Annotated in this window: 47 protein-coding genes (1 of these 47 running past the window's edge); 31 read left to right on the top strand and 16 right to left on the bottom strand. The window is 69.1% G+C overall.

The features are described from left to right. Positions 1-185: 185 nt before the first annotated feature. Positions 186-1,892: an AMP-binding protein gene (locus BSP109_RS12775; RefSeq protein ID WP_257944690.1), complete on the top strand. Its 1,707-nt coding sequence runs from the start codon at positions 186-188 to the stop codon at positions 1,890-1,892. 104 nt (positions 1,893-1,996) lie between these two features. On the opposite strand, the gene BSP109_RS12780 is transcribed toward BSP109_RS12775, so the two are convergent. Both BSP109_RS12780 and BSP109_RS12785 read right to left on the bottom strand, forming a co-directional pair. Beyond that, the gene (locus BSP109_RS12780; RefSeq protein WP_087007111.1) at positions 1,997-2,452 is read right to left on the bottom strand and encodes a thioesterase family protein; all 456 of its coding nucleotides are present in this window, start codon (positions 2,450-2,452) and stop codon (positions 1,997-1,999) included. 1 nt (position 2,453) lies between these two features. Continuing rightward, positions 2,454-4,106 (bottom strand): thiamine pyrophosphate-dependent enzyme, encoded by a 1,653-nt coding sequence (locus BSP109_RS12785; RefSeq protein WP_087007113.1) that lies wholly within the window; start codon positions 4,104-4,106, stop codon positions 2,454-2,456. Positions 4,107-4,395: 289 nt separating this feature from the next. Here BSP109_RS12785 and BSP109_RS12790 point away from each other — a divergent pair, with 289 nt between their 5' ends. From BSP109_RS12790 to BSP109_RS12810, 5 genes are all read left to right on the top strand, one after another. Then, positions 4,396-5,115, top strand: a complete 720-nt coding sequence (locus BSP109_RS12790; RefSeq protein WP_374700167.1) for an amino acid ABC transporter ATP-binding protein — start codon at positions 4,396-4,398, stop codon at positions 5,113-5,115. A gap of 83 nt (positions 5,116-5,198) precedes the next feature. Further along, entirely contained in the window at positions 5,199-6,095 is an 897-nt protein-coding gene (locus tag BSP109_RS12795; protein ID WP_101601138.1) for a glutamate ABC transporter substrate-binding protein, read from the top strand. A gap of 103 nt (positions 6,096-6,198) precedes the next feature. Continuing rightward, positions 6,199-6,855 carry an amino acid ABC transporter permease gene (locus BSP109_RS12800; protein WP_087007119.1) on the top strand — a complete coding sequence of 219 codons (657 nt, stop codon included), beginning with the start codon at positions 6,199-6,201 and terminating at the stop codon, positions 6,853-6,855. Beyond that, positions 6,852-7,682: an amino acid ABC transporter permease gene (locus BSP109_RS12805; RefSeq protein ID WP_101601140.1), complete on the top strand. Its 831-nt coding sequence runs from the start codon at positions 6,852-6,854 to the stop codon at positions 7,680-7,682. The genes BSP109_RS12800 and BSP109_RS12805 overlap by 4 nt, the downstream gene beginning before the upstream one ends. A 19-nt stretch (positions 7,683-7,701) precedes the next feature. Continuing rightward, the gene (locus BSP109_RS12810; protein WP_087007123.1) at positions 7,702-8,016 is read left to right on the top strand and encodes a GNAT family N-acetyltransferase; all 315 of its coding nucleotides are present in this window, start codon (positions 7,702-7,704) and stop codon (positions 8,014-8,016) included. Between the two features lie 42 nt (positions 8,017-8,058). Here BSP109_RS12810 and BSP109_RS12815 read toward each other — a convergent pair whose 3' ends face one another. Both BSP109_RS12815 and BSP109_RS12820 read right to left on the bottom strand, forming a co-directional pair. Further along, the gene (locus BSP109_RS12815) at positions 8,059-9,852 is read right to left on the bottom strand and encodes an MOSC domain-containing protein (protein WP_101601141.1); all 1,794 of its coding nucleotides are present in this window, start codon (positions 9,850-9,852) and stop codon (positions 8,059-8,061) included. Positions 9,853-9,904: 52 nt separating this feature from the next. Next, positions 9,905-11,743, bottom strand: a complete 1,839-nt coding sequence (locus tag BSP109_RS12820) for a DEAD/DEAH box helicase (protein WP_101601143.1) — start codon at positions 11,741-11,743, stop codon at positions 9,905-9,907. A 223-nt stretch (positions 11,744-11,966) separates the two neighbouring features. On the opposite strand from BSP109_RS12820, the gene BSP109_RS12825 reads away from it, so the two are divergent. Continuing rightward, positions 11,967-13,349 (top strand): glycine--tRNA ligase, encoded by a 1,383-nt coding sequence (locus BSP109_RS12825; protein WP_087007128.1) that lies wholly within the window; start codon positions 11,967-11,969, stop codon positions 13,347-13,349. Positions 13,350-13,425: 76 nt separating this feature from the next. Here the strand turns inward: BSP109_RS12825 and BSP109_RS12830 are convergent, their stop codons facing one another. Beyond that, positions 13,426-14,961, bottom strand: coding sequence for an L-lactate permease (locus tag BSP109_RS12830; RefSeq protein ID WP_101601145.1), 1,536 nt, complete (start codon positions 14,959-14,961; stop codon positions 13,426-13,428). 100 nt (positions 14,962-15,061) lie between these two features. Here BSP109_RS12830 and dusB point away from each other — a divergent pair, with 100 nt between their 5' ends. From dusB to BSP109_RS12860, 6 genes are all read left to right on the top strand, one after another. Continuing rightward, positions 15,062-16,255 (top strand): tRNA dihydrouridine synthase DusB, encoded by a 1,194-nt coding sequence (gene dusB / locus BSP109_RS12835; RefSeq protein ID WP_101601147.1) that lies wholly within the window; start codon positions 15,062-15,064, stop codon positions 16,253-16,255. Between the two features lie 4 nt (positions 16,256-16,259). Further along, the gene (locus tag BSP109_RS12840; protein ID WP_257944691.1) at positions 16,260-17,546 is read left to right on the top strand and encodes a deoxyguanosinetriphosphate triphosphohydrolase; all 1,287 of its coding nucleotides are present in this window, start codon (positions 16,260-16,262) and stop codon (positions 17,544-17,546) included. Next, positions 17,546-19,630 carry a DNA primase gene (gene dnaG, locus BSP109_RS12845; protein WP_101601150.1) on the top strand — a complete coding sequence of 695 codons (2,085 nt, stop codon included), beginning with the start codon at positions 17,546-17,548 and terminating at the stop codon, positions 19,628-19,630. The genes BSP109_RS12840 and dnaG overlap by 1 nt, the downstream gene beginning before the upstream one ends. A gap of 74 nt (positions 19,631-19,704) precedes the next feature. Beyond that, positions 19,705-20,427: a TetR/AcrR family transcriptional regulator gene (locus tag BSP109_RS17520; protein ID WP_219618549.1), complete on the top strand. Its 723-nt coding sequence runs from the start codon at positions 19,705-19,707 to the stop codon at positions 20,425-20,427. A gap of 38 nt (positions 20,428-20,465) precedes the next feature. After that, positions 20,466-22,070, top strand: a complete 1,605-nt coding sequence (locus BSP109_RS12855) for an MDR family MFS transporter (protein WP_101601152.1) — start codon at positions 20,466-20,468, stop codon at positions 22,068-22,070. Positions 22,071-22,113: 43 nt separating this feature from the next. Next, positions 22,114-23,082, top strand: coding sequence for a D-2-hydroxyacid dehydrogenase (locus BSP109_RS12860; protein ID WP_087007142.1), 969 nt, complete (start codon positions 22,114-22,116; stop codon positions 23,080-23,082). 63 nt (positions 23,083-23,145) lie between these two features. On the opposite strand, the gene glpK is transcribed toward BSP109_RS12860, so the two are convergent. From glpK to BSP109_RS12875, 3 genes are all read right to left on the bottom strand, one after another. Further along, complete coding sequence (gene glpK / locus BSP109_RS12865) at positions 23,146-24,636, bottom strand: glycerol kinase GlpK (RefSeq protein ID WP_101601154.1); 1,491 nt, start codon at positions 24,634-24,636, stop codon at positions 23,146-23,148. Positions 24,637-24,696: 60 nt separating this feature from the next. Then, complete coding sequence (locus tag BSP109_RS12870; protein WP_256970304.1) at positions 24,697-26,139, bottom strand: glyceraldehyde-3-phosphate dehydrogenase; 1,443 nt, start codon at positions 26,137-26,139, stop codon at positions 24,697-24,699. A 140-nt stretch (positions 26,140-26,279) separates the two neighbouring features. After that, positions 26,280-27,365, bottom strand: a complete 1,086-nt coding sequence (locus BSP109_RS12875; protein ID WP_101601155.1) for a YhjD/YihY/BrkB family envelope integrity protein — start codon at positions 27,363-27,365, stop codon at positions 26,280-26,282. An 82-nt stretch (positions 27,366-27,447) separates the two neighbouring features. On the opposite strand from BSP109_RS12875, the gene BSP109_RS12880 reads away from it, so the two are divergent. After that, positions 27,448-28,179, top strand: coding sequence for a DedA family protein (locus BSP109_RS12880; RefSeq protein WP_218777929.1), 732 nt, complete (start codon positions 27,448-27,450; stop codon positions 28,177-28,179). Positions 28,180-28,215: 36 nt separating this feature from the next. On the opposite strand, the gene BSP109_RS12885 is transcribed toward BSP109_RS12880, so the two are convergent. Together BSP109_RS12885 and BSP109_RS12890 are read right to left on the bottom strand one after the other, a co-directional pair. Beyond that, positions 28,216-29,259, bottom strand: a complete 1,044-nt coding sequence (locus BSP109_RS12885) for a glutathione S-transferase family protein (RefSeq protein ID WP_087007153.1) — start codon at positions 29,257-29,259, stop codon at positions 28,216-28,218. 93 nt (positions 29,260-29,352) lie between these two features. Beyond that, positions 29,353-31,164 (bottom strand): AMP-dependent synthetase/ligase, encoded by a 1,812-nt coding sequence (locus tag BSP109_RS12890; RefSeq protein ID WP_308297915.1) that lies wholly within the window; start codon positions 31,162-31,164, stop codon positions 29,353-29,355. A gap of 166 nt (positions 31,165-31,330) precedes the next feature. Between BSP109_RS12890 and leuS the strand changes: the two genes are divergently transcribed. Both leuS and nadE read left to right on the top strand, forming a co-directional pair. Further along, entirely contained in the window at positions 31,331-34,219 is a 2,889-nt protein-coding gene (gene leuS, locus BSP109_RS12895; RefSeq protein WP_087007158.1) for a leucine--tRNA ligase, read from the top strand. Positions 34,220-34,270: 51 nt separating this feature from the next. After that, a complete protein-coding gene (nadE, locus tag BSP109_RS12900; RefSeq protein ID WP_374700168.1) occupies positions 34,271-35,089 on the top strand; it encodes an ammonia-dependent NAD(+) synthetase in 819 nt (272 codons plus the stop codon). Positions 35,090-35,142: 53 nt separating this feature from the next. Here the strand turns inward: nadE and BSP109_RS12905 are convergent, their stop codons facing one another. Next, positions 35,143-35,832, bottom strand: a complete 690-nt coding sequence (locus BSP109_RS12905; protein WP_087007162.1) for a hypothetical protein — start codon at positions 35,830-35,832, stop codon at positions 35,143-35,145. A gap of 92 nt (positions 35,833-35,924) precedes the next feature. Between BSP109_RS12905 and BSP109_RS12910 the strand changes: the two genes are divergently transcribed. From BSP109_RS12910 to holA, 5 genes are all read left to right on the top strand, one after another. Next, on the top strand, positions 35,925-37,235 hold the full coding sequence (locus BSP109_RS12910) for a UDP-glucose/GDP-mannose dehydrogenase family protein (protein ID WP_101601160.1): 1,311 nt from the start codon (positions 35,925-35,927) through the stop codon (positions 37,233-37,235). After that, positions 37,232-38,176 carry a DegV family protein gene (locus BSP109_RS12915; RefSeq protein WP_180959733.1) on the top strand — a complete coding sequence of 315 codons (945 nt, stop codon included), beginning with the start codon at positions 37,232-37,234 and terminating at the stop codon, positions 38,174-38,176. The genes BSP109_RS12910 and BSP109_RS12915 overlap by 4 nt, the downstream gene beginning before the upstream one ends. Positions 38,177-38,307: 131 nt before the next feature. Further along, positions 38,308-39,258, top strand: coding sequence for a helix-hairpin-helix domain-containing protein (locus BSP109_RS12920; RefSeq protein WP_087007168.1), 951 nt, complete (start codon positions 38,308-38,310; stop codon positions 39,256-39,258). After that, on the top strand, positions 39,236-41,617 hold the full coding sequence (locus BSP109_RS12925) for a ComEC/Rec2 family competence protein (protein ID WP_146001161.1): 2,382 nt from the start codon (positions 39,236-39,238) through the stop codon (positions 41,615-41,617). The genes BSP109_RS12920 and BSP109_RS12925 overlap by 23 nt, the downstream gene beginning before the upstream one ends. Positions 41,618-41,626: 9 nt before the next feature. Then, positions 41,627-42,616: a DNA polymerase III subunit delta gene (holA, locus tag BSP109_RS12930; RefSeq protein WP_087007172.1), complete on the top strand. Its 990-nt coding sequence runs from the start codon at positions 41,627-41,629 to the stop codon at positions 42,614-42,616. Between the two features lie 144 nt (positions 42,617-42,760). On the opposite strand, the gene rpsT is transcribed toward holA, so the two are convergent. From rpsT to BSP109_RS12945, 3 genes are all read right to left on the bottom strand, one after another. Continuing rightward, positions 42,761-43,021 carry a 30S ribosomal protein S20 gene (gene rpsT, locus BSP109_RS12935; RefSeq protein ID WP_087007174.1) on the bottom strand — a complete coding sequence of 87 codons (261 nt, stop codon included), beginning with the start codon at positions 43,019-43,021 and terminating at the stop codon, positions 42,761-42,763. A gap of 198 nt (positions 43,022-43,219) precedes the next feature. Continuing rightward, positions 43,220-43,942: a hypothetical protein gene (locus tag BSP109_RS12940; protein WP_101601165.1), complete on the bottom strand. Its 723-nt coding sequence runs from the start codon at positions 43,940-43,942 to the stop codon at positions 43,220-43,222. 9 nt (positions 43,943-43,951) lie between these two features. Beyond that, positions 43,952-44,770 carry an endonuclease/exonuclease/phosphatase family protein gene (locus tag BSP109_RS12945; RefSeq protein WP_101601167.1) on the bottom strand — a complete coding sequence of 273 codons (819 nt, stop codon included), beginning with the start codon at positions 44,768-44,770 and terminating at the stop codon, positions 43,952-43,954. A 131-nt stretch (positions 44,771-44,901) separates the two neighbouring features. On the opposite strand from BSP109_RS12945, the gene lepA reads away from it, so the two are divergent. Continuing rightward, positions 44,902-46,776 carry a translation elongation factor 4 gene (lepA, locus tag BSP109_RS12950; RefSeq protein ID WP_101601169.1) on the top strand — a complete coding sequence of 625 codons (1,875 nt, stop codon included), beginning with the start codon at positions 44,902-44,904 and terminating at the stop codon, positions 46,774-46,776. 2 nt (positions 46,777-46,778) lie between these two features. Next, entirely contained in the window at positions 46,779-48,014 is a 1,236-nt protein-coding gene (gene hemW, locus BSP109_RS12955; protein ID WP_101601171.1) for a radical SAM family heme chaperone HemW, read from the top strand. Here hemW and BSP109_RS12960 read toward each other — a convergent pair. Continuing rightward, entirely contained in the window at positions 48,007-48,519 is a 513-nt protein-coding gene (locus tag BSP109_RS12960) for a DUF4870 domain-containing protein (protein ID WP_180959734.1), read from the bottom strand. The genes hemW and BSP109_RS12960 overlap by 8 nt on opposite strands. 74 nt (positions 48,520-48,593) lie before the next feature. Further along, entirely contained in the window at positions 48,594-49,508 is a 915-nt protein-coding gene (locus tag BSP109_RS12965) for a DUF3097 family protein (RefSeq protein WP_087007184.1), read from the bottom strand. A gap of 188 nt (positions 49,509-49,696) precedes the next feature. Between BSP109_RS12965 and hrcA the strand changes: the two genes are divergently transcribed. The 8 genes from hrcA to zapE all read left to right on the top strand — a co-directional run. Continuing rightward, positions 49,697-50,707: a heat-inducible transcriptional repressor HrcA gene (gene hrcA, locus BSP109_RS12970; protein WP_087007186.1), complete on the top strand. Its 1,011-nt coding sequence runs from the start codon at positions 49,697-49,699 to the stop codon at positions 50,705-50,707. Between the two features lie 55 nt (positions 50,708-50,762). Next, positions 50,763-51,878, top strand: coding sequence for a molecular chaperone DnaJ (gene dnaJ, locus BSP109_RS12975; protein ID WP_087007188.1), 1,116 nt, complete (start codon positions 50,763-50,765; stop codon positions 51,876-51,878). Beyond that, positions 51,875-52,735 (top strand): 16S rRNA (uracil(1498)-N(3))-methyltransferase, encoded by an 861-nt coding sequence (locus tag BSP109_RS12980; RefSeq protein WP_101601175.1) that lies wholly within the window; start codon positions 51,875-51,877, stop codon positions 52,733-52,735. The genes dnaJ and BSP109_RS12980 overlap by 4 nt, the downstream gene beginning before the upstream one ends. Positions 52,736-52,814: 79 nt before the next feature. Then, positions 52,815-53,837, top strand: coding sequence for a PhoH family protein (locus BSP109_RS12985; RefSeq protein WP_179207125.1), 1,023 nt, complete (start codon positions 52,815-52,817; stop codon positions 53,835-53,837). Continuing rightward, positions 53,834-54,316 carry an rRNA maturation RNase YbeY gene (ybeY, locus tag BSP109_RS12990; protein WP_087007192.1) on the top strand — a complete coding sequence of 161 codons (483 nt, stop codon included), beginning with the start codon at positions 53,834-53,836 and terminating at the stop codon, positions 54,314-54,316. The genes BSP109_RS12985 and ybeY overlap by 4 nt, the downstream gene beginning before the upstream one ends. 1 nt (position 54,317) lies before the next feature. After that, a complete protein-coding gene (locus BSP109_RS12995; protein WP_257944692.1) occupies positions 54,318-55,592 on the top strand; it encodes a hemolysin family protein in 1,275 nt (424 codons plus the stop codon). A 2-nt stretch (positions 55,593-55,594) separates the two neighbouring features. Further along, on the top strand, positions 55,595-56,602 hold the full coding sequence (era, locus tag BSP109_RS13000; protein ID WP_087007194.1) for a GTPase Era: 1,008 nt from the start codon (positions 55,595-55,597) through the stop codon (positions 56,600-56,602). Positions 56,603-56,711: 109 nt separating this feature from the next. Continuing rightward, positions 56,712-57,671, top strand: partial view of a cell division protein ZapE gene (gene zapE, locus BSP109_RS13005; protein ID WP_087007422.1) — the 5' portion only. Its footprint extends 63 nt past the window's final position; 960 of the gene's 1,023 nt are visible here — the first part of the coding sequence; the start codon lies at positions 56,712-56,714; its stop codon lies beyond the right edge, outside the window.

Below are 57,671 nucleotides of genomic sequence, written 5' to 3' on the forward strand. Positions count from 1 at the left end.
ATGGGCAGACCGAGGTCGACCCGGTCGGGGTGGTGATGCCGCTGACCGCGTGATTCGTAGCCCGACCCCGCTGCTTAATACCAAGTTAAAGGAACTACCGAAGAACACCACGAAAAGGGACTTGACCGAGAGTAGCGCCTGGATGATCGCCGATGATCCCGTGACGACGTGAGGAGAACGAAGACGTGACCGCACAGCCCACCATCCGCAACCTGTCCTACAGCTCGGGAATCTCAGACGTGCCGCTGCTGGGACTGACGCTCGGCGACAGTCTTGCCGCGGCGACCTCTGTGCACCCCGCCAGAGACGCGCTCGTCGATGTCCCATCGGGTCGCCGATGGACGTATGCGCAGCTCGATGAGGACACGAGGGCGCTGGCGGTCGCGCTGCTGGACAGGGGAGTCCAACCCGGCGACCGCGTGGGGATCTGGGCGCAGAATGTCCCCGAGTGGACGCTCGTGATGTACGCGGTGGCACGGATCGGCGGGATCCTCGTCAACATCAACCCCGCGTACCGCGTGCACGAGCTCGAGTACGTGCTGCAGCAGAACGGCACGAAGGTGCTCATCACGCAGGTGGTGGACGCACACGCGGACTTCCTGGGCATGTCGAACGAGGCGGCGGGGAAGATCGCCGGCGTCGACGTCATCGCGCTCGACACCGTGCCCGGGCCGCTGGGATCCGACGCGGGTGCGCACATCCGCCCCGAGCAGTCGTTCGAACGGATCTGGAACAGCGGCCGGGCCCTGCTGGCCGGCACCGGTGCGCAGTGGGCGACCCGACTGCGCCAGGTCGAGGACGAGGTGTCGGCCGACGACCCGGTCAACCTCCAGTACACCTCCGGCACGACGGGGTTCCCCAAGGGCGTCACCCTCAGCCACCACAACATCCTCAACAACGGGTTCTCGATCGGCGGACTGCTGGGGTACTCGGAGACGGACGTGGTCGTGCTGCCAGTCCCGTTCTTCCATTGCTTCGGCATGGTCATCGGGACGCTCGCGATCGTGTCGCACGGTGCGTGCGCGGTGATCCCCGCCGCCTCGTTCGACCCGTCCGCGACACTGCGCGCAGTGCAGCAGGAGCGTGCCACGTCTCTGTACGGCGTGCCGACGATGTTCATCGCAGAGCTGGCCCTGAAGGACTTCGACGACTACGACCTGAGCTCTCTGCGCACGGGGGTCATGGCGGGCTCGACGTGCCCGGTGGAGGTCATGCGGCAGGTGATCGACCGCATGCACATGTCCGAGGTGGCGATCTGCTACGGGATGACGGAGACCTCGCCGGTCTCCACGATGACCCGCGTCGACGATTCCCTGGAGCGTCGGACGGAGACCGTGGGACGCGTCATGCCGCACGTGGAGGTGAAGGTCGTCGATCCCGTGACCGGCCGCACCGTCCCGCGCGGCGTCAAGGGTGAGATCCTCACCCGCGGGTACTCCGTGATGCTGGGCTACTGGGGTGAGCCGGAGAAGACGGCGGAGGCCATCGACGCCGGGCGCTGGATGCGCACCGGTGACCTCGGGATCATGGACGAGGACGGCTACGTCGACGTCACAGGGCGGATCAAGGACATGGTGATCCGCGGCGGCGAGAACATCTACCCGCGGGAGATCGAGGAGTTCTTCTACCGCCACCCCGGCATCCAGGACATCCAGGTGGTGGGGGTGCCCGACGAGAAGTACGGGGAGGAGCTCATGGCGTGGGTCGTCACTGCGGAGGGCTATGACAGCCTGACCGCGGACGATCTCCGCGAGTTCGCCCAGGGCCACCTCGCGCACTACAAGATCCCGCGCTACGTGGAGGTCCGGGACGGATTCCCCATGACCGTGTCCGGGAAGGTCAGGAAGGTGGAGCTCCGCGAGGAGGCCGCACGGCTGGTGGGCACGGCCTGACTGTCTGCGAGGACACCTGAGGACGACGCACGAATGGGGCGGGACGGCGCATCTGCGCCGTCCCGCCCGTTCTGCTCAACAGGACTGCGTGTCCCACAGGTCCGTCAGTCGCGCGGAGAGGCATCTCCCCGCAGGGACTCCAGCGTGCTGCGCGACAGGTCGTCGAGCGGTGTGGAGCGCCGTGTCGTGTTGTCGGTGAGCACCATGACGGACTCGGCGCGCGCATGCGGCAGCCCCTCACTGGTGAGCAGCTGCTCGATGATGATCGAGCTGGTGCCGACGCGGATGACGCGGGAACCCACTTCGGCCTCGCCGGGCCACAGGAGCTCCTTGAGGTACTCGATGGTGATCTTCGCGATCACGAAGTCCTTCGTCGGATCCGCCGACACCTGCCGCAGCTGATGGATGAGCTCGACGCGACCCGTCTCGAAGAACGTCGAGAAGACCGCGTTGTTGATGTGACCCTGGCGATCGGTGTCCGCGTAGCGGAGCTTGTCATACGAGCGCAGCGGGTACCCGCTCAGCGGCGACGACGCAGCCGTTCCTCCCGTCGTGGTCATCTCAGTACGCCTTCACCCGCTGCTCGACGATGAGGTGGATCAGTGCGAACTTCCCCTCACCGATCGCGGCGAACGCCTGATCGAGCGCTGCGGGGACGTCCGCATCCTGCTCGACCCGCACACCCAGGCCGCCGAACGCCTGCGCCATGAGCGCGAAGTCCGGGTTCACCATCTGCGTGCCGGACACCCGCTCCGGGTACTCTCGCTCCTGGTGCGTGCGGATCGTGCCGTACTCCTGGTTGTCCATGACGACGACCAGCGGGTGTGCCCCGTACTGGGTCGCGGTCGCGAGTTCCTGACCGTTCATCAGGAACTCGCCGTCGCCGGCGATGGTGACGACCTGACGGTCCGGGTAGCGCAGCGACGCGGCGACGCCGGAGGGGACCGAGTAGCCCATGGAGCCGTTGCGCGCCGACAGCATCGAGGCGTAGCCGTTGGTGGGGAAGTAGCGGTGCGCCCAGTTCGTGTGCTCGCCCGCACCGAACGTCACCATCGCATCGTCCTCGAGGCGCTCCACCAGACCGCCCATCAGGGTCGCCATGCGAGCCTGGCCGTCGCCGGGAGTCGACGAGGGCGCGGTGGAGAACTCCACCTGTGCCTGCCGCAGCCTGTTGGTCCACTGCCTCCACGCGTCGCGGACCGGGAGGTCCATGCGGGCGAGGTCGCGGATGAAGGGCTCCGGCTTGGACACGATCTGATGGGTCACGGGGCCGGAGCGGCCGCGCAGGGCAGGATCGATCGTGACGATGAAGTTCTTCTTGTCCCAGTTCTGCCGCACGGTGAAGCCATCCGTGATGACGTCGCCGGGAACGGTGCCGACGAACACGAGCAGATCCGCTTCGCTCATGAGGCTCTGGGTGAAGTCGGGCCGGCCGTATCCCAGTGGTCCCGCATAGGACGGGGACCCGAACGGGACGGTGCCCTGGCAGCGCCATTCGGCCGCAGCGGGCAGGTTGTGGCCCTCGAGCCACCGGGTGAACTCGTCCGCGACGTCGTGCGTCCAGTCGTTGCCGCCGAAGACGAAGAGCGGGCGGTCGGCGCCGTCGAGTGCCGCCTTCAGCGCCTTCCAGTCCGTGACCGTCATGCCGCCGGTGGCGATCGGGATCTCCGGGTGCACCAGGTCCTCGTGCGGCATCGTGATGATGTCCTCCGGGAGTCCGACGACGACGGGCCCCGGGCGGCCGGAACTCGCGGCGAACATCGCCTCCGCGACGATCTCCGATGCGCGCTCCGGGTGGTCGAGCACCATGACGCGCTTGGCGCCGGTGTCGAACCACGCCTTGGGGTCGAACTCCTGGAACGCCTCCTTCTCACGGTGCTCGAACGGGATGAGCCCCACGAACAGCACCATCGGCGTCGAATCCTGCCATGCGGTGTGCAGGCCGACGTGCGCGTTCGCCGCTCCCGGACCGCGGGTGACCATCGCGACACCGGGCGTCGTCGACATCTTGCCGTCCGCCTCCGCCATGTAGGCGGCCCCGCCCTCGTGGCGGCAGACGACGGTCTGGATGCTCGATTCGTGGAGCCCGTCCAGGACATCGAGGTACGACTCACCCGGGACGACGTAGGCCCGTTCGACCCCGTGCTGTTCGAGTGAGCGGACGATCATATGACCGGCCGACGGGGTGCCGAGACGGGCGGAGGGTGACGCCATTGTGAGAGATCCTTCGTGGTCGCGGTGGATTGGCTCCGGATCATTATGCGCGGAAATCCGGTGTTGGGTAGCGAATCTGCCTGACTGGGAGCGGATCGGCACAGGCGTCTCGTGTCATGAGACGTCACGTGGTCCGGTCGGGTCTGTGATCTATGTGACGATCGCATTGCGATTCGTGTGGGATCTGCACGAATCGCAGTGTCTGAGATGACCCTTGGAGGGTCTTGTGCGTAGTCTTGGCGCCATGACCGCGAATGTGAGCCACGACACGGGCGATGCTCTTGTCGAGATGAAGGACGTCGACAAGTTCTACGGGGACTTCCAGGCGCTGAAGAACATCAACCTGCATGTCTCCCGCGGCGAGGTCGTCGTCGTGATCGGTCCGTCCGGATCCGGCAAGTCGACCCTGTGTCGCACGATCAATCGCCTGGAGACCGTCAGCGGGGGTTCCATCACGATCGACGGGCAGCAGCTCCCCGAGGAGGGGGCCGCGCTCGCGCGGCTCCGCTCGGATGTCGGCATGGTCTTCCAGTCCTTCAACCTGTTCGCCCACCTCACGATCCTGGAGAACGTGACGCTCGGGCCGCTCAAGGTCCGGGGTCTCAAGAAGGCGGCGGCGGATGAACTCGCGATGCAGCTCCTGGCACGCGTGGGTGTCGAGCACCAGGCGCAGAAGTTCCCGGCCCAGCTGTCGGGCGGTCAGCAGCAGCGCGTCGCGATCGCCCGTTCGCTCGCGATGAAGCCCAAGCTCATGCTGTTCGACGAGCCCACGTCCGCGCTGGACCCGGAGATGATCAACGAAGTCCTCGACACGATGGTCGAACTGGCCGAAGAGGGCATGACGATGGTCGTCGTCACCCACGAGATGGGCTTCGCCCGGAAGGCTGCCCACCGCGTCGTGTTCATGGCCGAGGGGGAGATCGTCGAAGTCGCCGAGCCGGAGGAGTTCTTCACGAACCCCCAGTCGGTCCGTGCGCAGGACTTCCTCTCGAAGCTCCTCACCCAGTGAACCCGGAGGCGGGCCGCACATCCCGCCGATCGCACCCCGCCCGTCGTCGTCGACGGGTACGAATCCCCACAAGGAGACAGATCATGAAGAAGCTCAGCACGATCATCGCCGGCGCGGCCGTCGGAATGCTCGCACTCAGCGCGTGCGGACAGGAAGGCGCCCCTGAGCCCGCAGCGGGAGGCGGAGGTGGGGGAGAGGCCCCCGAATACGAGGTCGCCGAAGACGTCGATCTGTCCGACAGCCCCACATGGGAGGCCGCGAACTCCGCCGGCACCCTCACCATCGGGGTGAAGAAGGACCAGCCGGGACTCGGCAATCAGGAGCCGGGCTCGGATGTCCCTGAGGGCTTCGACATCGAGATCGCCAAGATCGTGGCCGGGTCGCTGGGCTTCAGCCCCGATCAGATCGAATGGACGGAGACCGTCTCCGCGAACCGCGAGCCGTTCCTCCAGCAGGGGAACGTGGACATGGTCGTCGCGACCTACACGATCAATGACGAGCGGAAGAAGGTCGTCGACTTCGCCGGCCCCTACTACGTCGCCGGCCAGGACCTCCTCGTCGCAGCCGATTCGGACATCGCGAGCCCGGAGGACATCGGCGGCAAGACGGTCTGCTCCGTGGACGGGTCCACCCCCGCGCAGAACATCGAGGAGGAGTACTCGGATGCAGAGCTGGTCACGTACGACGCCTACTCGAAGTGCGTGACCGACCTCCAGTCCGGCTCCGTCGACGCGGTCACGACCGATGACGCGATCCTCCGCGGCTATGCCGCTCAGTACGAGGGCGAGTTCTCCGTCGTGGGTGAGCCCTTCACCGACGAGCCCTACGGCGTCGGCCTGCCCCAGGACGACGACGCGCTCCGCGACGCGGTGAACGACGTGCTCGAGGCGTCGATGGAGGACGGCACGTGGACAGAGGCGTTCGAGTACACCCTGGGTGACTCCTCCGACGTCGAGCAGCCTGAGGTCGATCGGTACTGATACCGGTCGGCTCTGCGCCCTCGCACCGGTTCGCCGGTGAGGCCCGGCGGTCGCACGCAGCGGCCGCCGGGCCGATACGACCACTCGAGAACGTGAGGCTTCCGTGAATCCGCTCATCCAGACGTTCCTCAGCGGGACCTGGGGGACGCTCGCGCTGTTCGGCGTGACACTGGTCGGCTGCCTGATCGGCGGCACGATCCTCGCCGCGATGCGCGTGTCCCCGGTCCCGATCCTGCGCGGTGCCGCCGCCGCGTACGTCGACGTCGTGAGGAACACCCCCCTCACACTGGTGATGTTCTTCTGCGTGTTCGGCCTCCCGTACCTCGACATCCGGTTCGGCAGCACGGCCGGGATGAACTCGTTCGTCCTCGCGTGCATCGCGCTCACGGCGTACACCTCCTGCTTCATCGCGGAGACGCTGCGCTCCGGCATCGCGACGGTTCCCGTGGGCCAGGCGGAGGCCGCCCGCGCGGTGGGCCTGGGATTCGGCCAGGTGCTCAGCTTCGTCGTGCTGCCCCAGGCGTTCCGCACCGTCATCCCGCCTCTGGGCAGCGTGATCATCGCCATGCTGAAGAACACGTCGATCGCATCCGCGTTCAACAACCGTGAGCTCATCTCCGCGATGCGCAACGCGATCGAGGTCCGCGGCGACATCGTCATTCCGCTCCTGCTGGCGACCGCGCTGATCTACCTCGTGCTGGCACTGGGGCTCGGCCGCATCTTCGCCTACCTCGAGAAGAAGCTGGTGATCCTCCGATGAGCGCACCGACCCAGGTCCTGTTCGACGAGCCGGGCCCGCGCGCCCGCCGGCTCAACGTCATCCTGTCCGTCGCGTCCGTGATCCTGCTGCTCGGGCTCATCGCGTTCGTCGTCTGGAAGTTCTCCGACGCCGGCCAGCTCGCCTCCGCGAAGTGGGAGCCGTTCACCTACGCGGTGATCCAGCAGACGCTGCTCACGGGGATGTGGGCCACGATCAAGGTCGCGATCGTGGCGACGATCCTCGCGCTCATCGTCGGGGTGGTCTTCGCGCTGCTGCGTCTCGCGCCGGCGCGAGCCGTGTCTTTGCCTGCGACCCTGGTGCTCGAGGTGTTCCGCGGAGTGCCGGTCCTGCTCCTGATCTTCGCGATGTTCCTGGTCTTCGGCAATCAGATCGGCTCGTTCTGGTCCGTCGTGATCGGACTCATGCTGTACAACGGCATGGTGATCGCGGAGATCATCCGCGCGGGCATCCTCGCGGTGCCGCGGGGGCAGAGCGAGGCCGCGATGTCGATCGGCCTGAAGGGCTCGCAGACGATGCGGCTCATCCTCATGCCCCAGGCGGTCCGCGCGATGATGCCCACGCTCATCGCCCAGGTGGTCGTGCTGCTGAAGGATTCGGCGCTGGGCTTCATCGTCACCTATCAGGACCTGCTGTACCAGGTGAACGCGATCGGACGCACCTACAACAACCTGCTTCCCACATTCATCGTGGGAGCCGTGCTCTTCATCATCATCAACATGGTGGTGGCTGCGATCGCGCGATACCTTGAGAAGAGGATGTCGCAGAAGACCGCCGCGACCACAGGCCCCGCCAAGGGTGCCGACTGACGCAGGAGTGGAGGTTCAGATGGCCGAACCCACGAAGGTGGCGACGCCGTACACAGTGACGGAGGAGAAAGGACGCAGCCGCATCGTCATCCACGATGTGCATGAGGAGGTCCCCGTGCTCGTCGGGTTCCTCGAGTACCGGATGGACGGCGACGTGCGGACGATCCTCCACACGATCATCGACGAGGCGTATTCGCGGCAGGGCTGGGCACGCACGCTCGTGACGGAATCGCTCGAGCGATTCTCCCAGGACGACGCGAAGATCCGGTCGATGTGCAGCTACGTGGACCGGTACATGGAGCGGTTCCCGCAGTACCGGTCGCTGCTGGCCTGAGCCGTCCTGGCCTGTCCCGGTCGGTCGGTCGGTCGGCGGGGATCAGCCCTCGTCGAGGACCCTGAGCGTGCCCACGGGAACGGTCGAGCAGCTGAGGACCCGACCCGGTCCTGCGTCTGCGGTCGTGTCGAGCACCCGGATCGTGTGCTCGGGAACATCGACGGAGATCGCGCACGTGCCGCACGCCCCGGACCTGCACGTGAAGGGGATCCGCGCCCCGTCCGCCTCGAGTGCGTCGAGCAGCGTCCCGTCCTCCGGCCCCCACGGCAGGCGCGTGCCGTCCGGTCGGCTGATGACCGCCGGTTCGTAGCCTGCGAGCCGGTCGGCGAGGTCGTCCACGGGTGAGGTGAACGCCTCGCGGTGGATGCGCTCGGAGGGAACGCCCGCGGCTTCGCACGCCGCAGTGGCCGCCGCGACGAACTCCGCTCCTCCGCAGACCACCGCCGCCGAGGCCCCGGTCACCGCTGCGACGAGGTCCGCCCGGGTCGGTCTGCCCCTGACCGCGGTGTCCCACAGCGTGAGGGTGCGGCCCGGCGCCTCTGCGAATCCCTCGAGCGCGGCGAGGGTGGGGCGTGCCCCCGTATCGACCCCGCGGTCGATGTGGAGGAGACGGACGGGGAGAGCGTCCGGCACTCCCGGCAGCAGTGACAGAGCACTGGTGAGGCCGATCCCAGCGGTGACGAGAGCGACACCGGAGGCAGGCACCTCACCCGTGGGCGCCTCGGCGGTGGTTGCGAGGACGCGATCCGCGGTCAGCGCCCCGAAGGGACCGGACACGGTGAGGCGGTCACCGGGCCGCAGCCGCGTCAGCGCGGTGGAGACGGGCCCCCGCACGCCGATGATGAGGGAGAACTCCGCAGCGTCTACCAGTGCAGCGGTGTAGGTGCGCCAGGTGTGCCGCCCCTCGACGGGCAGATGGACGCGGACGTGGCGGCCCGCCTCCCAGTGGGCGGGGAACCAGCGATAGGGGTCGCGCAGGCGCAGCGTGTGCCGGCCGTCCTCGAGCAGCGCGGAGTCGGTGACGATCATCGAGCGGGGCCCGGTGCCGGCGGGCAGGGGGCGGTCAGTGGTCGCGGATTCCACCGTGATCGCGTCGTGCGGCCGCACAGCACCGCCGGAGAGCACGGTGCCGTAGACACCACAGTGGATGTGGCCGAATTCGGTCGCGAGCATGCGCGGAACGCTCATGTCGCTGACGGCAGTGGTGGGACCGACTGTGGTGGCCGTGCACCGTTCGATCGTGGAGCGGATGAGCACGCGCGCGTCGCCGATCCGGACGACCGAGCCGACGAGATCGAACTCTGCGAACGGCTCGAGCCCGTCGACCAGCAGATTGCCGCGGAACCGCAGGGGGTCGATCCTGCGCCCCGTCTGGGTCTCGAGCGCGCGCACCGTCGCCAGGGAGATGATGCTCACGTGCCCGTGCTCGCTGTCGAACATGCCCTGCGGCGCCGCCGGTGCATAGGCGGTGACGACGTCGACGGCTCCGGGATCGGACTGCAGGTGTCCGGCGATGGCGCCCGCGGCTCTGGAGCGCGAGGCGGGATCGGCCGGCTCGATGACGATCGGGGCCCCGCCTGCCGGGGGAGTGAGTGCCACGTGCCCGTCATCGAAGGAGCGGACCGACCATCCTGCGAGGTCGGCCCGCTTCTTGAGGGCGAAGAAGTGCGACCAGCGGTTCCAGGCTCCGGGAACCGTGTCCGCGGTACCGTCCGAGACCGCGAGCACGCGGTCGCCGGGGACGCCTGCCCCCGGCTCCAGGACGGCCTGCGCCACGTCTTCGGCCGGGAACCCCTTGACGGGGAACCGGTGGAGTGACACCACGTGCGGGTGCATGGACGCCCTCCTCCGTGCTGCGTGGGCCGGTCTTCGCCAGCCGGTCCTCGCGTCAGTCGTTGCGGCGGAAGCTCTTCTTCGCGTCCGCGCGGCTCACGTCACGGCCACCCGGGCGACCGGGCCTGCGGCCGTCACGGTCACCACGGTACCCGCCGCTGTCGTTCGAGCGCTTGTTGTACGGACGCCCCGGGCGTCCCTTGTCCGGGCGGATGTCGATGGGACGGCCCTGGATCTTGGTGCGCGACAGGCGGTTGAGCGTGCCGTCGGGCAGGTTCTCCGGCAGATCGACCAGCGAGTGGGTCGTGCGGATGTCGATCGCGCCGATCTGTGCGGAGGTCAGGCCGCCCTCGTTCGCGATCGCGCCGACGATGCCGCCGGGCTGCACGCGGTCGTTGCGTCCCACGGCGATCCGGTAGGTGCGCATCCCCGCCTTCTGGCCATGGCGCTCGTTCCGGCTGTTCGCGGCGCGGGCCTTGGGCTCGGGCAGCGGCTGAGCCTTGAGCGATTCCCCGTCCAGCACGAGGACCGCGAGGGCCGCAGCGACCTCTTCGGCGGTGACGTCGTGCGTCTGGATGTAGTCCTCGATGACGGGACGGATGTCCGTGAGGTCCGAGCCGGTCCGCGTCTCCGTGATCCGGCCGGCGAAGCGGGCGATGCGGCTGTTGGTCAGCTGCTCCACCGTCGGCAGCTCGAGCTTCTCGACCGGCTGGCGGGTGGCCTTCTCGATCTGGCGCAGCAGGTGGGTCTCTCGCGGTGTGACGAAGAGGATCGCCTCACCGGAGCGTCCGGCACGGCCGGTGCGGCCGATGCGGTGCACGTAGGACTCGGTGTCGTGGGGGATGTCGTAGTTCACGACGAGCCCGATGCGCTCGACGTCGAGGCCGCGCGCCGCGACGTCGGTGGCGACGAGGATGTCGATCGCGCCGCCGCGCAGCTGCTCGACGGTGCGTTCGCGCGTCTGCTGCGGGACGTCGCCGTTGATGGCGGACGCGGTGAACCCGCGTGCACGCAGCTTGTCTGCGAGCTCCTCCGTCGCCTGCTTCGTGCGGACGAACATGATGATCGCGTCGTACTCCTCGATCTCGAGCACCCGCGTGAGGGCATCGAGCTTGTGGGAGTGCATGACCGTGAGGTAGCGCTGGCGAATGTTCGGGCCGGTCGTCGTCTTCGACTCGACGCGGACCTCGACGGGGCTGTCGAGGTACTTCTTCGTGATCCGGTGGATGGACCCGGGCATCGTCGCGGAGAAGAGTGCGACCTGGCGCTGCGAGCCGGCGGTCGCGGCGAAGATCTCCTCGATGTCCTCCTGGAAGCCCATCTTGAGCATCTCGTCCGCCTCGTCCAGGACGAGGTGGCGGAGGGAGCCCAGCTTGAGCGAGCCCTTCTTGAGGTGATCGATCACACGGCCGGGCGTGCCGACGACGACCTGCGCGCCGCGGCGGAGGCCGGCGAGCTGCGGGCCGTATGCCTGGCCGCCGTAGATCGGGAGGACGGAGAAGTCCGCGAGATGTGTGGCGTATGACGTGAAGGCCTCGGCCACCTGGATCGCGAGCTCACGCGTGGGAGTCAGCACCAGTGCGTGGGGGCCGTCGGTGGCCCGACCGAGCTCCGCCATGGCGGAGAGAGTGGGGAGGGCGAAGGCAGCGGTCTTGCCGGTTCCCGTCTGGGCGAGGCCGATGACGTCGCGGCCCTCGAGCAGGGCCGGGATCGTCCGGGCCTGGATGGGGGACGGGGTCTCATAGCCCAGGTCGGTGACGGCGGCCGCGACCGCCGGGTGGAGAGCCATCGATGCGAAGCCGGTGGGGGCCTCGGCGTCGGTCGTCTTCGGGGACTCGTCCGGGGACTGGACCGCCGGGGTTTCGGCGTCGATGGTCTGGGGTGCTTCTGGCATGGTTGAGCTCATTCCTAAGACGTAGCGCGCGCACGACCGCAGAGGTCTTGGATGGCGGATGCGCGGGGTTCGGCCGAAGGTGCTCGTCTCATGCACGGAGGCCGCGTCAGAATTCTACACGGGGTCCGGTGCGCGAGACGCACGCAGAGGGCACAATCGGTAGGGTTGTGTCCGATCGAACAGCAGCCAGCCGTTCTTGCCGACCCCCAAGAGGAGCACTTCAGTGGCATCGACCCTAGATTCCGTCATCACCCTGGCCAAGCGGCGCGGATTCGTCTTCCAGGCGGGTGAGATCTACGGAGGGTCTCGCTCCGCGTGGGACTACGGTCCGCTGGGCGTGGAGCTCAAGGAGAACATCAAGGCCCTCTGGTGGCAGAACTTCGTCCGCGGGCGCGAGGACATGGTGGGACTCGATTCCTCCATCATCCTGCCGCGCCGGGTCTGGGAGGCCTCCGGTCACGTCGAGACGTTCGTCGACCCGCTCGTCGAATCCCTCCACACGAACAAGCGCTACCGGTCCGACCATCTCATCGAGGCCTACGTCGCGAAGCACGGCCGCGAGCCGGAGAACGGACTCGCGGACATCCGCGACCCGGAGACGGGGCAGGAAGGCAAGTGGACCGAGCCGCAGCAGTTCTCCGGTCTCGTGAAGACCTACCTGGGTGCCGTCGACAACGAGGAGGGCCTGCACTACCTCCGTCCGGAGACGGCTCAGGGCATCTTCGTGAACTTCAACAACGTGGTGACCGCAGCGCGGAAGAAGCCGCCGTTCGGCATCGGCCAGATCGGCAAGGCGTTCCGCAACGAGATCACCCCGGGCAACTTCATCTTCCGCACCCGTGAGTTCGAGCAGATGGAGATCGAGTTCTTCGTCCACCCGGACGACGCGAAGCGGTTCTACGACGAGTGGGTCGAGGCCTGCTGGGACTGGTTCATCGACCTGGGCATCGACCCGGACAACCTGCGTCGCTTCGACGTGCCGGACGGCGAGCGCGCGCACTACTCCGACGCCACGATCGACATCGAGTACAAGTTCGGGTTCCAGGGCTCCGACTGGGGCGAGCTCATGGGCATCGCGAACCGGACCGACTACGATCTGGGCCGCCACACGGACGAGTCCGCGACGAAGCTGCAGTACTTCGACCAGGCGAGCGGCGATCGCTACACGCCGTACGTCATCGAGCCGAGCTTCGGCCTGACCCGCGCGATGATGGCCTTCCTCGTCGACGCGTACACCGAGGACGAGGCGCCCAACACCAAGGGCGGCACGGACACCCGCGTGTTCCTCAAGCTCGACCCGCGGCTCGCCCCGGTCAAGGCCGCGGTGCTGCCGCTGTCGCGCAACGAGAAGCTGAGCCCCAGGGCCCGGGAGCTGGCCGCGACGCTGCGCAGGAACTGGAACGTCGACTTCGACGACGCCGGCGCGATCGGCCGTCGCTACCGTCGCCAGGACGAGGTCGGCACGCCGTTCTGCATCACGTTCGACTTCGACTCGCTCGACGACGACGCGGTGACCATCCGCAAGCGCGACGACATGTCGCAGGAGCGCGTGGCGATCGCAGACGTGCCGGCCTACATCGCGGCGGGACTGGTCGGCGGGAACTGAGCTGATTCGCCCCGTCTGAACGAGCAGCGACCCCGTGCACGCATCGTGCACGGGGTCGTTCTGCGTCCGGCTGGAATCAGACCGTGAGGGTCAGAGCGATCGCGACAGCGGCGGCGCTGATCGCGGACAGGACGACTGTCCAGAGGAGGACGGAGCGCTCGAGCGACTCGCGCGTCAGCAAGGCGTCCGCCGGGACGCCGGCCGGGATCGATTCGGAGGCGGCGGTATCGTCTGGGTCACCGCTCTCGTCAGGGTCACCGCTGCTCGCGGAGGCATCAGCCGCCTCGGGGGCGGTGGCCGTTCTCGGCAGTGCTGAGAACGCCATGGTGACGGCGAGCGCCGCACGTGCCGGGGAGGCTCCGTTGGCGAGTCCCGATGAGGCCATACCCGCGGCGACCACCTCGAGGACCGGCGTGTCCGTGATGGACGCGATGGAGCCGAACGTGGTCGCGAACATCGACAGGGAGCCGGTGATGGAGCCCGCGAGGATCGAGCCCACCATGCCCAGCGCGGGGACGGTCCACACGCCGAAGGCGGACAGCGCCTCGCCGATGCGCGTGCTCATCTCGAACACGGACAGCGACCACCCCATCACCATGAACGATGCGGTCGCCACGCCGACCGGGACCCACGCGCGCACACCCTCGCGCAGCGTCGCCCCGGTGCCGGGCCCGCGGCTGAGCAGGCGCACGACCGCGGCGAGGCAGCCGGCGGCCAGCCAGACCGGAGGGGAGGTGAGCAGCGTCGTGATCGGGTGCGGCCAGAGCGCGGCGAGCGCGCTGCAGACCAGGAGTCCGACGGTGAGCACCCCGTAGGGGACCAGTGCGAGTGCGAGCTCCCGGTCGAATGTCGCACGTGCTCCGCCTACCCGGAAGACGAGCAGGAGGACGGCGACGACGAGCAGCGTGGCGAGGACGCCCGCCAGGGGAGTGCCGATGAGCGTGTTGAAGCCCCAGAGCCCGACGCTCAGCACGACGCCTGCGATGACGCTGTAGAGGAGGCCCGCCAGCCTGTCGCGCACGGCGAAGGTGAGCACGGCTGCGACGACGCACACCGGGAGGACGTTGAACTGGGCCGTCGCGATGCCGAGCTCCGTGAGCGGGATGCCCAGGAGGCCGGACGCGACCTTCGCGCCCGGTGCCAGTCCGCCCCATGGTGCCGCGACCATGCCCAGCAGGCCGAGCACGCTCGCCTTCCGGATCCCGAAGCCCAGGTGCACGAGGATCGGGATGCCGACGGTGATGCCGATGCCGAATCCGGTCACCGATTCGGCGAAGGGGACGATGCCGAACACGATGAGGACGGCACCGGCTGTCGGCCCGGGGGACGCCGCCAGCACCCAGTCGCTGATCCGGGTCATCGCGCCGAGTGCTCCCAGGAGGCGCGCGAGCACGACCCCCGTGAGGAGGATGAGCGTCACCTCGACGACGACGGGGAGGAAGTCGAGCCCCTCGACGGTGAGTGTCCCGGCATCGACCGGGAAGACGGTGAGCCCCAGGACCACGGCGAGCCCGAGGCCGACGAGGGAGGAGGTGACGGCGCCGCGCCCCAGCGCCAGGAGGGCGATGACGGCGAGCAGCGGCACGGCGGACAGGAGGACGGGCGCGATCACGCCTCAACTCTGTCACCGGCACGGATGTTTGTCAGCCGCGCGCACCGTCCATGAGATGGGCGGCGTGCGAACGGTTTGACCGATCAGAGACAATGGTGCGGTGACTGCCGTGACCGAACCCCGAACCGATGCCTCCACCCGACCCGCACTGCGGATCGGTGACATCGAGCTGACCTCACCGGTCGTGCTCGCACCGATGGCGGGCATCACCAATACCGCCTTCCGACGTCTCTGCCGCGAGTACGGCGGCGGCCTCTACGTGACGGAGATGGTGACGACCCGCGCCCTCGTCGAACGCAACGAGAAGACGATGCGGATCATCCACCACGAGCCGTTCGAGACGCCGCGGTCCGTGCAGCTCTACGGCGTCGACCCGGTGACGACGGGGCAGGCCGTGCGGATGCTGGTCGAGGAGGATCGCGCCGATCACATCGACCTGAACTTCGGCTGCCCCGCGCCGAAGGTCACCCGGAAGGGCGGCGGGTCGGCATTGCCGTGGAAGTCGGACCTGTTCTCCTCGATCGTCCACACGGCGGTCCGCGAAGCGTCTCGCGGAGGCGTCCCGCTGACGATCAAGATGCGCAAGGGCATCGACGACGACCACCTCACCTACCTCGATGCGGCGCGCACGGCCGTCGACGCGGGCGTCTCCGCGATCACCCTCCACGGCCGGACCTGTGCGCAGCTGTATTCCGGCACGGCGGACTGGGACTCGATCGCCACGCTCAAGGACGAGGTCTCACGGCTCGCGGGGGATGCGATCCCCGTGCTCGGCAACGGCGACATCTTCGCCGCGGAGGACGCGCTTTCGATGATGGAGCAGACCGGCTGCGACGGCGTCGTGGTGGGACGCGGCTGCCAGGGGCGGCCCTGGCTCTTCGGCGACCTGGAGAACGCGCTGGCGGGCAACCCCCTGCGCAACCAGCCGGACCTGGGCGGGGTCGCCGACGCCGTGCGCAGGCACGGTGAGTACATGGTCGACCACTACGAGGACGAGTTCATGGGCGTCCGCGACCTCCGGAAGCACATGGCCTGGTACTTCAAGGGCTACCCGGTGGGCGGAGACCTGCGCAGCCGACTCGCCAAGGTGTCGTCGCTCGACGAGCTCGATGCACTGCTGGGCGAGCTGGACCAGACGCAGCCCTACCCCGGCGCGGCCGCCGAGGGCTCGCGCGGCCGCACGACCCGTGCGAAGCGCCCGCACCTGCCGGAGGGATGGCTCGAGTCCCGGCACATGGACGACTCCTGGTACGCGGACCTGGCCGAAGCCGAGCTCGACATCTCAGGAGGATGACGTGGTGACCGGATACCTCTCGACGCCCGTCTTCGACTACGGCGCGAGCGACCGCGAGCGTTGGGTCGATGAGCCTCCCAAGAATCCCCGGCGCACGGAGTTCCAGCGGGACCGTGCCCGCGTGCTCCATTCGTCGGGACTCAGGCGGCTGGGGGCGAAGACGCAGGTGGTGTCCCCGGGCAGCGACGACTTCGTCCGCACGCGGCTGACCCACTCCCTCGAGGTGGCGCAGGTGGGCCGCGAACTGGCCCGCTATCTGGGCTGCGATCCGGAGATCGTCGACACCGCGTGCCTCAGCCACGACCTCGGCCACCCTCCCTTCGGCCACAACGGGGAGACGGTGCTCGACGCGCTCGCGACGGACATCGGCGGCTTCGAGGGCAACGCGCAGACGCTGCGCGTGCTCACGCGCCTGGAGCCCAAGGTGGTCGCGGACGACGGCGGTCCGGCCGGGCTCAACCTGACCCGCGCGACCCTCGACGCGTGCACGAAGTATCCCTGGCCGCGCACGGACGCACCCGCCGGACGGGAAGGCGCACGCGTGCGGAAGTTCGGCGTCTACTCAGACGACCGCACGGTCTTCGACTTCTACCGCGACGGCCGTCCGAACGCGCAGCAGTGCCTCGAGGCCCAGATCATGGACCTCGCCGACGACATCTCCTACTCCGTCCACGACGTCGAGGACGCGATCGTCGCCGGCCACCTCCGTCTCGAGGAGTTCACCGGCGACGACGCGATGACGAAGCTCATCGACATCACCAGCGCCTGGTACCTGCCGGATGCCCGTGACGAGGACATCGTCAGAGCGTTCGACCGCCTGCGCGCGGCCGCGTACTGGCCCCGGGACGAGTACACCGGGAGCCGCCGCGATCAGGCGTCGCTGAAGCACATGACCAGTCAGCTCATCGGCCGCTTCGCCGCTGCGGCGGAAGCCGCGACCCGCGAGGAGTTCGGATGGGGCCCGCTGGGGCGGTACGCGGCGAGCCTCGTCGTCCCCGACGCATCCGTGCAGGAGATCGCAGTCCTGAAGGGGCTCGCGACGGTCACGGTCATGGTCGCCGAGGACCGTCTGCGGCTCCAGGAGATCCAGGCCGACGTGCTCCGCACGGTCGCAGAGTACTTCGGGGAACACCCGGAGGCCATGGACCCCCTCTACACGGCGGACCACCGCGATGCGGACACGGACGCGCAGCGCCTGCGCGCCGTCGTCGATCAGCTGGCATCGCTGACCGACCACTCGGCGTGGACGCACTTCCACCGGCTGCGGGCCGGCAGGGCGGATCTGCTCTGATGGCCGGACTCATCAAGCGGGAGGACATCGACGAGGTCCGATCGCGCACCCGGCTGGACGATGTCGTGGGCGAGTTCGTGTCGCTGCGCACCGCCGGGGTGGGCTCGCTCAAGGGGCTCTGCCCGTTCCATGACGAGCGCACTCCGTCGTTCCACGTCCGGCCGCAGGTCGGCATGTACCACTGCTTCGGCTGCGGTGAGTCCGGAGACGTCTTCACCTTCCTCCAGAAGCTCGATGGAGTGACCTTCGCGGAGGCGGTGGAACGACAGGCCGAGCGCGTCGGCGTGCAGCTGCGGTACGAGGAGGGCGAGGGCCCGCCCCGCGAAGAGGTCGGGCGTCGCCAGCGGCTCATCGAGATGCACCAGGTCGCAGAGGAGTACTTCCGCCGCCAGCTGGGGGAGTCGGAGGCCCAGACCGCTCGCGAGTACCTCTCCGCGCGCGGCTTCGACGCGGAGGCACTCGACCAGTTCGGCGTCGGCTACGCACCGCGCGGCTGGGACAACCTCCTGCGATTCGTGCGCGGACGGGGCTTCACGACGGAGGAGATCACCGCCTCCGGCCTCGTGTCCGAAGGGCGCCGCGGGATCTACGACCGCTTCCGCGGACGGATCATGTGGCCCATCCGGGACGTCACCGGACGGACGATCGGGTTCGGCGCCCGCAAGCTCTACGAGGACGATCAGGGCCCCAAGTACCTGAACACCCCGGAGACCCCGCTCTACAAGAAGGCGCAGGTCCTCTACGGACTCGACCTCGCGAAGCGGGAGATCGCGCGGACGAAGAGGGTCGTGGTCGTCGAGGGGTACACCGACGTGATGGCGGCGCACCTGGCCGGTGTCGGACAGGCGGTCGCGACGTGCGGCACGGCCTTCGGCGAGGAGCATGCGAAGGTCGTCAGTCGGCTGCTGGGCGATGAGGCCTCCGGAACAGGCGAGGTCGTCTTCACGTTCGACGGCGACGAGGCCGGACAGCGTGCTGCGCTCAAGGCCTTCGAGCTGGAGCAGCGGTTCGTCGCACAGACGTTCGTCGCGGTCGAGGCCGGTGGCCGGGACCCGTCCGATCTGCGGGCGGAGGAGGGCGATGCCGCCGTCCGCGACCTCGTCGACGGCCGCCGGCCGCTCTTCGAGTTCGCGATCACGCAGGCGATCTCCCGCTTCGATCTGTCGACGGTCGAGGGCCGTGTCGGGGCGATGCGCGCGGCTGCGCCCGTCGTCGCCTCCATCCGCGACGCTGCGATGCGGCCCGGCTACGAACGACTCGTGGCGGGCCGACTGGGCGTCGGGATGGATGAGGTCGCCGAGGCTGTCCGCCGTGCGAAGCCCGCGTCCGCCGGCCGGGGCCGCGCAGGTGAGCGGCGCTCGGGCTCTCAGGCATCGGGTCGGAGTCCACAGCAGCCCGGCAGGGCGCCCCAGCCATCCGGCGGCCGGCAGTCGAGTGCTCAGCAGGCCGGTGCTGCACATCCCGGCCGGGGCGGTTGGCAGAGCCCTGCTCCGCTCCCGGCGGCGGACGGCGCGCAGTCGGCCAGTCCCTATGAGCCGCGCACCGCGGGACGGATCGAGGAGTACGCAGAGCAGCTGGGCGGCACGGCGACGACGGTCCCGGACTTCGATCCGGTGGCGGTGCGGATCGAGCGGGGCGCGCTGCAGGTTGCTCTGCAGCAGCCGCAGTTCGTGAACGCGACGCTCTTCGACGGACTCAACGGCGAGGTGTTCACCCACCCCGATCTGCGGACCGTCCACGCCTACATGCAGCAGTCGGGCGGAATCCGCGCGGGCCTGACGGATCCGGCGGGATGGCCGGAGCGGGTGATGGAGACCGCAGCGGGGCGAGGAGACGACCGGGTGCGCTCGCTGGTGGGCGCACTGGCGGTGGAGCCGCTGCCCGCCGAGGACGCCGCCGGCGTGGAGCGCTATTCGCGCGGCATCATCGCACGCCTCTTCGATTCCGACATGGCCCGCATCGCCTCCGAGCTGCACTCGCGCCTGCAGCGGACCGACCCCACGGACCTCGAAACGAGTTCCGCACTGCTCAACCAGCTGCAGATCCTCGAGCAGCAGAGGGCCCGCATCCGACAGCTGATGTGAGTGTGACGCATATCCTGCACAGACTGCACGTTTGCACTTGATGCAAGGATGCATTCAGTGCACAATCGTTCTCTGTGAGTACAACGAACTGCGATTCCGGAGACGGCGAGTCCCTGCGTGACCGCAAGGCCCGCCTGACGCGTGAATCGATCCATCGCGCCGCCGTGCGCCTGTCCTACGAGCGCGGGCTCGACGCCGCGACCGTCGCCCAGATCGCGGACGAAGCGGGGATCTCCCAGCGGACGTTCTTCAACTACTTCGCGAGCAAGGAGGATGCGATCATCGGGACTGCGACGAGCGGCCCCGATGAGCGGCTGGTCCATGACGCGCTCGCGTCGGCGGACTTCTCCTCCGGCGTCCTCGCGACGACGGCCGACGTGGTGCGCGACATCCTCTCCCGCTCCCTGGGCGATGAGGAGACCGAGCAGATACGCAGGGCCCTCTTCATGCGTGAGCCCGCACTGGTGCAGCGCAATGCGGATGCGGGCGGCGCACTCGCCACGATGCTCATCGATGCGCTCACGCCCAGGCTCGCCGACGAGGTCGCGACGCTCGCTCTGCCGGATGGCACGACCACCCGGGACGCCGTGCGGATGATCGTCCTCATCGCCCTCGCTCCGCTGCGTCACTCCTTCGTGCGCCCCAAGCCCCCGCCCGGCGAATCCGCCGACGAGGCCTCTGCTGACGAGGCCGCCGCTGACGAGGCCGCCGCCGAATCCACCCCGACGAACCTGCATGAGCGGTTCGACACCTCACTCGCCCTGTTCCGCACAGTCCTGGAAGGCATAAGAATTTGAGACGCGCCCCCGCACTCGACGGCTCGCAGGAGTCCGCCATGGGATCACGATCAGACGCACCCGCACCCGCACCGGCAGACGGCCAGGCGGCCAGTGCCCCTGCAACCGGGCAGATCGTCGTCCTGTTCGTCGGCCTCATGCTCGCGATGTTCATGTTCTCTCTCAACCAGACCGTGCTGGCGACCGCCCTGCCCACCATCGTGGGCGAGCTGAATGGCGTCGACCGGATGCTGTGGATCCAGACCGGCTTCATGCTGGCGTCGACGATCCTCATGCCCGCATACGGCCGCCTGGGTGACCAGTTCGGACGCAAGTCCTTCTTCATCGCCGCCATCTCGATCTTCATCGGCGGTTCCTTCATCGGCTTCCTCGCGCCCACGATGGACTGGCTCATCGCGGGCCGGATCGTGCAGGGCGTGGGCGGCGGCGGAATGATGATCCTGTCGCAGGCGATCATCGCGAGCGTCGTGCCCGCCCGCCAGCGCGGCAAGTACATGGGCATCATGGGATCCGTGTTCGCGGTCTCGTCCGTCGCCGGACCGCTGATCGGCGGATGGCTCACCGAGGGTCCCGGATGGCGCTGGGCCTTCCTGCTGTCGCTGCCCCTGGGCGTGCTCGCGATCATCTCGACTGCTGTCTTCTTCCGCGAGGATTCGAGCACGCGCACGGGTGAGCGCTCCGTGGACGTGATCGGACTCGCGCTCATCGCCGTGTTCACCAGTTCCGTCGTCCTCGTCTCCGCGTGGGGCGGCACGCAGTTCGCCTGGGCGTCCCCGGAGGTCATCGGCCTCATCGCTGCGGGTGTGCTCGCAGCCGTGGCGTTCGTCTTCGTCGAGCTGCGCGTGAGTGCGCCGATCATCCCGATGTGGCTCTTCAAGGACCGCAACTTCACTCTCGCCTCGCTCGCCGGCATCAGCATGTCGGTCGGCATGTTCGGAGTCATCTCCTACATGCCCACCTATCTGCAGATGACCCACGAGCTGACTCCCGCCAATGCGGGGCTCTCGATGATCCCGCTCATGGCCACGATGCTCGTCGTCGGCACGAGCGTGGGCTTCCTCATCGCACGGACCGGTCGTTACAAGGCATACCCGATCGCGGGTCTGTTCACGGCGACCGTGGGCATGATCCTGCTGGCGACGCTGCAGCCCGATACTCCTGTCTGGGCGCTCATGCTCTTCCTCGCGGTGTTCGGGACAGGTCTGGGCCTGGCGCTCCAGCAGCTGGTCCTCATCGTGCAGAACTCCTTCCCCGTCCGCATGGTCGGCACCGCGACCGCGTCGAACAACTACTTCCGGCAGGTGGGCGGCACACTCGGCATGTCGCTCGTCGGGACCCTCTTCACCTCGCGGCTCATGACGAACCTGGAGTCGGGCCTCAGCGCGGTCCCCGGCGGTGCGGGGGACATCGGCTCGGCGAACAGCCTCACCCCGGACCTCGTGGCGCATCTGCCGGGCCCGATGTACGACCTCGTCGTCAACGCGTACAACGACGCGCTCGTCCCGCTGTTCCTGTGGTTGGCGCCGCTCACCCTGATCGGCGGCGTCATCGCATGCTTCATCGAGCCGAAGCCCCTCGCGACGACGAACGAGCCGGTGGACACGACGAGCCTCGAGGAGAACGGCGAGCCCGCCGGACGGTGAGGGAGGCCCAGCCGCGGCCGAGCACGGGTGAGAGGATGGGGATATGACGATCCTCACCATCCTCACCAGCCCTGACAAGCCTCGGCCCGCGGTCTTCGACCGGCTGGGCGACGACGCCGAGGTCCGCTGGGTGGAAGCGGACACGCTCGCGGCCGCTCTGCCGGGCTCGGACGCACTCCTCATGTGGGACTTCTTCTCGACGGCGCTCGAGGACGCGTTCCCCACCGCCGACCGCCTGTCGTGGGTCCACGCGGCGAGTGCCGGGGTCGACTCGCTGCGCTTCCGCCGTCTGGTCGACTCCGATGTCACGGTCACGAATGCGCACGGCGTCTTCGACCAGGCGATCGCGGAGTACGTCCTGGGCGTCGTGCTCATGTTCGCGAAGAGGTCGGTGGAGAGCCTCGAGCTCCAGCGGGACCACGTGTGGCATCGCCGTGAGACGGAGACGGTTGCGGGCACCCGCGCGCTCGTCGTGGGGACCGGCGGCATCGGCAGGCGGACGGCGCGGCTGCTGCGCGCGTTCGGCGTGGACGTCGTAGGAGCCGCGACTCATGCACGCGCAGGGGACGCCGACTTCTCGCGCATCATCGATTCCGCCCATCTGGGCGAGCACCTGTCGAGCGTCGACTGGCTCATCAACGCAGCACCGCTCACCGATGCGACCCGCGGGATGTTCGACGCCTCCGTCTTCGCACAGCTGCCCTCCACCGCACGCTTCGTGAGCATCGGACGCGGCGCGTCGACGAAGACCGACGACCTGCTCGCCGCTCTCAGCGATGGCACGATCGCCGGAGCGGGCCTCGACGTCGTCGACCCGGAGCCGCTCCCGCCCGGTCACCCGCTGTGGGATGCCCCGAACACACTCATCACGGCGCATCTCTCCGGTGACACGGAGGGGTGGACGGACCGACTCGCGCAGCAGTTCCTCACCCACTGGGACCGCTGGGTGGCGGGGGAGCCGTTCCCGCAGACGGTGGACCTCCGTGCCGGCTACGTGCCCAGCGAGACCTGAGGACGTCCGATCGGGGGCCTGCGCTTCGCTCTCGCGGCGCAGGCCTGCGCCGGGGTCGGTGGACTACACCCAGCCCAGCGATCGTTCGACCGCGGCCTCCCAGCGGCCTCGGCGATGTGTGCGGTCCGGTTCGGGCATCGACGGCGTCCAGCGTCCGGTCTCCTCCCAGAGCGATTCCACGTCCTCGGTGCCGGAGTAGATGCCGCGACCGATCCCCGCGGCGAATGCCGCACCGATCGCAGTCGACTCGATCCCGCCGCGCACCACTGTGCATGCGGAGATGTCCGCCTGGAACTGCAGGAGGGCGCCGTTGACGGCCATCCCGCCGTCGGCACGGATCTCATCGATGGCGAAGCCGGAGTCGCGGCGCAGGGTCTCGATGACCTCGCTCGTCTGGAACACGGTCGATTCGAGCGCTGCACGGCTGATGTGCGCCTTCGTCGAGTACCGCGTGAGACCGACGATCGTGCCGCGGGCGTCGGAACGCCAGCGGGGGGCGTAGAGACCGGAGAACGCGGGCACGAAGTAGACGTCACCGGAGTCCTCCACGGAGTCCGCGAGCGCCTCGACCTCCGCGGAGTCGCGGATGATCCCGAGGTTGTCGCGCAGCCACTGGACGAGGGAGCCGGCGACGGCGATCGATCCCTCCAGCGCGTACTGCGCGGGGAATCCCTCCTGCTGGAACGCCACGGTGGAGATGAGGCCGCCGCTGGCGCGCTCGATCGTCGTGCCGGTGTTGGTGAGCAGGAAGCAGCCGGTCCCGTACGTGTTCTTCGTGGCGCCGGGAGTGAAGGCGCACTGCCCGAACGCGGCTGACTGCTGATCGCCCAGGACTCCCGTGATGGGGACGCCTCCCAGGAGGTGGCGGGAGGCGACCGTGCCGAAGTCGCCGATCGACGGACGGATCTCCGGCAGCAGGTCCCGCGGCACACCGGTGAGGTCGAGCATCTCCTGCGACCAGTCGAGCGTGGCGAGGTCCATGAGCATCGTGCGCGACGCATTCGTCACGTCGGTCACGTGGAGCCCTCCGTCGACGCCCCCGGTGAGGTTCCAGATGAGCCACGAATCGATCGTGCCGAACAGCAGGCGTCCTTCATCGGCCGCTCGGCGGATCTCCTCATCGGACTCCAGCAGCCACAGCAGCTTCACCGCGGAGAAGTAGGTGGCCGGAGGCAGACCGGTGATCTCCGTGATCCGGTCCTCGGCACGGTCTGCGAGGCGGGCGACGAGCTCTTCGCCGCGGGTGTCCTGCCACACGATCGCGGGCGCCAGCGGACGTCCGGTCGCAGGATCCCAGACGACAGTGGTCTCGCGCTGATCGGTGATGCCGATGCAGTCGATGTCCGACGCGGTGAGCTGCGTGGTGCCGAGCACCTGTCCGATCATCTCGCGGGTGACCCGCCAGATCTCCAGAGCGTCGTGCTCGACCCAGCCGGGGCGGGGGAACGACTGGTCGAATTCGCGCGCCGCAGACGCGACCGTGCGGCCGCCCTCATCGAGGACGGCCGCACGGGTGGAGGTCGTGCCCTCATCGATCGCGAGGATGTGACCCATGGTGCTGACCCTTCAGTCGCTCAGTCGCTCAGTCGCTCAGTCGTTCAGCTGCTCAGTCGCTCACGCGGACACGGCGGGCAGCGACGGCTGGTCGAGTCCCGCCATCTGTGCGACGCACCGGATGACCTGGCAGGAGTAGCCGAACTCGTTGTCGTACCAGACGTAGACGACGGCGCGCTTCCCATCGACGATCGTGGCGAGGCCGTCGACGATGCCGGCGCGCTTGGATCCGACGAAGTCAGTGGAGACCACTTCGGGGGAGTGAATGTAGTCGACCTGGTTGCGCAGGGAGGAGTGCAGCGACGTCTCCCGCAGGAACGCGTTGAGCTCGTCCACCGTCGTCTCGCGCTCGAGGTTGAGGTTGAGCACCGCCATCGACACGTTCGGGGTGGGCACGCGGATCGCGTTGCCGGACAGCTTGCCCGCGAACTCCGGCAGCGCCTTCGACACGGCCTTCGCCGCACCGGTCTCCGTCAGCACCATGTTGAGCCCCGCAGCGCGGCCGCGGCGGGAGCCCTTGTGGTAGTTGTCGATGAGGTTCTGGTCGTTCGTGAACGAATGGACCGTCTCGACGTGGCCGTTCTCCACGCCGAACTGGTCACCGATCACCTTGAGGACCGGAGTGATCGCGTTGGTCGTGCAGGAGGCCGCGGACACCACGGTGTCCTCCGGCAGGATGGCGTCGGAATTCACTCCGTAGACGATGTTCTTCACGGAGCCCTTGCCGGGTGCGGTGAGGATGACCTTCGACGCGCCGGGGCAGGCCAGGTGCTTGCTCAGGCCCTCCTCATCGCGCCAGATGCCCGTGTTGTCCACGATGATCGCATCGTCGATGCCGTGGGCGGTGTAGTCCACCTGCGACGGGTCGTTCGAGTAGATGATCTTGATGAGCGTCCCGTTCGCCAGGATCGTCTCATTCTCCTCGTCGACGACGATGTTGCCGTCGAACGTTCCGTGGACCGAATCGCGGCGCAGCAGCGAGGCGCGCTTGACGATGTCGCCCTCGCCGCCCCGCCGCACCACGATCGCACGGAGGCGCAGGCCGGTGCCCCCGGCGCGGTCGATGAGGATGCGGGCCAGGAGTCGGCCGATGCGTCCGAAGCCGTAGAGGACCACGTCGCGGGGGGAGTCGGCGTCGCCTGCGGACTGTCCGAGCGCCGGCGCCAGCTGTTCGGCCAGCAGGGCGGCGAGGTCGCCGCCGGTGCTGCGCTGAGCCGTTGCGAGTCGTCCGAGGTCGATCGTGCTGGGACCCAGCTCCATCTCGCTCAGCTGCTGGGCGATCGCGAGGGTCTCTGCGAGGTCGAGCTCCACGCCGTCGAAGTGGCGCGCGTAGCGATGGGCCTTGATGATCCCGGTGACGGACTTGTTGAGGAGACTGCGTCCGTACACCGTGAGCAGCACGTCGTTCTCACGGTACAGGCGCCCGACGAGGGGGGTCAGCCCCTCCGCGGCGCTCTGCTTGGCGGCCCACTGCTGGGCGGCGGCCTGGATCTGGTCGGTCAAGAGACGAAACCTTTCACTCCACGGTGGTGTCCGGGTCATTGTACGCAGGTGCGCTCGAACCGTTCGCACGCGGCACCTCACGGTGTTCCAGCAGTGTTCCCCTGGTGTTCAACGGCGACCGTGTTCAGCCACGACCGTGTTCAACGACGGCCGGACGCCGAATCCGTCCGAGACTGATAGCGGTTGAAGCCGATGAGGGTGAGACCGATGAGTGCGGACGCCGTGATGAGGGCTCCGATCGTCTCCGTGGGGCGGTCCTCGGCGGGCCCGATGCGGGGATCGTCTGCGGGCGCAGGGGCGGTCGCGACGGTGTGGAACATCGAGTCGTCACCGGCGGTGCCCATCCACGCGGCGACCATGAGGATGATCCGCGCGACGATGTTGAGCGAGAGCATGATAGCGATGACCGGCCCGAACAGCGCTGCGGACGGCGATCCGGAGAACATGTCGATGAGGATCGTGGCGAACTGGACGATGATGGCCAGCACGATGGCGCCGACGAGGGATCCCTTCCGCTTGGTCCCGACCGGGATCGGCGCGGAGGGCAGCAGCGTGAACACGAGGAACAGCAGCAGCCAGAACGTCGCGGCCATCACGACGATCGGCACCAGCTGGAATACCGGATCCATCCAGCCCGGAAGCTCGAGCCAGGCCACGATGACGCTGCGCAGGCTCGTCGAGACGATGGAGAGGCTGACCGCCAGCCCCGCTCCCACGAGGATCACGAGCAGGGTGATGGTGTTGTTGACGACGCGCGGGACGAACCCGTCCTCGTCCTTCTGGACACCGTCGTCCGACAGCTGCGACCGCACCGCGTCCTTGAGGTTCCCGATGAACCCCTGAGCGGTGTAGAGCGCGGAGATGATCGCCACGATGCCGACTCCGCGCCAGCCGCTGAGGAACTGCTGGAGCATGTCGACCACTGCGGCGCTGCCGCCCATCGCAGAGATCTGCTCGGTCGCAGCCGTCATGAGGTCCGGTCTGACGATCTCCAGGAAGAACCCCAGCGCGGAGAACGCGAACATGAGGATCGGGACGAGTGCGAGCACGAGGAAGTACGTGATCGCCGCGGCGAACTGGTTGCCCAGCCTCTGCCCGTACCTCGTGAGCGTGTCGCGCAGGTGGGCGACGGCGGGTCGCCGCATCAGCTGCTGGGCGGTTCCGCGGCCTGCCGCTCGCTTCGACGTGGTGAGGATGCGGTCGGCTGCGTTCGGGTTTGCAGTCATGTGCTTCATACTACGTGCGTGTCTGCCTCACGTGCAGGAACACCTGAGGGGACATGCAGGTCCGGGCCGTATGCTTGGGTCCATGCCCGTGTCTCTCGTCGCTCCGACCCGCATCCCAGCGCTCTCCATGGAGGCAGCAGCCCAGTCGCCGTCGCTGACTGATCGCTTCACGGAATGGGTCGTGACCGTCATGGAAGTCGTGGGCGCGCCGGGGGTGGGACTCCTCGTCGCCCTCGAGAACCTCTTCCCGCCCATTCCCAGTGAACTGATCCTGCCGCTGGCGGGGTTCACCGCGAGCCTGGGGGAGATGAGCCTCGTCTCCGCGATCGCCTGGGCGACCATCGGCTCGGTGGTCGGCGCACTCGCGCTCTACTGGGTGGGCCGGGCATTCGGCCACCAGCGGATCTCCCGCTGGGCGGCGAAGCTCCCGCTCGTCGATCCGGACGATGTCGACCGGACCGTGACCTGGTTCGTCCGCCACGGCGGCAAAGCCGTGTTCTTCGGTCGGATGATCCCGATCTTCCGGTCCCTCATATCGATCCCTGCCGGCATCGAGCGCATGAGCCAGAGCTGGTTCCTGCTGCTGACCATGGCCGGGTCCCTCATCTGGAACACCGTGTTCGTGGTGCTGGGATTCTGGGTCGGCGAGAACTACGCCGTGATCGAGGAGTACGCCGGCTGGTTCCAGCGCATCGTCATCGTCGTGGTCGTCGCGGCAGTCACGTGGTGGATCGTCCGGCGGGTGCGCCGGAACCGGGCCCGCAGGCCCGGTCAGCCCGGTCAGGATTCCGGCCCCGCGGCCTCGGACGCCTGAGCGAGCCGGTCCTCGGTCACATCACCCGAGCCTCGGTCACTTCACCCAGGCGTCCGCGCTGTGCGCGTGGGGAACGACTTCGTCAGCGCGCGGCGGACCGGGGGGAGTGCCCTCGCCGAAGGGGGCGTCCTCGGCCAGTGACTCCCGACCGTGGTCCTCCAGCCAGCCGGACAGATCGGGCCCGACGGGGACGACCCCGGTGGGGTTGATGTCCTCGTGGACGATGAAGTAGTGCTCCTTGATCTGCTGGAAGTCGATCGTGTCGCCGAATCCGGGGGTCTGGAACAGATCGCGGGCGTAGCCCCAGAGCGCGGGGAAGTCCGTGAGTCGCTGACGGTTGCACTTGAAGTGCGAGTAGTAGACGGCGTCGAACCGGGCGAGTGTCGTGAACAGCCGCACGTCCGCCTCCGTGATCCGATCGCCCATGAGGAAGCGGCGGGTCGTCAGCCGCTCCTCGATCGTGTCGAGTGCGGTGAAGAGGCGGTCGAACGCCTTCTCATACGCATCCTGCCCGCCTGCGAATCCGCAGCGGTACACGCCGTTGTTGATCTCCGTGTAGATCAGGCGCATGACCGGATCCATCTCCTCGCGCAGCGACTCCGGGTACAGGTCCGGAGCCCCGTCGCGGTGGAAGCGCGTCCACTGCGAGGAGAAGTCGAGGGTGATCTGCGGGAAGTCGTTCGTGACGACGGCGCCGGTGGGGATGTCGACCACCGCGGGCACCGTGATGCCGCGCGGATAGTCGGGGAAGCGCGCGAAGAACGCCTGCTGGAGCCGCTCGATCCCCAGCACGGGGTCGACCCCGCCGGGGTCCAGATCGAACGTCCAGGAGCGCGCGTCGTGCGTGGGACCCGGCATGCCGAGTGAGATCGCGTCCTCGAGCCCCAGCAGGCGGCGGACGATCATCGTGCGGTTCGCCCAGGGACAGGCGCGTGCCGCGACGAGCCGGTAGCGACCCGTTTCGACGGGCCAATCGGCCTGCGGATCATCGAGGATGCGGTCCTCGATGTACTGGGTGTCCCGGTTGAACTCAGCGCCCTGCTTCACATAGTTGCCGCGTGTCGAATGGTCGTCAGTCATGATGCGCTCCTGCTCCTGGCCCGGCTCGTGCTTCTGGCCCTGTGTCGGATCGTCGACGGGATCGGGCCCCGGCGGGTGCCGGGGCCCGATGCGTCAGACGCCGTAGATGTCGTCCAGCACCTCGGAGAAGTCCTTGAGGACGATGTGCCGCTTCACCGACTGCTTCGCGGAGAGGTAGCCGTTCTCCTCGCTCAGCGTCGCCGGGACGATCCTGAACTCGCGGATCGACTCCGCGCGGGACACCTTCTGGTTGACGCGGTCCACGGCCTTCGACACGGCCTCGTGGACCGTGGGGTGGATCGCTGCGTCCTCGAGGCTGAGGTCGGCACGGATCCCCTTGTTCGACAGCCAGCCCGGGAGCATCTCCTCATCGAGGAAGATCAGCGCGGCGATGAAGTTCCGGTTGTCGCCCACGACCATCGGCTGCCCGATGATGGGGTGGCGACGCAGGTCGTCCTCGATCGGTGCGGGTGCCACGTTCTTGCCCGACGAGGTGACGATGAGCTCCTTCTTCCGGCCGGTGATGCGGAGGAAGCCGTCTGCATCGATCTCACCGATGTCGCCCGTGCGCAGCCACTCGTCGTAGAAGGAGTCCGCGGTGGCCTCGGCGTTCTTCCAGTAGCCCTGGAAGACGCTCACGCCCTTCGCGAGCACCTCGCCGTCCGGTGCGATCGCGACGGCGCAGCCCGGCAGCGGCTTCCCGACAGTGCCCATGCGGGCATCGCTCGGGATGTTCACCGTGATGGGCGCGGTGGTCTCCGTGAGTCCGTACCCCTCGATGATGTTGACGCCGATGCCGCGGTAGAAGTGGCCCAGGTGCTCTCCCAGGGGACCTCCGCCGGAGACCGCATACTCGAGCTGACCGCCCATGACCGTGCGCAGCTTGCCGTAGACCAGCTTGTCGAACAGTGCGTGCTGGACCTTGAGGCTCAGCGACGGACCGCCCTCGTCCAGCGCGCGGGAGTACGCGACCGCTGCCTTCTGCGCCGCGTTGAAGATCTTCCCCTTGCCGTCCGCCTCCGCCTTCGCGCGTGCGGAGTTGAACACCTTCTCGAACACGCGGGGCACGCCGAGGATGTAGGTGGGGCGCACCTCGGAGAGCGTGTCCGTGAGGCGACCCAGATCGGAGGTGTGGGCGAGCACGCTGCCGACGTTGATGGCGAGCATCTGGACGAAGCGCGCGAACACGTGCGCGAGCGGCAGGAACAGGAGGCAGACGGAGCCGGGCGAGAAGACGGCGGGCACGTGCTGCTGGGCGGCTGCGACCGTCTGCACGAAGTTCCCGTGCGTGAGCACGCAGCCCTTCGAGCGACCGGTCGTGCCGGAGGTGTAGATGAGGGTCGCCGTCGTGTCGGGCGTGACGGCCGACCGACGGGATTCGAGCTCGTCATCGGTGACGGCCGCGCCGAGCGTGCGGAGCTCGTCGAGGCCGTCCTCCCCGAACACCCAGACGGGCACCGTGCCGGCCGTGATCCCCGCGTCCTGGGCGCCGGCGCGTGCGCGATCCGCGTGCTCGCGCGTGTGGACGAGGCCGAACCGCACACCGGCATCCTCGATCATCCAGCCGAGCTGATCGCGTGAGGAGGAGTCGTAGAAGGGGACCGTCACGCCGCCGGCGAACCAGATGGCGTAGTCGCAGACCGTCCACTCGTACGAGGTCGCACCGAACAGTGCGACGCCGCCCTCCGGCTCCAGGCCGGCCGCGATGAGGCCCTTCGCGACGGAGGCGACGTCCTCGACGAACTGAGCACCGCTCACGTCCTCCCACTCGCCCGGCGATGTCTCGCGCAGCATCAGCGGAGCGGCTGGATCGGCCTGAACGCGGTCGAGGAGGACATCGGTGATCGAATCGCCGAGCCGGAAGTCGATCCCGTCGCCCGGCGTCTCGGTCTGCGGCATTGTCATCGAGCCCATGGTGGTACCTCTCTGCAGCGGTGCGGAACCCTCATCGTACTGGGACGTAACCTCCGTCACGAAACTCGAGCGGTCTGCAGTCGTGCCCGACTCCGCGCGGCCCGACAGGTCTAGGATGGGATGGTCCCTACGCCTGCCTCCGGAAGGATCCCCGCTGATGACCGCTTCATCCGATCAGACGAGCCCCGTCGACCATCGGTACGACGCCGCTCTTGCGGATCGGATCGAGGGGAAGTGGCAGCGCCGCTGGGCGGAGGAGAAGACCTTCTCCGCTCCCAATCCGGTGGGAGACCTCGCGGTGGGCGCGGGCCCGGACGCGGCAGCGCGTGCCGATCGGAGCGAGCGGGACCACGTCTACCTGATGGACATGTTCCCCTACCCGTCCGGCAGGGGACTGCACGTCGGCCACCCCCTGGGGTACCTCGCCACCGACGTCTACGCCCGGTACCACCGCATGCGCGGCCACAACGTGATGCACGCGCTCGGCTACGACTCCTTCGGCCTGCCCGCAGAGCAGTTCGCCGTCCAGACGGGCCAGCACCCGCGGGTGACGACGGAAGAGAACATCGCGAACATGCGGCGGCAGCTGTCCCGGCTGGGTCTGGGGCACGACGCCGATCGCACGTTCTCGACCACGGATCCCGACTTCGTGCGCTGGACGCAGTGGATCTTCCTGCAGATCTTCAACAGCTGGTACGACCCGGAGGCCGCCGACGGGGCGGGCGCCGCGCGTCCGATCGAGACACTCATCAGCCAGTTCGAGGACGGCCGTGCGACGGGCCGTGACCGCGGATGGTCGGATCTCACCGCCGCAGAGCGCGAAGACGTCCTCCAGGAGCACCGCCTGGCCTACATCTCCGATTCGCCGGTGAACTGGTGCCCGGGACTGGGCACCGTCCTCGCGAACGAGGAGGTCACCCCGGAGGGCCGCTCCGAACGGGGGAACTTCCCCGTGTTCACCCGGCGCCTGCGCCAGTGGAACATGCGCATCACGGCGTACGCGGATCGTCTGGCGGACGATCTGGACCTCGTCGAGTGGCCGGACGCGGTCAAGCAGATGCAGCGCAACTGGATCGGCAGGTCCACCGGAGCGCTGCTGCGGTACCCGGCAGACTCCGTGGAGATCGAGGTCTACACGACGCGGGCCGACACCCTGTTCGGGACGACCTACCTGGTCCTGTCGCCGGAGCACCCCCTGGTCGACGTGCTGACGCTCGACGCGTGGGACGCGTCAGTCCCGGAGTCCTGGCGCGGCGGTGCCGCGACCCCGCGCGAGGCCGTCGCCGCCTACCGTCGCGCGGCCGCCGCGAAGACCCCGGTCGAGCGGCAGGAGGACCGGACGAAGACCGGCGTCTTCACCGGCACCTACGTCGAGAACCCGGCGACCGGCGCGAGCCTGCCGGTGTTCGTCGCCGACTACGTGCTCATGAACTACGGCACGGGCGCTGTCATGGGCGTGCCCGGTGAGGACGCGCGGGACTGGGACTTCGCGAAGGCGTTCGGGCTGCCCTACATCCGCACGGTCCAGCCGCCCGCCGACCACGACGAGGACACCGTGTTCACGGGCGACGGCGCGAAGATCAACTCCGCGAACGACGAGATCGACCTCAACGGCACGACCATCGAGGAGGCGAAGGCGAGCACGCTCGCGTGGCTCGAGGGCAAGGGGCTCGCCGAGGCGTCGACCCAGTACCGCCTGCGCGACTGGCTGTTCTCCCGCCAGCGCTACTGGGGAGAGCCCTTCCCGATCGTCTACGACGAGGACGGCTCGCCGCACGCGATCCCCGACGAGCTGCTCCCGGTCGACCTGCCCGAGGTGCCGGACTTCTCGCCGCGCACGTTCGCCGCCGACGACGTGGACAGCGATCCGGAGGCTCCGCTGAGCCGGAACCGCGAGTGGGTCGAGGTGACCCTGGACCTGGGCGACGGTCCGCGCACCTACCGTCGCGACACGAACACCATGCCGAATTGGGCGGGCTCCTCCTGGTACCAGTTCCGCTACGCCGACCCGCACAACGCCGAGGCGTTCGCGGCGCCTGAGAACGAGACGTACTGGCTGGGGCCGAACAGCGCGAAGCCGGCCGGCGGTGCAGACCTCTACGTGGGCGGCGTCGAGCATGCCGTGCTCCACCTCCTGTACTCGCGGTTCTGGCACAAGGTGCTCTTCGACCTGGGTCACTCCACGTCGTTCGAGCCGTTCCACCGCCTCATCAACCAGGGGTACATCCAGGCCTACGCCTTCACCGACGCACGCGGCGTGTACGTCCCTGCGGACGAGGTCGAGGAGCGGGTCGGCGACGACGGCACCTCCACCTGGTGGTTCGCCGGGGAGCAGGTCAGCCGCGAGTACGGCAAGATGGGCAAGTCGCTCAAGAACGTCGTGACTCCCGATGAGATGTACGAGCAGTACGGTGCGGACACGTTCCGCGTCTACGAGATGTCGATGGGACCGCTCGAGGTGTCGCGTGCCTGGGAGACCCGTGCGGTCGTGGGCGCCCACCGCTTCCTCCAGCGCGTCTGGCGGCTCGTGATCGATGAGGAGTCCGGCGCCCTGCGCGTCACCGACGAGCCGGCGGATGCGGAGACCCTGCGGGTCCTGCACCAGACGATCGCCGGGGTGCGGGACGACCTGGAGAACTTCCGCAACAACACGGCGGTGTCGAAGCTCATCGTGCTCACGAACCACCTCACCAAGTCGGCATCCGCCCCGCGTGAGGCGGTGGAGCCGCTGACCCTCATGCTCGCCCCGCTCGCCCCGCACATCGCGGAGGAGATCTGGGAGCAGCTCGGCCACGAGGAGACCCTCACGTACGAGGACTTCCCTGTGGCGGATGAGGCACACCTCGTGGCGGACACCGTCACAGCGGTCGTGCAGGTGAAGGGCAAGGTCCGCGCACGGCTCGAGGTCGCCCCGGACATCTCCGCGGACGACCTGGAGCGCCTGGCGCTCGAGTCGCCCGGTGCTGTGCGGGCACTCGACGGGGCCGGTGTGCGGAAGGTGATCGTCAAGGCGCCCAAGCTCGTCAACATCGTGCCGGACGCCTGACACCCGACACCTGAGCGGGCCGCTGCGGGGCCGGGCTATGCTGGTCGTATGATCACCCCGACACCCGCAGCGATCCGCTCCGCACTGGGCGTGCGCCCCTCCATCGATCCGCATGCGGAGGTCGAGCGGCGGATCAGCTTCCTCGTCGAGTACGCGCGCCGGACCGGATCCCGGGGATTCGTCGTCGGGATCTCCGGCGGCCAGGATTCCAGCCTCGCCGGTCGACTCTGCCAGCTGGCGGCCGAAGACCTGCGGCAGCAGGGGATGCGGGCACGCTTCTGTGCGCTGCGCCTGCCGTACGGATCACAGCAGGACGCCGCCGACGCGTCGCTCGCACTCGATTTCATCCGGCCGGACGAGATCGTCGACTTCGACGTGCAGCCCGCGACCGACGCCCTGGTCAGGACTCATGACGAGGCCACCGGGCGTCCTCTTGCGGACTTCCACCGCGGCAACGTGAAGGCACGGATGCGCATGATCGCGCAGTACGCGGTCGCGGGCGCGCGAGGGTCCCTGGTGGCGGGCACCGACCACGCGGCCGAGGCGCTGACCGGGTTCTTCACGAAGTTCGGCGACGGTGCCGCGGACCTCGTCCCCCTCGCCGGGCTGACGAAGCGGCAGGGGGCCGCGATGCTGCGTGCTCTCGGCAGCCCCGACCGCCTGTGGGAGAAGGTGCCCACGGCTGATCTGCTCGATGAGTCGCCGGGGGAGACCGACGAGAGCTCACTGGGTGTGAGCTACGCGGAGATCGATGATTTCCTGGAGGGCCGTGACGTGCCCGCGACCGTCACGCGGACTCTCACAGAGAAGTTCTCCGTGTCCGAGCACAAGCGCCGCACCCCTCCGGGACCCGACGACGACTGGTGGTGAGCGACGACCGGTGGTGGACCTCGGGAGCGGTCAGTCGTCGGTGATGATCCGGGTCAGTCCTCGAGGAGGCTGCTCACGAGGACGACGCGGGAGAACTCCGACCGCGCCGTGAGGAATGCGTCCGCGTGCTCCTCCCCGGAGCGCTTGGCATCGGCGAAGGACTGCCAGCCGCCCTCACGGGTGTCGCCCGGGACCAGCACGCGCTGACCGTCGAACTGAGCGGTCTCCGTGCGGATCCACTGATCGAGCGCACGAGCTGCGCGATAGAGGGACATGAAGGCGCGATGGACCTGGGGCTCGTCGAACCGCGTGTGCGAGTTATCCGCGAGGAACGCGGTCAGGGGCGCCGTGAGCTCCTCCGGGAAGTCGGTGACCTCCGCCTCGATCCGGAGTCTGCGGACGATCCCGTCGTCCTCCGGGAACGTCGCCTCGATGTCCGCGGCGATCTTCGCGTCCGCCCGTGCGAGCTCCTCCTGCGGTGTCTGGCTCAGCTCGACCGGGATGTAGTCGTCGTGAGCGCTCGCGGCCTCGGACACGAGCGCGTCGATGCGATCCTGGAGATGCGTCCACGTGCGCGACCACCCGATGACAGCCCCGAGCACGAGCAGCACGGCGAGCAGGAGCAGCACCCACGCGATCCCGTGGAGCGGCGGGATGAGTGCGCAGACGAGCAGGATCGCCCCCGCGGCGGCCACGACGACGGCGGACGGGGTGTTGACGAGGAAGTCACCGATACGCTTCACTCCCTCAGAGTACCTGCGCGGCCGGTGTCGCCTAAGCTGATGCGCGTACCGCGCGTCGCCTGTACGCGAGCACGACGATGAGAAGGAGCGCCATGACGACTGTGTCCGTGGTGGGTGTGGGATACCTCGGAGCCGTGCACGCGGCATCCATGGCGTCGATCGGTCACACGGTGATCGGTGTGGACGTCGATGAGCGGAAGCTCGCGGAGCTGTCGGCGGCGCGCGCGCCGTTCTTCGAGCCCGGACTGCCGGAGCTGCTGGAGCAGACCCAGGACGGCGACCGGCTGTCGTTCACCTCGGACCCGTCCGCAGTCGCGCCGGCCACGGTCCACTTCGTCTGCGTGGGGACACCGCAGCGTGCGGACGGCCTGCACGCGGACCTCACGTACGTGCACGCGGCGGTCGATTCGATCCTCCCGCACATCGGCCCGGGCCATCTGGTCGTCGGCAAGTCGACGGTGCCCGTCGGCACCGCGGCGGAGCTCGCGGGGAAGGTGCGCGCGACCGGCGCGGAACTCGCGTGGAACCCTGAGTTCCTCCGCGAGGGCAAGGCGGTGCAGGACACGCTGCGTCCCGACCGACTGGTGTACGGAGTGCCGGACGGCGAGCCCGGCGAGCGCGCGACGCAGCAGCTCGACGAGGTGTATGCGACGGTCCTTGACCGCGGCACACCCCGCATCGTCGCCGACTACCCGACAGCAGAGCTCGTCAAGACCGCGGCGAATTCGTTCCTGGCGACGAAGATCTCGTTCATCAACGCGATGGCGGAGCTGTGCGAATCCGCCGGAGGCGACGTCACCGTGCTGGCGGACGCGATCGGCATCGACGACCGGATCGGCCGCAAGTTCCTCAACGCGGGTCTGGGCTTCGGCGGCGGCTGCCTGCCGAAGGACATCCGCGCCTTCATCGCCCGGGCCGACGATCTGGGCGCAGGGGAGGCCGTGAGCTTCCTCAAGGAGATCGATGCGATCAACCTCCGTCGTCGTGAGCGGATGGTCGAGCTGGCGCTCGGCGTCTGCGACGGTGACATCGAGGGCGTCCGCATCACGGTGCTCGGTGCCGCTTTCAAACCCGACAGCGACGACACGCGCGATTCCCCCGCACTGGCCGTCGCCGCGGCGCTGCACGCACAGGGTGCGATCGTCACGGTCACGGATCCGCAGGGGCTTGAGAACGCGCGTCGCCGCGAGCCGGAGCTCACCTACGAGGAGGACCTCACCACCGCGCTCACCGGAGCGGACCTCGTCCTCCTGCTCACCGAGTGGTCGCAGTACCGGGAACTCGACCCCGTCGCCCTGAAGGAGCTCGTGGCGCAGCCGCGTCTGCTCGACGGCCGCAACGTGCTCGATCCCGCCGCATGGCGCGGCGCAGGCTGGACGTACCGCGCACTCGGCCGACCATGAGCGCGGCGGGCGCAGCACCGCACGGACGGCGCCGGCGTCCCGGCGAGGATGACGGCGCGTCGGGAATCGGCCTGATCGTCGATTCGACGGTGCTGCTCACCCCCGACGAGCGCGCGCGCATCTCACACGTGCTCGAGGGGAGGTTCGCGGTCGTGCCGCTGTCCGTGATCGTCGACGACGTCGAGCACGTGGATGGGGAGCTCGCAGCGTCCGCACTCTGCGAGGCGATGGTGGGCGGTGCCCGCGTCAGCACCTCGATGCCGACGGTCCACGCGTTCATGGAAGCGTTCCACCGCCTGCGTGAGCTGGGGTCCGACCACATCATCGTGCTCACCCTGTCGGCGGCGCTGTCGGGCACCCACGGATCCGCGGAGGCGGCCGGAGCGCAGCTCGACGTGCCCGTCACCGTGATCGACACCCGCACGACGTCCGCCGCGGCCGGGGGCGCCGCCCTCGTCATCGTCGACGGCGTCTCCGAGGGCCGGGGCCCGGCCGCGCTGCGCTCCGCGGCGGAGGACTACCTCCGTGACGAGACCTTCGTGGTGTTCTGCCCCGCGACGCTGGAGCATCTGGAGCGCGGCGGTCGGATCGGTCGTGCCGCGTCCCTGCTGGGTCGTGCACTCTCGATCGTCCCCGTGCTCGGCCTGCGCGACGGGCTGGTCGACGCCACCGCGCGGGTGCGGACCGTGCGCAAGGCACACGCACGCATGATCACAGACGCGCTGGCCGCCGCCCGTGCGATGGGGTCCGCCGACGTGACGGTCCTCGTCTCGGAGGGATCGCTGGACGACGCGGACGACGCTGCGCGGGAGGTGCACGCCCGGATGGAGGAGGCCGCGCGTGCAGAGGGCTGGGGAATCAGCGCGGACGTGCTGTCGCCGGTGCTCACCGCGCACGTGGGGCCCGGCGCAGTGGGGATCGTCGTCCGAGGTCGCAGCTGATCCACTGGCGGTCACAGGACACTGACGGCGAGGCGCAACCACGCGTCACACGTGCCGGGGATGTGCGGACCGTCGTCCACCGGTGAGGGAGTGGACTTCCGGGGCACGGTCACGGAGGCGATCGTGGGCGCATGAGCCCATCACCCGCAGAGAGGTTCTCGTCGCTGCTGGCCCGCAGCGGCGAACGGGGCTGGTCACCCGCGGACGACCTCGGCGAGGGCGTGGCTGACCCCGATGACGACTTCGATGGCGATCTCGGTGACGACTGTGAGGAGGACGAACCGGCTGTGACGGGCACCCGCCCGTGGCTGTCGAAGACGGTTCTGCTCTGCCTACTGGGAGCTGTGCTCACGGGCGTCCTGGTGCTCGTCCTGGCTCCGTCGCTGCTGCGAGGTGCCGATCCTCTTGCCTCTGAGGAGTCCGCTGGCTCGTGGGAAGCCGCCCAGGCCGATGCCTCGGAGGCCGATGCGTCGGAGGCAGACGCGTCGGGCGGAGCTCAGACGACCGGGGACGGGACCGCGGCGGCCGCAGGGAGCGGTGCTGAGAGCGATGGCGCGGGTGAGGCCGCATCTGCCGGGCCGATCGTCGTCCACGTCGTCGGTGCGGTGGCCGCTCCCGGTGTCGTCGAGCTGCCACCCGGCGCACGGGTGTCGGACGCCCTCGACGCCGCCGGCGGCGCGTCGGAGCACGCCGATGTGGACGTGCTGAACCTCGCACGCGTGCTCGTCGACGGTGAGCAGATCCGCGTCCCCCGACCGGGGGAGGAGATCGCCCCGGGCGATGCGGGAGGCGCGGACCCCGGCGGTGCCGGGTCCGGGACGGATGCTGCCGGTGCAGGATCGGGCGGTGCTGGGCCTGGTGGAGCTGGGCCTGGTGGTGCAGGCGGGGTCCTGGTCGACCTCAACAGCGCTGACCTCGCGGCACTCGAGACGCTGCCGGGGGTCGGTCCGGTGACAGCGCAGTCGATCCTCGACCACAGGGACGCGATCGGTCGCTTCACCACGGTCGACGAACTGCTCGACGTCAGCGGGATCGGCGACGCCACCCTCAGCAGGATCCGTGACAGCGTCACGGTCGGATGAGGAGCGCTCGACGGCACCGTCCGGACCAGCACGCATGACGACGGCACTGCGCACGTGGGGTTCGTGGTGCGGCAGGATCGTCTTCGAGAGGATCGGGACGGCGCGCGCCATCGCGGCCGCGGCGGGCGCATGGGCGGCGATCGCCGCGGCCGGGCTCCCCATCGTGATCGCGGGCCTGTGCTGCGCTCTGCTGGGCGCTGTGCTCGTGCTCGTGCACCGCCCGGCCACCGCCCGGCGCTCCTCACACAGGCGGCGTGCGTCGCGGATGATCGGACCAGTCGTCGGCGGGCTCCTCGCAGCGCTGGGGCTGTCCGTGCTCGTCGCGGGTGCGCACGCGCTCATGCTCGAGGACGCTCCACGTCCGGAGGCCGCGCTCGTCACCGTCGTGACGGACCCGCAGGAGACCCAGTCGGGTCGCTTCCGCAGCGTGGCGACCGGGGAGACGGGCAGGGTGACGGTCGTCTCCGAGCAGCCGCCCCCACCGGCGGGGTCCGTTCTCCGCGTGGAGCTGGACTGGTGGGACGACGACTTGGCGGGGCTCGTGAGTGCCGAGGTGCGCGAGGACCCCGGTGCCCGGTGGCGGATCCGCGCCGATCTGCGCGCGGGACTCGCCGAGGTCTCCGGAGTCGGCACGCATGCGGGCGGTGATCTGCTGCCAGGCCTCGTGGTGGGCGACGTCGCGCACATCCACCCAGCGCTCGCAGAAGCGATGCGCACGGTGTCGTTGACCCACCTCACGGCGGTGTCCGGGTCGAACATCCTCATCGTCGCGGGTGTCGTGGTGGCGCTGTGTGCTCGCCTGCGCACTCCCTGGTGGGTCCGCATCCTGCCGGCGGCGGCCGTGACGGCGGGGTACGTGTTCATCGTCGGGCCGGAGCCCAGCGTCATGCGCGCGACCGCGATGGCCTCTCTCGTGGCGGTGGGCATCCTGCGGCCCGCAGGGACACCCACGCTCGCGGTGCTCGCCACTGCGGTGACCGTGCTGCTCATTGGGCGCCCGCATCTGGCGACGGAGATCGGGTTCGGGCTGTCCGTGTGCGCGACAGCGGCTCTCGTCGTCCTGTCGCCGCCGCTCACCCGTGCGCTCACCGACCGCGGGATGCCGCGCCCGGTCGCGGTCGCGCTGGCGGTGCCCGTGGCGGCACAGGCCGGGTGCACGCCGCTGCTCGTCGTCCTCGACCCGACCGTCAGCCCCTGGGCGGTGCTCGCGAACGTCGCAGCCGCGCCGGCGGTCGCACCGGCGACCGTGCTGGGGCTCGCAGGACTCGGGCTCGAAGGCATCGCAGCGGCACTCCCCGACGCGCTCGGCATGCCGCCCCACCTGCTCGCGCGCACGGCTGGAGCGCTCGGTGCGGCGGCGGCGTGGTGGATCACCGTCATCGCCCATGGGTGCGCGTCGCTTCCCGGTGCAGCGCTCGGCTGGCCGACGGGCCCCGGGGGAGTCGTCGTGGCCGCGGGGATGGTCGCGGGTCTTGCGTGCGCACTCCTGGGGCGCCGCCGCGCACGGACCGCGGGCGCACTCGTGGCGGTGTCCTGTCTCCTCGCCGGACTTGCGGTACCGGTCGTGACCGCGACGGGCCGGGGTGCCTGGTCGATCGTCGTGTGCGACGTCGGGCAGGGGAGTGCCGCACTCATCCGGAGCCGGGACGCCCCGCGCGACCATGCCCTGCTCGTGGACACCGGAGACGACCCCGCGCTGCTCGCCGCCTGCATGGAGGGTGCAGGCATCACTCGCCTCACGATCGCCCTGTCGCACTTCGACGCCGATCACGTCGCGGCGCTGCCTGCCGCCGTGGAGGCGGTGGACGAAGCCGTCGTCGTCCATCCGCGCGCACTGGCGGATTCTCCGGAGGCAGCACGCACGCGCGCTGTCGCCACAGTCGCCGCGCCGGCGGCAGCGGGAGAAGAGCTGCCGGCGGCGCTCCTTCCGGCGGGCATCACGGCTCGCGTCCTCTGGCCTCCCGCCGACGAGTCAGCGATCAGTGACGGCAACGCGGCCTCGCTCGTGCTGCTCGTGGAGGTGGACGGACTCAGCATCCTCCTCCCCGGTGACGTGGGGGAGAAGCAGCAGCTGCGCATGGTGCAGGAGCTGACGGCGCACGCTCCCGTCGACGTGCTCGTCGCCCCGCACCACGGCAGCGCTGACACGTCACCCGCATTCTTCCGCGCCTCAGCAGCCCGCGTGGGGGTGGTGTCCGTCGGCGCGGGGAACACCTACGGCCATCCCGCACGCAAGGCGCTCGAGGCGTTCGGCCCGGCGCCGGTGCTGCGCACCGACCTGTGCGGGAGCATCGCGCTGACGGCGGAGCTCACCCTGGTGGGCGGTGCGAGGGACTGCGGTGTCCCCGCCGGACGATAGTCTGGATCCGTGGCAGCGAAGAAGACGACAGTGGCGTGGCACCGAGCGGTTCCGGCCCCCCTGGTGCTCCTGTCCGGCGGCGAGGACGTGCTCCTCCGCAATGCCAGGAGCAGGATCGTGCAGGCGGTGAAGAGGAAGCACACGGACGTCGATCCGGTGCACCTCGACGCCTCGTCCTATGAGGCCGGCTCCCTGTCCGCCGCTGCGGCCCCGTCGCTCTTCTCCGCTCACGGGCTCATCGTCGTGAGCGACCTCGCGACGATGAACGACGACTTCCTCAAGGACGCCCTCGCCTACGTCGAGGATCCGAATCCCGACATGGTCGTGGTGCTCGAGCACAAGGGCGGACAGCGCGGTGCGCGGCTGCTGAAGGCCCTCACGGCGGCGGGTGCACCCGCAGTCGACGTCGGAGTGCTCAAGAGCGAGGCGGATCGTGCGAAGTACGCACAGGACGCGTTCTCCCGGGCCAAGCGCACCCTCACTCAGGACGGCCTCGCGGCACTGATGAACGCGCTGGGCGCGAACCTGTCCGAGCTCGACGCCGGTGTGCGTCAGCTGCTGACGGACACGGAGGGCGCGGTGGACGCCGATGTCGTCGACGCGTACTACGGCGGCAGGATCGAGGCGACGGGCTTCAAGGTCGCAGACGCGGCCTGCACCGGCCGGACCGGGGAGGCGCTCTCGCTGCTGCGCCACGCACTGGCGACGGGAGCGGATCCCGTCCCGATCGTCGCCGCCGTCGCACTCAAGCTGAGGAACCTGGCGAAGGTGGAGGGGCTGTCGGGATCACCGGCGTCGCTCGCGGCGGAGCTGGGGATGGCGCCGTGGCAGGTGGACCGCGCCAGGAGGGAATCGCGCGCGTGGAATCCGGTGGCACTGGGGCGGGCGATCCTCGCCGCAGCAGACGCCGACGCGGCGGTGAAGGGCGGCGGGCGCGATCCGGTGTACGCGGTGGAGTACCTCGTCGCCTACGTGTGCCAACAGTCCCGGGCGCGGTGATCGCCGCCCAGCGCGCGGCACCGAACGTGCAGTCGACACAGCACCCGCAGTCGACACAGCACGTGCACTCGACACAGCACAAGGGCCGCCTTCCCGGAGGAGGACGGCCCTTGCCCGCGTCGAACGCGCTTCAGTCGATCATGCTCAGAGAGCGTTGACCTTCTTCGCGAGATTCGACTTGCGGTTGGCTGCATTGTTCTTGTGCAGAACACCCTTCGACACAGCCTTGTCCAGCTTGCGCGAGGCATTCTGGAGAGCGGTCTGTGCAGAGGCGGTGTCACCGGCGGCGATCTGCTCGCGCACGGCGCGGATTGCGGTCTTCACTTCGCTGCGGACTTCGCGGTTGCGGAGTCGCGCCTTCTCGTTCGTGAGGTTCCGCTTGATCTGCGACTTGATGTTTGCCAACGTCAACACTCTTTCGTGTCAGTGATCATGGTCGTGAGGGCTCTCATCCGATCTGTGCCGGTCCGGCGGGGAAACACCGGCCGACGATCTTCAGAGGTGACGTCCGCCCGACCTTCGGGTGAGACACACCCAGACGGACGTACAGCAGATGATCGTACAGGATGAGCCGCGATTCGAGCGAACCGCAGCCGGTCGAGATCAGTCCGTGCGGACGGAGTCGACGACGGCGGAGAATCGATCCATCGGCATGACGGCGCCCTCGCGGCGGACGGCGGACGGCTCGATCCGGATGATCCGGTCCAGGCGCACCTCGGAGGGCCTCTTCTGCGAGTCCCACTCACCCGTGCCGATATTGATGTACGGCGTGCCGTGCTCATCGGTGCGGGTGTCGCCCACTCCGCCGGGGACGTTGTCCTTGCTCGTCAGCATGAGCCCCAGGAGCCACGCGCCGTCGCGGCCGATGAGGAGGATCGGGCGGTCCTTGCCCTGTGAGTGGTCCTCTTCGTAGGGGACCCAGCCCCACACGACCTCGCCGGGATCGGGGCTGCCGTCCAGGTCCGGTGAGTAGACCGGCTTGATCCGACCGCGGAAGTCCCCCGGGTAGCCCCCGGCCGGTCGCTTCGGGAAGCGCTGAGCGGGCTTGGGACGAGCGGCGCGACGCGAGCGGGCGTGCTCCGCGCGCTGATCGGCTCCGGTCCGACCTCCGCGGGCACCCCCTCCAGCGCGGGCCCGTGGGTCGTCGTGCGGGTTTCCTCCGCGCCGGCTGGAGCGGGTGGGTTCTGAGGAGGACGTGTCGCCGTTCCGAAGCAGCGAGTCGACGGCACGCAGGACGGACGTGTCCTTCCCCGACCTGCGCATGTAGCCGATTCCCTGCCGAACGCCGACGCGCACGGCGCGCTGGGCGAGGCTCTTCCAGTTCATGCCGTCAGCCTACTCGTCGGTATCCCATCGCAGGAGCGCCTGGACCGGGAAGTGGTCACTGGGGAACCTCCCGTCGCGCGCGAACGTGTTGGTCCCCGCCGCGGTCGCAGCGAGACCGCCGGAATGGAGGAGCCAGTCGATCCGTCGCCCGCCCCGCCGGACGCCCCGATAGAAGTGGAAGGTGTCGACGTCCGCATCGAGCACCGCAGCCTCGGGCGCGCTCAGTGCGGCGTCCGCGAGAGTTCCGTCCGCCGTGAGCATGCGGTGCAGGTCGTGGTCCTGGTCTGCGTTGAAGTCGCCGGTGACGACGACCTCCCGGTGCTGCGCGAGGGCCTCGCGCGCTCCGTCGAGCAGCATGCGCGCGGCGTGGGGGCGCGCGCGATCCGACCGATGGTCGACGTGGACGTTGAGGAGCCGGAAGCGGCGTCCTCCCACCCTGTCGCGGAAGTCGACGCGGGTGATGGTGCGCGGATGGGACGACCCCCACGACCGCGACCCCGGGACATCGGGGGTCTGCGAGATCCAGCTGACGTCGACCGACTCAGCGTCCAGGCGCCGGGTGTCGAAGATGACCGCGGTGAACTCCCCGTCGTTCCCGCCGGCGCGCCCCTCGCCCACCCACGCGTAGTGAGAGGGCAGGCGTCCCACGAGTCCCTCGAGCTGATCCAGGACGCCCTCCTGCGTGCCGATCACGTGCGGAGTCTCGGCAGAGAGGAGATCGGCCCACAGCGGGAGGCGCTCGGTCCAGGGGTGCCCATCACGGGCCGGGTATCGGAGGTTCGCCGTCATGACGGACAGGAGTCGACCGCTCGGGCGCAGGAGGCTCATGCGTGCAGGGTAGCCGGAGTCGCGCGCCGCGCGCGTGCAAGCGCACCACCGCTGGTCGCGGCGGTTCGCGGGGGGTCGACGATCGTGGGAGAATGAGGCTTTGATTCGAATGAGAGGACGTCGGAAGACACATGGCACCTCAGGTGAGCGATGAGTCGCGGAAGCGGATCGATGTCGCGGCGACCCCGCCGGAACTGCTCCGGAACTTCTGCATCATCGCCCACATCGACCACGGGAAGTCCACACTGGCGGACAGGATGCTCCAGATCACCGGAGCCGTGCAGCCCCGCAACATGAGGGCGCAGTATCTGGACCGCATGGACATCGAGCGCGAGCGCGGCATCACGATCAAGTCGCAGGCCGTCCGGATGCCGTGGGAGGTGGACGGCACGCCGTACGCCCTCAACATGATCGACACCCCAGGCCACGTCGACTTCACGTACGAGGTCTCACGATCGCTCGCCGCATGCGAAGGCGCACTGCTGCTGGTGGACGCGGCGCAGGGCATCGAGGCGCAGACGCTCGCGAACCTCTACCTCGCCATGGAGAACGACCTCACGATCATCCCGATCCTCAACAAGATCGACCTGCCCTCCGCGCAGCCGGAGAAGTACGCACTGGAGATCGCGAACCTCATCGGCGTCGACCCGGACGACGTCCTCCGGGTGTCCGGCAAGACCGGAGAAGGCGTGGAGGACGTGCTCGACCGCATCGTCGAGCAGATCGACGCGCCCGTCGGCGACGCGGACGCGCCCTCACGCGCGATGATCTTCGATTCCGTCTACGACACCTATCGCGGCGTCGTCACGTACGTGCGCGTCGTCGACGGTCAGTTCTCTCCCCGGGAGAAGGTCGAGATGATGTCGACGGGCACCGCGTACGAACTCCAGGAGATCGGCGTCTCCTCCCCGGAGCCCGTCCCCTCGAAGGGATTGGGCGTCGGTGAGGTCGGGTACCTCATCACCGGCGTCAAGGACGTGCGCCAGTCGAAGGTCGGAGACACGGTCACGAACTCCCGCAGGCCCGCGGAGCAGTCCGTGCCCGGCTACGCGGACCCCATGCCGATGGTGTTCTCCGGCCTGTTCCCGATCGACGGCTCGGACTATCCGGTCCTGCGCGACGCGCTCGACAAGCTCAAGCTCAACGATGCATCCCTCGCGTACGAGCCGGAGACGTCGACGGCGCTGGGCTTCGGCTTCCGCTGCGGGTTCCTGGGCCTCCTGCACCTCGAGATCATCCGTGAGCGGCTCGAGCGCGAGTTCGACCTCTCGCTCATCTCCACCGCACCCTCCGTCGTGTATCGGGTCGTCATGGAGGACGGCGCGGAGCACACCGTGACGAACCCGTCCGAATACCCGGAGGGCAAGATCAAGGAGGTCCACGAGCCGATGGTGCGCGGGACGATCCTCACGCCCAGCGACTATGTGGGTGCAGTCATGGAGCTGTGCCAGGGCAAGCGCGGCCAGATGCTCGGGATGGACTACCTGTCCGAGGATCGTGTGGAGCTGCGCTACCGACTGCCGCTGGCGGAGATCGTCTTCGACTTCTTCGACGCGCTCAAGTCGCGGACGAAGGGGTATGCCTCGCTCGACTACCAGGACGACGGCGAGGCGTCGTCGGATCTGGTCAAGGTCGACATCCTGCTGCACGGCGATCACGTCGATGCGTTCTCCGCCATCGTGCACAAGGACAAGGCCTACTCGTACGGGGTGTCGATGGCGGGCAAGCTCCGCGGCCTCATCCCGCGCCAGCAGTTCGAAGTGCCCATCCAGGCCGCCATCGGCTCGCGCATCATCGCGCGCGAGACCATCCGCGCCATCCGCAAGGACGTGCTCTCGAAGTGCTACGGCGGCGACATCAGCCGCAAGCGCAAGCTGCTGGAGAAGCAGAAGGAGGGCAAGAAGCGCATGAAGATGGTGGGCAGCGTCGAAGTCCCGCAGGAAGCCTTCATCGCCGCGCTGTCGTCCGACGACTCCGCGCCGGACAAGAAGTCGGACAAGAAGTAGGAGTGCCTGCTCAGCCCGAAGGGGATGTCCCGCCGCTGGACGGCGGGCTGCCGGACGCCGCGCGCGCACGAGCGGGCCGCGACACCTTCAGCGCCTACGTCCACGTCCCGTACTGCCGGGTGCGGTGCGGGTACTGCGACTTCAACACCTACACGGCGGATGAGCTGGGACCGGGTGCCAATCGCGCGGACTACCGCGATCAGCTCTCCCGTGAGATCGCACTCTCCCGTGACGTGGTCGCAGACACGCCGCTCACGGGCCGCTCCTTCGACACGGTCTTCTTCGGCGGCGGCACCCCGACACTCCTGCCGGCGCAGACTCTTGCGGGCGTGCTCGACGACCTCCGTGCGGGGTTCGGGCTCGCCGCAGGCGCTGAGGTGACGACAGAGGCGAACCCGGACAGCGTGGACGCCGCATACCTGCAGACCCTCGCCGATGCGGGCTTCACCCGCGTGTCGTTCGGCATGCAGTCAGCGGTTCCCCACGTGCTGCGTACCCTGGACCGCACGCACGATCCAGCGCGCATCGGCGAGGTGGTCCGGGCGGCGCGGGCCGCCGGGCTGGATGTGAGCCTCGACCTCATCTACGGCACTCCGGGGGAGTCCCCGGCCGACTGGCGCACCAGCCTCGAAGCGGTGCTCGAGCATCAGCCCGATCATGTGTCCGCGTACTCGCTCATCGTCGAACCGGGAACGCGCATGGGCATGCAGGTCCGCCGCGGTGAGCTGCCGATGCCCGACGAGGACGACCTCGCGGAGAAGTATGAGCTCGCGGACGAGCTGCTCGCCGAAGCCGGGCTCCGCTGGTACGAGGTGAGCAACTTCTCGACCGGGGACCGCACGCGGTGCGAGCACAACCTCGCCTACTGGCGGAACGCCGACTGGTGGGGCTACGGTCCCGGCGCCCATTCGCACGTGGGCGGAGTGCGCTGGTGGAATGCGAAGCACCCCCGGGCGTGGGCGGATCGCCTGGGCCGGGGCGACTCGCCCGCAGTGGGGCGAGAAGTGCTCGACGATGACACCCGTGCACTCGAGGATCTGATGCTCGCCGCACGCATCGACGGGGAGTTCCCCCTCGACCGCCTGGCGACGTCAGCCCGCCCGCACATCAGCCGGTTGCTCGCGGACGGGCTGCTCGCGCCGCAGACCCTGGCGCAGAAGAGGATCCACCTCACCCTGCGGGGACGGCTGCTCGCGGACGGGATCGTGCGGATCCTGTCCGATCACCTCCTCACCTGATGATGTCGATGACGAAGGGGATCCGGTACATCTGGCCGTTGTAGGCCTTGACGGCGGCGATGATCTGGAACACCCAGCCGGTGATGACGACGAGCGGCAGCAGGATGAAGCCGATGAGCACGAACATCAGCAGTCCGGAGACGAACCCGGCGATCAGCAGCATGATCTGCAGATTCAGCGACTGCCGCGTGTGCTCGCGGACGAACGGCGAGTCGTCCTTCTTGATGAGGAAGATGATGAGCGGGACGATCGCACTGACCAGCAGCGCACCCAGGTGCGACAGCAGCGCGAGCGTCTTGTCGTCCTGCGACGCCCTCCAGTAGCCCGCGGAGCCGTCTCCGTAGGCGGCGGCCGGGTGGGGCCCGCGCAGGGGCGGAGCGCCGGGTGCGCCGTACGCACCGGGTCCCGGGTGTGCGCCGTAGCCGGCAGGACCGAAGCCGTCCGCCCCCGGCTGCGGGCCGTACGCGCTCTGGTCGTCGTGAGGGGATCCGTACGGGGTGCTCATGGGAGCTCCTTCGTGTGGTGAGGTGGATGCTGCCCGGTGTGTGACCGCACGCACCATCCTCTCATCCGCGCGGATCAGTGGCGGTTGACGGTGACGAAGTCGATGAGCTCCTCGACGCGGCCGGACAGCGCCGGCTCGACATCGGCGATCGTGGTGACGGACCGCAGGATCCGCACCCAGGCACGGGCGACGTCGCGGTGATCCGCGTGGTCCCAGCCGATCCGGCGCAGCACGCCCGTCTTCCAGTCCTCGCCTCGGGGGACCTGCGGCCACCCTGCGATGCCGACGACGGAGGGCCTGACCGCCTGCCAGACGTCCACGAAGGGGTGACCGATGACGCGCACGTTGCCCGCCCAGGCGGGGTCCCGCATGACCCTGTCCGCCAGGCGCATCTCCTTGGTGCCCCGGATCATGTGATCGGCGAGGACGCCCACCCGGTGGTCGGCGTCGGGGCCGAACTCCGCGATCTGCTCCGGCAGGTCGTCGAGGCCCCCCAGCGGTTCGACGACGACGCCCTCGATCCGCAGGTCCTCGCCCCAGATGCGCTCGACGAGCTCCGCGTCGTGCTTCCCCTCGACCCAGATCCGCGAACCGCGCGCCACACGGGCGCGGGCTCCGGCCACCGCACGAGACCCGCTCGCGGTCCGTCCCGCCGTGGGTCCGCCGCGCGAGCCGGAGCCGGCGCCGCCGGCACCGCTTCCCGCGCGGGTCTGCTGCGGACGCGGCTCAGGACGGACGATCGAGCATGCCCTGCCCTCGACGAGGTAGCCGGGGCCCAGTGGGAAGGACGCGCGCCTGCCGCGCCGGTCCTCGAGCACCATCGCGATGCCGCCCGGCGCCTTCTCGACGCGGACGACGGCTCCGACGTAGCCGGTCTCCACGACCTCGACGACGAGGCCCGGATCGGCGGGGATCTGGGGAAGTGACGGGCGTCGATGCGTCCGGCCTCCGGACAGCACATCGGGCCCGTAGCGATCATGGAAGGGCATCGGATCAGGCTAGCCAGACGTCGCGGCGGCGGACCGGAGGCGCGCCGGAGCCCGACCGCACGACGTTCCTCACAGGCCTCCCGGTGGAGGACGCGAGCCTCAGCGAGTAGCATTGGCACTCGTACATCTCGAGTGCCAGAGGCGCACGCCCGGAGTCACGCCTGACCCACCGGGGGGAAGGAGGAGCAGTGAACGACGACCGTCGAGCGCGGGTCCTCCGTGCGATCGTCGAGGACTACGTGTCGACCAACGAGCCCGTGGGCTCGAAGGCTCTCGTCGACCGCCACCGGCTGGGCGTCTCATCGGCGACCATCCGCAACGACATGGCGGCGCTGGAGCAGGACGGGCTCATCGCACAGCCGCACACGTCCGCCGGTCGGATCCCCACTGACAAGGGCTACCGGGCGTTCGTCGACCGGATCGACGAGATCAAGCCGCTGTCCGCCGCAGAGAAGCGTGCCGTGGCGCGCGTCCTCGAGCACCCCGTGGATGTCGACGACATCCTCGATCGGACTGTGAGACTCCTCTCACAGCTCACCCACCAGGTCGCCCTGGTGCAGTACCCGCGACTCTCACGGGCCAGCGTCCGCCACATCGAGTTGGTCGACATCGGCCCGTCCCGCCTCCTGGTGGTGCTCATCACCGATGCGGGGCAGGTCGAGCAGCGCCTCGTCGACACCGGCGCTCCGGTGACGGAGGAGGAGGTGGCGCTCCTCAGGTCGCTCTTCCTCTCGGCCCTCTCCGGTGTGCCCGTGGGCGACGTCCCGCGGTACGCGGCGACGATCGATGCCCGCCCCGAGCTGCGAGGCCCGGCGGCCGCCGTCGGATCGGTGCTCGCGGATCTCTCCCGCAGCTTCCGCACGGAGAGGCTCGTCATGGCGGGCACTGCGAACCTGGCCCGCGCCGGTCGCGACCTGGGCGAGCACATGGGACCGCTGCTGGAGGCGTTCGAGGAGCAGGTGGTGCTGCTGCGACTCCTGTCCGCCATGGCCGCGGACGGCCCCGACGTCGCCGTGAGCATCGGCACGGAGAACCCCCTCGACTCCTTCGCCTCGACATCCGTCGTCGCGACCAACTACGTTGCGGAGGGTGTCGAAGCGCGCATGGCGATCGTCGGGCCCACCCGCATGGACTACCCCACGACGATGGCAGCGCTGCGCGCAGTCGCGAAGTACATCTCGACGATCCTGAGCGACTGACCCACCACGACACAATCGACCGCGCCCCTGCGGCGCACTAGGAGAACCGACACCGGTGAGCGATCACTACGAAACCCTGGGCGTGTCTCGCGACGCGAGCGCAGCGGACATCAAGAAGGCCTATCGGAAACTGGCCCGCGAACTCCACCCGGACGTGAATCCGGGCCGCGAGGACGAGTTCAAAGCGGTCTCGCTCGCCTATGACGTGCTCTCCGACGACTCCAAGCGGAGGAACTACGACCTGGGCGGCGGTGACAACGGCCAGGCCGGTGCCGGTGCCGGGTTCGGCGGATTCTCCGACCTGTTCGAGACGTTCTTCGGCGGCGGCGCGGGCGGCGGCCGTCCTCAGCCGGCCTCGCGCACCCGTCGCGGCAAGGACGCGCTCGTGGCCCTGCGCGTCGACCTGCGGACGGCCGCGTTCGGCGGCACCGCGGACGTCGAGGTCGTCTCGGCCGACGTCTGCGGCACGTGCGACGGCAAGGGCACCCGCGAGGGCACCGACGTGCGCACCTGCACCCTGTGCGACGGCCACGGCTCCGTCCAGCAGATGACGCGCACGCTGCTCGGCCAGATGGTGACGAACCAGACCTGTCCCCAGTGCGGCGGATACGGCACCGTCATCGAGGACCCCTGCCAGAGCTGCCACGGCGACGGTCGCGTCAGGGCGGAGGAGACGATCACGGTCAAGGTCCCGGCAGGCGTGCGCGACGGCAACCGCATCCAGCTGTCCGGCCGCGGAGAGGTGGGCCCCGGAGGCGGTCCGCGCGGCGACCTGTACCTCGAGGTGATCGTCGAGGAGCACCCCGTGTTCACGCGGGACGGCTCGGACCTGCGCTGCACGCTCACGATCCCGATGACGGCGGCCGCTCTGGGCGCCACGATCCCGCTCGAGACCTTCGACGGCGAGCAGGGCGTGGACGTGCGCGCCGGTGCGCAGACGGGCGACACGATCCGTCTCAAGGGGCTCGGTGCGCAGCAGCTGCGCCGTGACGGCCGCGGAGACATCTTCGTGACGCTCGCGGTGGAGACGCCCACAGCGCTCACGGCGGAGCAGCGGGAGCTGCTGGAGAAGCTCGCGGAGGCCCGCGACGAGACCGCGCCCACCGGCAGCGCCGGAGAGACGCGCCACGGACCGTTCTCGCGGCTGCGGGAACGCCTGGCCGGTCGATGACCCACTCGGTCTTCCTCGATCGGGACCTGCCCGAGGCGCACGCCGGGGCCGAGGTCCCGGTCGCCTCCGCCGTCGCGCACCACATCCGGGTGTCCCGGATCGCGGCGGACGAGGAGTTCGACCTCGTCGACGGCGAGGGCCGCAGACTGCGCGTCGTGCTCGTAGCGCAGGCGGAGTCGGACACCGCGCCGGACGCAGCCCATGAGGCGGCCCGATCCGGACGGGGGAGGCGCAGGTCCCGCACGGAGGCGGCCGGACCGCTGGCAGTGCAGGTCATCGCCGTGACCCATGAGTCGATCGGCTCCCCGGAGCTCGTCCTCATCCAGGCACTGGCGAAGGGCGACCGCGACGAGCAGGCGATCGAGTCCGCGACGGAGATCGGAGTGGACCGCGTCGTGCCGTGGGCGGCGGCCCGGTCGATCGCGGACTGGCCCTCCCGCAAGGAGCAGAAGCAGACCGCCCGGTGGCAGGCCCTGCTGGACTCCGCGACCCAGCAGTCGCGACGGGCCCAGGCTCCCTGCCTCGAGCCGCTGGTGCGCGGGCGGAAGGTGCTCGCGACCCTCCGCGACGACGACCTCGTGCTCGTGCTGCACGAGGACGCGACCGAGCACCTCGCCGACGTGCTCGACGGGCTCCGCACCGAGTCTGCGGACGAGGGCTTCGGCCGCCTCGTGCTGGTGGTCGGGCCCGAAGGGGGCATCTCGCCGGAGGAGCTCACGGCCTTCCGCGATGCGGGCGCCCGACCCGTCCTCCTGGGCCCGACCGTGCTGCGCGCATCCTCCGCCGGTCCCGCCGGGCTGGCGCTGGCCCAGGTCGCGCTGGGCCGCTGGCGATCGAGCACGTCCCCGCGTCGGTAGAATCGGGACGGGTACCGCGCTCCGCGGTGCCGCGCGATCGGAAGGACACCCCCTGGAACCCACGCCACAGCAGACGACCGTGCGCCTCGCACTGCCCGAGGACCTCGACCTCGTCGCGTTCTTCGGCCCCGCAGAGGCGAACCTCGAGGCGCTCGAACGGCTGGCGCCCGGAGTCGACGTGCACGTGCGCGACCGGGACATGACGCTGCGAGGCGACGAGGACTCCGTCTCCGCACTCGTGCGCACGATCGGTGAGCTCAAGCGGCTGCTGGCGGCCGGGGCGCTCATCGACCCGGACACCGTCGCCCGCGTCGGCGCGTTCGACCCGGATGAGGAGTCCGCCGCGGACGTGCTCGGCGCGAGCATCCTGTCGACGCGGGGGAAGACGGTGCGGCCGAAGACGTTCGGTCAGCACGAGTACGTCCGGGCGATCCGCAACCACACGATCACGTTCGGGCTGGGCCCCGCGGGCACGGGCAAGACCTACCTCGCGATGGCGATGGCGGTGAACGCGCTGCAGCGCCGCGAGGTCTCCCGCATCATCCTGACCCGGCCGGCGGTCGAGGCGGGGGAGCGGCTGGGATTCCTGCCCGGTGGCCTCAACGAGAAGATCGACCCCTACGTGCGACCGCTCTACGATGCGCTGCACGACATGCTGGATCCCGACCGCATTCCGCGCCTCATGGAGTCCGGGATGATCGAGGTGGCTCCGCTGGCCTACATGCGCGGCCGAACGCTCAACGACGCCTTCGTGATCCTGGATGAGGCGCAGAACTCCACCGCAGAGCAGATGAAGATGTTCCTCACCCGTCTGGGCTTCGGCTCACGGATGGTCGTCACCGGGGACACGAGCCAGGTGGACCTGCCGACGGGGACCACCAGTGGACTCCGCGTGGTCCGCGGCATCCTCGACGGCGTGGACGACATCGCATTCGAGACGCTCACGAGCAAGGACGTCGTCCGCCATTCACTCGTGTCCGCGATCGTGGACGCGTATGACCTGTGGTCGGCATCGGAGCAGTCGACGGAGCCTGCCCGCCACCGGCACGGGCGATCGGATCGGAAGGGCGGGCACCGCCCCGCAGGAGGACAGACCCCATGAGCATCGAGATCGTCGACGAATCCGGTGCGGGCATCGACCTCGACGCCGTCACGTCGCTCGCGACCCACGTGTACGAGCAGATGCGGATCCACGCGGAGGCGGACGTCTATGTCCGCTTCGTAGAGACCGGCCCGATGGAGGAGCTGCACCTCGAGTGGATGGACCTCGCGGGTCCCACGGACGTCATGTCGTTCCCCATGGACGAGCTGCGGCCGGGCGACGACGCGGAACCGGGCGTGCTGGGCGACATCGTGGTGTGCTCCGAGGTCGCGGCGCAGCAGGCCCGTGCGGCGGGGCACAGCACGATGGACGAGGTCCTGCTCCTCGTCACCCACGGCCTGCTCCACCTCATGGGCTACGACCACGGGGACGACGCGTCGAAGGCTGAGATGTTCGGCCTGCAGCGCCGCCTCCTGCTGACGTACTTCGCCGCACGCGAACCGGGCCGCACCCGGATCCCAGAGCCCACGGAGGACTGACGTGGCCATCACCGGCTTCTTCGCCGCGGCACTCGCATGCCTCGCGATCGCCGCCGTCTTCGTCTCGGCGGAATCAGCCTTCGCGACCGTCTCCCGGTCCGAGGTCGCGGACGCCGTGGAGGACGGGCGCCGCGGTGCGCGGAAGGTCCTGAAGGTCTTCGGCGACCCGCTCGTCCACACGTATGTGCTGACCTTCACCCGCCAGCTGGCGGAGGCCTCGGCGACCGTCTTCATCGCCTTCGCCTACCTGCAGGTGTTCGACGTGGGCTGGGAGGCCGTCGTCTGCACGGTCATCACGGCCTCGGTCGCGGTGTTCGTCGTCGCGGGGGTCTCCCCACGCACCGTGGCCCGCCACTACCCGCTGCAGACCTCCCTGCTGCTGGGCGGACTGGTCTCCGGACTCCGCGCGGCGCTGGGCCCCGTCGCACTGGTCCTGGTGTGGCTCGGCAACATGCTCACGCCGACCAGGGTGAGCGGAGCCGGGGCGCCCCTGTCGGAGTCCCAGCTGCTCGACTACGTCGATCGCGCGCAGGCCTCGGACGTCATCGAGGACGACGAGCGCGACATGATCGCGAACGTCATCTCGCTGGGGGACACCCGCGTCTGGAAGATCATGGTCCCGCGGACAGACCTCGTGACGGTGCGGGCGGGCACGCTGCTCGACGATGCGATGGTGCTCTTCCTCCGGTCCGGCTTCTCCCGCGTGCCCGTCACCGGTGAGGACATCGACGACGTGCGCGGATTCCTCTACCTCAAGGACATCGCCCGGCAGCTGCACATGCGTCCCGAGCTCAGCCGCGAGGCCATCGACGGGTTCGCCCGCGACGCGCGGTTCGTACCGGACACGAAGCTGGTCGACGATCTGCTCCACGAGATGCAGGCGCGCAACACCCACGTCGCCGTCGTGGTCGACGAGTACGGCGGGACCGCCGGCATCGTCACGATCGAGGACATCGTGGAGGAGATCGTCGGTGAGATCGACGACGAATACGATGTGAGCGACGATGCGATGATCGACGAGGACGGGGCGGCGGTCGTGAGCGCGCGACTGGACATCGACGACCTGGCCGACCTCTTCGACGTCCGCATCGAGGACGAGGACGTCTCCAGCGTCGGCGGACTGCTGCAGAAGCTCGTCGGCAGCGTGCCGATCGCGGGTTCGCAGGCGCAGATCGCAGGACTGAGGCTCGAGGCGCTCCCGGGCGAGGGCAGACGACACAGGATCACCCGCGTGCACGTGTGCCGGGTCGAGACGACGAACACGCAGGAGGACTGATCATGGACCAGGACACAGCAGGCGACGGCCCCGACGCAGCGCTGGAGGACAGGATCGCCGCGGCGCTGGGGGACAGCGGCTTCCGCACCGATGTGCCCGAGGGCTACCGGGCGGGGTTCGCGTGCCTCGTCGGACGCCCCAACACCGGCAAGTCGACTCTGACGAACGCCCTCGTGGGCGAGAAGATCGCGATCACCTCCGCGAAGCCGCAGACCACCCGCCACACGGTCCGGGGGATCGTCCACCGCGAGGACCACCAGCTGATCCTCGTCGACACGCCGGGCCTCCACCGGCCGCGGACCCTGCTGGGCGAGAGGCTGAACGACCTCGTGGCAGGCACCCTCGCCGAGGTCGACGTCATCGGCTTCTGCATCCCGGCAGACGAGCTCCCGGGACCGGGGGACCGGTACATCGCGGAGCAGCTCGCCCAGTTCTCCGGCCGCACCCCGGTCGTCGCCCTCGTCACGAAGACCGACCGCGTCTCGAAGGACGAGGTCGGAGCGGCTCTGCTGCGGACCGCGCAGCTGGGCGAGTTCGCGGACGTGGTGCCCGTGTCCGCGAGCTCCGGATTCCAGGTCGACACCGTCGATGCGGTTTTCGCGGGCCACCTGCCGCTGTCGCCGCCCCTCTACCCGGACGGGGACCTGACGGACCAGCCCGAGGCCGTGATGGTCGCTGAGCTGGTCCGCGAGGCCGCGCTGGAGGACGTGCGCGACGAGCTCCCGCATTCGCTCGCCGTGCAGATCGAGGAGATGAACCCGCGTCAGGACCGCCCCGAGGACCGACCGCTCTGGGACGTCCACGTCAACATCTACGTCGAGCGCGACAGCCAGAAGGCCATCATCATCGGCCGCGGGGGGTCACGGCTCAAGCAGATCGGTTCACGGGCGCGGAAGGGGATCGAGGCGCTCCTGGGGACGCCCGTGTACCTGGACCTCCACGTGAAGGTCCTCAAGGACTGGCAGCGCGATCCCAAGTCACTCGGCCGTCTGGGCTTCGACTTCTCCTGAGTGGAGCGGGCCGCAGACGGTCAGGTCCTCAGGCGGGAACGGCACCGTCCGCGTCTCGTATCCCGCGAGTGCCCTGTGCGCTGTCTGGGAATCTGTAGACTTGGCGCTCGTGAGCACCGCCCAGATCATTCATCTCTCAGAAGCCGATCCGCGCATCTCCCCGGACGAGCTGATCGACGGACTCGTGCCGCCGCCGCAGTTCGAGGACGTGTCCTTCGCGAGCTACCGCCCGGATCCCACCCAGCCGTCGCAGTCGGAGGCCCGGGACACGCTGAAGGACTTCGTGTCGTCCGGCGGTGGATCCTCCCGCCTGCTCGGGCGACTGTTCGGGGGAGGGAAGCGCAGCAAGGCGAAGGGCGTCTACCTGGACGGCGGGTACGGAGTCGGCAAGACCCACCTGCTCGCCTCGACGTGGCACGCGAGTGAGAAGCCGGCCACCTTCGGGACGTTCGTCGAGTACACGAACCTCATCGGGGCGCTGGGCTTCGTCCGTGCGCGCGACGAGCTGTCGCAGATGCGCCTCGTCTGCATCGACGAGTTCGAGCTCGACGATCCGGGCGACACCGTCATGATGTCGCGCCTCATGCGCGAACTCACCGATGCGGGCGTCAAGATCGTCGCCACCTCCAACACCCTGCCGGGATCGCTGGGGCAGGGGCGCTTCGCCGCGCAGGACTTCCTGCGCGAGATCCAGGCGCTGTCGGAGCAGTTCACCATCGTCTCGATCGACGGCGACGACTATCGCAGCCGCGGGCTGCCCGAGCCTCCCGCGCCGCAGACTCCCGAAGAGCTGGACGCAGTGCTCGCGGAGGCGACCGGAACGGTGGCCCGGGACGTGTTCGACGTCGCGGTCGAGCACCTGGCGAAGATCCACCCGTCGCGCTACGGGCGGATGCTCGACGGCGTCGACACCATCGTGTGGGACGACGTCAGGACCATCGAGAACGAGGGGGTCGCGCTGCGCTTCGTCGCACTCGTGGACCGGATGTACGACCGCGATGTCACGGTCCATGCGAGCGGCGTCAGGGTGGACGAGGTGTTCACCGACGAGATGATCGCCGGCGGCTAC

Origin of the sequence: Brevibacterium sp. Mu109 (genome assembly GCF_900169375.1) — a bacterium.
Lineage (GTDB): Bacteria > Actinomycetota > Actinomycetes > Actinomycetales > Brevibacteriaceae > Brevibacterium > Brevibacterium yomogidense_A.

Bases quoted from the DNA above. Each gene is read 5' to 3' on its own strand.
- BSP109_RS12780 (WP_087007111.1), bottom strand. From the start codon at position 2,452: ATGACCACGACGGGAGGAACGGCTGCGTCGTCGCCGCTGAGCGGGTAC.
- BSP109_RS12785 (WP_087007113.1), bottom strand. From the start codon at position 4,106: ATGGCGTCACCCTCCGCCCGTCTCGGCACCCCGTCGGCCGGTCATATG.
- BSP109_RS12790 (WP_374700167.1), top strand. From the start codon at position 4,396: ATGAAGGACGTCGACAAGTTCTACGGGGACTTCCAGGCGCTGAAGAAC.
- BSP109_RS12795 (WP_101601138.1), top strand. From the start codon at position 5,199: ATGAAGAAGCTCAGCACGATCATCGCCGGCGCGGCCGTCGGAATGCTC.
- BSP109_RS12805 (WP_101601140.1), top strand. From the start codon at position 6,852: ATGAGCGCACCGACCCAGGTCCTGTTCGACGAGCCGGGCCCGCGCGCC.
- BSP109_RS12810 (WP_087007123.1), top strand. From the start codon at position 7,702: ATGGCCGAACCCACGAAGGTGGCGACGCCGTACACAGTGACGGAGGAG.
- BSP109_RS12815 (WP_101601141.1), bottom strand. From the start codon at position 9,852: ATGCACCCGCACGTGGTGTCACTCCACCGGTTCCCCGTCAAGGGGTTC.
- BSP109_RS12820 (WP_101601143.1), bottom strand. From the start codon at position 11,743: ATGCCAGAAGCACCCCAGACCATCGACGCCGAAACCCCGGCGGTCCAG.
- dnaG (WP_101601150.1), top strand. From the start codon at position 17,546: ATGGCCGGACTCATCAAGCGGGAGGACATCGACGAGGTCCGATCGCGC.
- BSP109_RS12855 (WP_101601152.1), top strand. From the start codon at position 20,466: ATGGGATCACGATCAGACGCACCCGCACCCGCACCGGCAGACGGCCAG.
- BSP109_RS12860 (WP_087007142.1), top strand. From the start codon at position 22,114: ATGACGATCCTCACCATCCTCACCAGCCCTGACAAGCCTCGGCCCGCG.
- glpK (WP_101601154.1), bottom strand. From the start codon at position 24,636: ATGGGTCACATCCTCGCGATCGATGAGGGCACGACCTCCACCCGTGCG.
- BSP109_RS12875 (WP_101601155.1), bottom strand. From the start codon at position 27,365: ATGACTGCAAACCCGAACGCAGCCGACCGCATCCTCACCACGTCGAAG.
- BSP109_RS12880 (WP_218777929.1), top strand. From the start codon at position 27,448: ATGCCCGTGTCTCTCGTCGCTCCGACCCGCATCCCAGCGCTCTCCATG.
- BSP109_RS12885 (WP_087007153.1), bottom strand. From the start codon at position 29,259: ATGACTGACGACCATTCGACACGCGGCAACTATGTGAAGCAGGGCGCT.
- BSP109_RS12890 (WP_308297915.1), bottom strand. From the start codon at position 31,164: ATGACAATGCCGCAGACCGAGACGCCGGGCGACGGGATCGACTTCCGG.
- leuS (WP_087007158.1), top strand. From the start codon at position 31,331: ATGACCGCTTCATCCGATCAGACGAGCCCCGTCGACCATCGGTACGAC.
- BSP109_RS12910 (WP_101601160.1), top strand. From the start codon at position 35,925: ATGACGACTGTGTCCGTGGTGGGTGTGGGATACCTCGGAGCCGTGCAC.
- BSP109_RS12915 (WP_180959733.1), top strand. From the start codon at position 37,232: ATGAGCGCGGCGGGCGCAGCACCGCACGGACGGCGCCGGCGTCCCGGC.
- BSP109_RS12920 (WP_087007168.1), top strand. From the start codon at position 38,308: ATGAGCCCATCACCCGCAGAGAGGTTCTCGTCGCTGCTGGCCCGCAGC.
- BSP109_RS12940 (WP_101601165.1), bottom strand. From the start codon at position 43,942: ATGAACTGGAAGAGCCTCGCCCAGCGCGCCGTGCGCGTCGGCGTTCGG.
- BSP109_RS12945 (WP_101601167.1), bottom strand. From the start codon at position 44,770: ATGAGCCTCCTGCGCCCGAGCGGTCGACTCCTGTCCGTCATGACGGCG.
- lepA (WP_101601169.1), top strand. From the start codon at position 44,902: ATGGCACCTCAGGTGAGCGATGAGTCGCGGAAGCGGATCGATGTCGCG.
- BSP109_RS12960 (WP_180959734.1), bottom strand. From the start codon at position 48,519: ATGAGCACCCCGTACGGATCCCCTCACGACGACCAGAGCGCGTACGGC.
- BSP109_RS12965 (WP_087007184.1), bottom strand. From the start codon at position 49,508: ATGCCCTTCCATGATCGCTACGGGCCCGATGTGCTGTCCGGAGGCCGG.
- BSP109_RS12980 (WP_101601175.1), top strand. From the start codon at position 51,875: ATGACCCACTCGGTCTTCCTCGATCGGGACCTGCCCGAGGCGCACGCC.
- ybeY (WP_087007192.1), top strand. From the start codon at position 53,834: ATGAGCATCGAGATCGTCGACGAATCCGGTGCGGGCATCGACCTCGAC.
- era (WP_087007194.1), top strand. From the start codon at position 55,595: ATGGACCAGGACACAGCAGGCGACGGCCCCGACGCAGCGCTGGAGGAC.